We start from the raw sequence: 57,463 nt of genomic DNA on the forward strand, positions 1-57,463 counted from the left end.
GTTCAGGCGACGCCGAGGCGATGAACGGCGCGTGCGCCGCGGCCGCGACGTGCGACATCTGTTCGATGAAGTACATGTCTTCCGGTTGCCGCGTCACTTCGAAGTCACCGATCAACGCACCGAAGGGCGCGCCGCCGAAGGTGCCGAATTCTTCTTCGTAGACCTTCTTGAAGAGTGCGCTCTGATCGAACTCGATGGCCGTCTTGAAGTCGCGCACGATGTCGCGCTTGGGCGCATGCAACGCCTTGATCTTGACCGTCGTGCCGGTGTTGCTTTCCTTGCACAGGTAGTCGAGACCGCGCCATGTGCTCTCCAGGCGCTGGAATTCCGGCGCATGCATCACGGCGCTCAGTTGCGCGGAAATCAACTGGTCGAGTTCGGCGACACGCGCGTCGATAGTGGCCGACAAGTTGTTCGATACGATCACCGTGCCGTCGAGCACCTGATTCACGAGTTCGCCGATCAGGTCCTTGGCGCGCGCGTGTTCGGAGTGAGACTTCGCGACCTTGCTTTTCTCGACGATCTCGTCGAGCAGCGACGGAGCCGCATCGGATTGTTGCGTGCCGACCTGTGCCGCAGCCGTTTGCTGATTCATTTCACACCCCGCTGGTTAGTCGCGCTGCTGGTCGTCGTGCGGCCGGTTGTGCTCCGGCGTGGTTGCTCCGCCCGCGTCATGCGCGAGCGATTGCAGTTGCTGCGTGTTGTGCAGCACTTCGCTCAGCAGGTCTTCGAGCTTGTCGTTGCCGGCGAGCTTGTTGCGCAGATCGGCAAGCTTGGACCGCGCTTCAAGCAAGCGTCGAAGCGGCTCCACCTGCTGCACGATCGCGTCAGGATCGAAGTCCGCAATCGAATTGAAGCGCAGGTCGACGCCGAACTTGCCGCCCGCTTCGCTCAAGCGGTTCTCCACCTGGAACGCGGCACGCGGCTCGATTCCCTTCATCACGTCGTCGAAGTTGTCGCGATCGATGTTGACGAATTTCCTGTCGCGCAACCTGGGCTGTTCGACTTCCGACTGCCCCGCGAGGTCGCCCATCACGCCGACCACGAAAGGAAGTTCCTTGATTTCGATTGCGTCGCCGCGCTCGACCTCGTAGGTCAACTGGACACGCGGCGGTCGAATCTTTTGCAAGCGCTTCTGGATACTTTCTTTCTTGGCCATGGCTGGTCTCCGTGGTTCCGGCGTGAACGGGTATTCGATCTGCTTATGTGCTCAATATGGGCTCAACGCAGCGCGCTGAACGGATCGGACGCTCCGCCGCCCTTGGCTGCTTTCTGCGGAGCCGGGGCCGCTGTCGGAGCCGGCGCTGCAGACGCAGGTGCTGCGTCAGGTTTGGCATCCGTGTCCGCCTTGGCATCCGTCGCGGCGCCAGCCGTTACAGGTTTCTTGTGCACAACGACTCGCCGCTTCTTCACAACCGGCTTCTGGGCCTGCTGCTCGGGCGGGAACAAAGCGTCTTCGCCCAGCGTGTCGCGCAATTGTTTCGCGAGCGCCTGGGCATCGGATTTCGCGTCGCCGGCCAGCGCCGAATCCTGGCGCAATTCACCGAGCGATTGCGTGGCAATTCGCAAGCCGCTTACTGCTAGAACGCTTTTAGCCTGGCGATCCGTTTGATCGCGCTGCAATGCTTCCTGCGCGGCCACGATTGCCTGGCCGTAATGTTGTTGCGTAAATTGAATTTGCGCGATTCGCGACCACGGTTCTTCGCGCGTCGGATCCGATTTTGCAAGATCCTGATAAAGCCCGATTGCCTTGTCTTGATCGCCCGCTTTCGAGACGGCGTCGGCATCTGCCAACTGCTTGTTAAATACATCAGGGGTCGGCGGGACATTAGCCTGTTGAGTTGCACAACCGGCCATGATGGTGCATGCCACCACTACCCCACTGATTTTTGTAAACAGCCGCTCTGTCATCATTTCTTCACTAAGGCTAATTTTTTTAATCATGAGCAAAATCGAATTTTGCCAGGCTCGGAGTGCGCAGGTATAGTACAGGCCAAATTTTGTTAATTCAATCGCTACGTAAAGTACTCAAATTTTTATAGGCCTGCCCTAGTAACTCGGTAACACACTCTATGTTTTACGGCAAACATCTGATGATTCGGAATTTTTTTCCGGATTACACGAAATAACAGGTTCGGAACACGCCGGAGACGGGCCGGAAAGACCGATATTCGAAACAAAACGTGCTTATAAAACAAACGGTTGAGCGAAGACAAGACAGCTTCGTGAAATATCGTCCTTTGCTTGTCATAATCGGGGAGCCCAAGCGTGGTGCGCGAAAGGCAAAGCATGAATACGAGATATCTTGGGTGCAGCGCTATATTCGTCGTCACCCTGCTGATGGGGGGATGCGCCGCAGGGGTTTCGGTGCTCGGCGCCGCTGCCAGCGCGGGTTTGCAGGCGGTTGGCATTGGTAAGCCCGATATTCCGGACGCCCAGAAACCGCCGCGCGAAGTGCCCTTGACCCTTTATGCAGCGCCGAATCTGAATGCCGCCATGGATAAACGGCCGCTCGCGCTGGTAGTCCGGCTCTATACATTGAAAGACGCGACCTCTTTCCAGCAAGCTCCCTTTGACACATTCACGGACCCTGGTCGCGAGAAAGCGACTTTAGGCGAAGATTTGATCCGCGTGCGAGAAGTGACGCTGATCCCGGGACAGCGTTATACAGTAAAGGAAAAGGTCACGCGTGAAGCGGGCGCTCTTGGAATCGTCGCTTTATTCCGCGATCCGGCGCAACAGCGTTGGAAGTTCGCATTCGACCCTGCCCGGTCGGAGAAATCCGGCATAATGATCGGCCTGCATAATTGCGCGATGACCGTGACCGGCGGAACCGTGATACCCGCAGACCAGGGATTACCGGCGCAGCAACTGAATCTGCTGTCATCGGTGAGCTGCGGCTAGGCCCTGCTTTAATCATGAGTGTGGAAAGAATATTATCGAGCCGGCCATGTGTAGCGCCAGCGCGAACAATTCGAAGTGGATGTCCCCGGCAAAACCTCCGTGAGCGGTTTCGAAGAGAGGTTCAATGAGCGATTGCTTTTAAGACCCGAGCGAAAGCGGGTGTGCAGAGCGTGATTTTTCGTAATGCGCAATCGCTGCAGCGACACCTATACAGGTTGAATATGAGTTATTCCGCCAAAGTGCTGTGGGGAGAAGGCCTCTTTTTGCGGCCGCAGCATTTCCAGCGACAAGACGCTTATCACGAGGCGCGTCTGTTCGAGTCCGTCCGAGCCCTCCAGCCTTATAACTGGGGCGTGCGTTCGGTCCGTTTCGACCGCGACGCGCTCGCGAGCAATGTGCTGCGCCTGAGTGACCTGTCGCTGGTTTTTCCCGACGGCGAACTGTATTCCGCGCCGCAAGCCAACGACTTGCCGGCGGCAATCGCGCTCGAGACCCTGCCTGACGGCGTCAACGAGTTCACGTTCTATCTTGCCATGCATCCGCTGCGCGAAGCAGGGGCGAACTACGTACAGGATCCTGCCGCCGGTTTTGTCTCGCGCTATGTCAGCGAGCAGGCGCCCGTCGGCGATCACTTCACCGACGCCGCGCAGGCCGACATCACCTTCCTCAAGGCAAGCGTCAAGCTGGTGGCGAACAGCGAGCCGCGCGATCAGTACATGTCCGTGCCGCTCGTGCGGATCCGGCGCACGGCGACTTCAGGCTTCGAGATCGACGAATCGTTCGTGCCGCCGAGCCTCGCTATCGAAGCGTCGCCGCTGCTGCATCAGCGCCTGCGCCAACTCATCGAGGCGTTGCAGGCGAAGGTCAGTGCGCTCTACGGTTTTCATCGCGAGCCGACGAAGAACATCATCGAGTTCCGTTCCGGCGATGTCGCTTCGTTCTGGCTGCTGCATACGGCAAGCGCCGCCTTCGCCGCGCTTACGCATCTTTACCAGCATCCGGCATTGCATCCCGAGCGCCTGTTCCAGGAGTTGTTGCGGCTCGCGGGTCAGTTGATGACGTTCTCGAAGGGTTACGCCCTCGCGGACCTGCCGGTCTATCGCCATGATGATCCCGGTCCTGCCTTCGACCAGCTCGACGGCATCTTGCGTGACCTGCTCGATACCGTGATCTCCACGCGCTACTTCGCAATCGCGCTGGACGAGGTGCGTCCGTCGTTCCATCTCGGGCGCATCGACTCCGGCAAGATCGACGACAAGACCACCTTCTTCCTCTCGGTCACGGGCAGCATGCCGACGGTGGAGCTTGTCGAAGCCGTGCCTGCGCGCTTCAAGGTCGGGGCGCCCGAAGACGTCGACAAGCTGGTGCTCTCGGCCATGCCCGGCGTGCGGCTCACGTATACGCCCCAGGTGCCTCCGGCCATTCCCGTGCGGCCTGGCGCCTGCTACTTCGCCCTTGAAACGCGTGGCGCCCTGTATGACCGCATGCTGCAGGCGCAATCGGCCATGATCTACGCCCCGTCCGGTATCGACGACCTCAAACTCGACTTGATCGCGGTGACTTCATGAGCTACGCACCCTCTCTTTTCGGCGATGCCCCGCCCCAGCAAAGCAATCGGAACACCGGCCCTGCTACTGCGTCGACGTATCAGATTCGTTCGCTGCTCGATCTGCTTTACGACGGTTTTTTCATGCTGTTCCTGCTCAAGAACGGTCGCGAGCCAGGCGATGCCGCGAGCTTTCTTGCGCGCATCCAGGAGTTCCTGGGCGACTTCGACCGCGGCGCGAAAAAGCTGAATGTATCGGCCGACGACATGTTCGCCGCCAAGTTCGCGTTTTGTGCGGCAGTCGACGAGTCCGTGCTCGCATCGGGTTTCAAGATTCGTGCGGAGTGGGAACGCAAGCCGCTGCAACTGACGTTGTTCGGCGAGCAACTGGCAGGCGAGAAGTTCTTTCAGCATCTCGAAGAAGCGCGTGCGCAAGGCGCATCACGTCTGCAGTCGCTGGAGGTGTTCCATATGTGCCTGCTCCTCGGCTTCCAGGGCAAGTACATGATGGAGGGACCGGAAAGGCTTGCGTATCTGACCGCCCGGGTCGGCGACGAGATCGCGCAAATGAAGGGCAAACGCGCGCCGTTCGCGCCGCACTGGCCGCTTCCGGACCAGATCGCGCACCGCTTGAAAAGCGAAGTGCCGTTGTGGGTGATTGCGTCGGTGTTTGCCTTGATCGGCGTGCTCGCGTTTGTCGGATTGAACTCGTATCTGAAGGACTCGACGCTGAAGGCCGTTGCGCCCTATTCCGAGATCGTGAAGGTGGGGCCGAAGTCGGCGAATCTGACGATCTCGTTGCCTTAGCCGGGTGTTGTTGATTGGGTGAATTTTAGTGTCGAACCGCGTAAGCGCAGCGCGATAAGCGACCCGCCAAACGACACAGGAGAACGTCCATGAGTTTTGCATCGAACGGAAGCGGCCTGCCGAACGGTGGCTCGTTGAGCGATATCGGCTCGCTTGCCGGTGTCGCGAGCCAGGTTGCGGGGTTGAGCGGGATGCCTGGCGCGGGCGTGGTGGGCGGAGCCGTCCGTGCGGTGCAACTGGCCCAGACAGGCGCTTCGCTGCTCGGGAAAACGCCCGCCTCCATTGCGGACGCGATCAACAGCGCGTCGGGCGCGCAGCCCAAACTCACGCAGGACAACCGCTTCGTTACCATGACGTCCCCGTTGGGACCGGACGTGCTGCTCGTCAACGCTTTGGTCGTCGACGAATACGTGAGCCGGCTGCCGGAGATTCATCTCGATCTGCTGTCTCATCGAAACAATATCGACATAGACAAGATCGTTGGGCAACCGGTTTCGATCACGCTCGATCCGCAAGCCGCCAACACCGTGCTGAGCGGGATCGTTGCGGCCTCGGATGCCGACCGGCGCCATTTTCACGGCTACGCCGTGTCGTTCGGCAGAGTGGGCAATTCCGGAACGGTGACGCGCTATGAAATGACCGTCGTACCGTGGTTCTGGTTTCTGATCCGCTCGACCGATTGCCGTATTTTCCAGAACAAGACCGCACGGGATATTCTCACCGAGATCTTTACCGAACACGGTTTCAAGGACTACGAATTCAATCTCTCCGGGCAGCGCGCGCCGCTCGAGTATGTGGTGATGTACGGTGAATCGTATTTCAACTTCTGCACCCGGCTGATGGAGCAGGAAGGCATGTTCTGGACGTTCCGGTATGACAAGGACAAGCACGTCCTCGTTATCGGCGACAGCAACGACGCGTTCGCGCCAATCGCCAACCTCGACACCGTTCCGTATTTTGCGGATAGCACCGCGAGCGAGCACAACGGCATCGACCGCTGGGACGAAACGTTCAATTTCCGCGTGGGGAAGATCACCTTTCGCGACTTCAACTACAACACCCCTTCCACGCCGCTGATGCAGGTCGAAGTACCGACCATGCTGAAGACGCCGAATATCGGCAAGACCGAGCGTTACGAGTATCGCTCTCTCTACGATCATAGCGACGACGGTAATCGCTATGCGAGTTATGCGATGCAAGCCGAGGAAGCGCAGGCGCGCAGGTTCGATGGCAGTGGTTTTGCGTGGCGCATGACCACCGCCGGCCGTTTCAAGCTGACTAACCATAGCGTGTCGGCGTACAACAACAAGGAGTTCGCGATCCTGCACGTGCGTCACCACGCCGTGAACGATTATTCACGCGATGAAGCGAAGCTGCCGTATCGCAATTCGTTCACCTGCCTGCCGATCGACGTTCCGTTCCGGCCCGAGCGCCGCACGCCCAAACCGTTCATGCATGGCACGCAGGCCGCGGTCGTGGTCGGTCCCAAGGGCGAGGAAATTTATACGGACGGCAGCCGCGTGAAGGTCCATTTCTATTGGGACCGTCGTGGAAAATTGGATGGATCGGACACCATCTGGGTACGGGTATCGCAGCCTTGGGCAGGCGCTGGATGGGGAGGCAGCGCCATTCCACGCATCGGCCAGGAAGTGATTGTCGCGTTCAACGAGGGCGACCCTGACAACCCCGTCATTGTCGGCCGGGTGTTCAACGGAGAGGCGGCGAATCCCTACCACGGCAGCACCGGCCAGACGATGGGCATTCGCAGTCAGACGCACAAGGGGCAAGGCTCCAATGAATTGCGCTTCTCGGACGTGAACGGTGCGCAGGAATTCTTCATGCATGCGCAGAAGGACATGAATACCGTTGTTGAAAACGCGCAGACGACGCAGGTGCTCAAGGGCGACCGGAGTATTACCGTCGCCAAGGGGAACCACGAGACGACCGTGTCGATCGGAAACCTGGACGATACGGTGAGCGAGGGCAATGCGACTCATAAGACGCCAGTAGGAATCCATACTATCGAGACGAAGGAGTTGTGGATCAAGGTGGGCGGCGAAGGCGGCACGAAGATTCATATGACTGCGGACGCGATCGATTTATACAAAGGCGCATCCGTGATCCATCTCGATGGCTCGGAGATCACGATCAAGGCGACTACCGTCAATATCAACCCCGACTAAAGTCGACCTGCCCAGCTACCGGACAGCAACTCCATGACCGTTGACACCCGCACGCCTTCAGGGCGCATCCATTTTCACGAAGGCAGCATCGTTCTGCCGGCGAGCTTCGAGGACCGCACCACGAACATCTTCGTGCCGGCCGACATAACGAGCAATCCCAATCTGAGCATTGCACGCGACTGGCTGGTAGAGGGCGAGTCCCTGTCTACCTATATCGACCGGCAGCTTGCACAACTGAAGGGACGCATGCCGGGGCACAAGCTGCTGTCGCGGCAAACTGAGCAACTTGGGCAAGGCGACGTGCTCGTAGGCGAACGCATTGACGCGTCCTACAAGAACAACGGCCGTCATGTGCACCAGCGGCAAGCGGCTTTTCTCATTGCACCGCTACGTGCGCTGATCCTGACCGCTGCCAGCCCGAAGTCTTTCGACGATGCATTTCACGCGCTGTGGCGTGAGTGGCTGGATGGCTACAGACCAGCTAAAGCCGATGACCTCCCCCAACCCGCGGCTGACTGACGGCTAGATCCCATGTACGAAGCAGCACGGCTCACCGATCCTATCGCCCACACCAGCGCGCTGACTGGATTCCTGATCGGCGCGGTTATCGGCGTCGCTCTTATTGCTGCAGTAGCGTTTGCCACCTTCACCTGCGGCTTTGGTGTCGCCCTGTTGGCGGGTCTTGCTGCCGGAGTAGGCGCCAGCGGAATCCTGGCGTTAGGTGAGGCCATAGGCAAGATGTGCTCCTCACCGTCCGGTGCCATAGCCTCGGGATCGTCCAACGTTTTCATCAACAGCCGGGCCGCCGCTTTCGCGACGGCAAGCACAGTCGAGTGCAGCAAGCACAACCCCACGCCGCTCGTTGCCGAGGGGTCCTCCAGCGTCTTTATCAACGGCAAGCCTGCCTCTCGCAAGAAGGACGCGATCACGTGCGGCGCGAAGATTGACGACGGCTCGTCCAATACCTTCATCGGTGGCGGGACGGTGCGCTATTTGCCGGTGGACGATGAAGTGCCCCCGTGGCTGCGCACCACCGTGGACTGGGCGTTTGCGCTTGCGGGCCTCGTCGGCGGACTCGCAGGCATGATCAGGGAAGCCGGTGGCCTCTCGGCAGCTCTACTGCCCTGCGCCGCCAAATTCATCGGCGGCTTCATGATCGGTGAGGCGGTGGGACGCTATGTAGCAGCGCCCGTGGTCAGTCGCGTGATGGGCGGTCTGTTCGGTCATCCGGTGGACGTGACCACCGGTCGCAAGGTACTGCTTCCTCAAAACGAAACCGATTTCGTGATGCCGAGCCCGCTGCCCGTCGTCTGCGAGCGCTTCTACGCAAGCAATCTGACTGACGAAGGAACGCTTGGCCGAGGCTGGGTGCTGCCCTGGGAAATTCGGCTGCAGGCGCGCGACGGCCACCTCTGGTACACCGACGCGCAAGGCCGCGAAAGCGGTTTCCCGTTGCTTGCGCCGGGCCGAACGGCATTTAGTGAAACCGAGCAGCGTTATCTGGCATGTATGCCGGACGGCCGATATATCGTCTACGACCTGAGCGAGACCTACTACGACTTCGGCGTCGTGGATACCACGACTGAACGTATCGCATGGCTGCGGCGTATCGAGGATCAGGCCGGTCAGTGGCAATGCTTTGAAAGGGACAGCCAGGGCCGTGTGCGCGAGATCATCACGAGCGGGGACCTGCAGTTGCAACTCGACTACGAGCCGATCCACGGGCAGCTCGCTACAATCTCGACCGTCGCGACTGTAGCGAACGTGCGCAAGGACGTGCCCAGCACGCTCGTTGCTTACGACTACGACGAGCTCGGTCAGCTTGTATCCGTCACCGATGCCAACGGCGCCGTGGTGCGTCGATTCAGCTATGGCGACGGCCTGATGACGAGCCATGCCAACGCGCTCGGTTTCACCTGCAGCTATCAGTGGGCCGAGATCGCGGGTCAACCCAGAGTTGTCGCAACCGCTTCCAGCGACGGCGAGCATTGGACCTTCGGTTATGACCTGGAGCAGTGCGAAAGCTGGATCCACGGCACGAACGGCTGCACGGCACGGTGGCGCTATGACAACCGCTTTCAGATCGTCGAATGCACGGACCTCGACGGCGGCCACTACTTAATTGAAAACAACGCGGCCGGCATGCCAACCGCGGTGCATTTGCCGGGCGATCGCCAGATTGCTTTCGTTTATGACGAAGCCGGACGCATCATTGCGGAGACTGATCCGCTCCAGCGCACGACCACGATCCGGTACCACGGCAACAGCCTGCGCACGAGCGAACTCGTACTGCCCGACGGCGGGGTCTGGCAGGCCGAATACGACTTGCAGGGCCGGCTGCTAAGGACCCGCGATCCGCTTGGACGCATCGAGCGCTACGTCTATCCAGAGGGTTTGACCGCGTTGCCCGCGACGCACGTCGACGCGCGCGGCGGAAGCAAGACCCTGGAATGGAACCGGCTTGGGCAGTTGCACGCCTACACAGACTGCTCAGACAAAACCACGCGCTATGAATACAACGACGACGGGCAACTCGTCGCGGTGATAAATGCACTTGGAGAGCGCGTACGCTACACGCGACGGCCCACCGGCGAGCCGCTGCTCGTCGAACTGCCGGACGGTAGCCGTGAGGCATTTGAGTACGACGCGGCGGGACTCCTGCTGCGGCATGCCGGTCTTGGTGGACTCACCCGTCGCTGGGAGCGCAATGCACGCGGACAGGCTGTCGAAACCATCGACCCGGCCGAACGCCGGCTGCGTTACCGCTACGACGTAGAAGGTCGATTGCAGGAACTAACCAGTGACAATGGCGCGCGCTATGCGTTCGGATACGACGCCGGTGGACGCTTATTGCACGAAACACGGCCGGACGGCATCGTGCGCTGTTTCGAGTATGGTGCGGCCGGCGAATTGCTGACGATCGAGACCGTAGGCACGTCCGATATGTCGCCATCCGGTAAGACGGCGAACGGCGCGGCTCAAGCGCCTGAGGCGCCCAGACGGAGCACCCGTTTCGAGCGCGACAAGATGGGCAATTTACTCGCGCAGAGCACGCTGACCGAGGTCACACACTACGAGCGGGATAAGGGCGACCGCCTGCTAAAGGTCGAGCGAATTCCAACGGATCTCGGCGTTGCGCTGGGTGTCGAAGCGGACACGGTGCGTTTCGAGTACGACAAGGCCGGTCGTCTCGTGACCGAGCATGGCGTCAATGGCAGCGTTGGTTATACGCTCGATGAACTCGACAATATAGCAACTCTTGCCCTGCCCCACGGCCAGCCGATCGAGATGCTGCGCTACGGCTCGGGCCATGTGCACCAGATCAGCAGCGGCACGCAGCTCGTGAGCGACTTCGAACGCGATGATCTGCATCGCGAAGTAATGCACACGCAGGGACGACTCACCCATCGCACCGGTTACGACGCGCTCGGCCGCAAGCTATGGGAATCAGCTGGAATGGCGAACGAGGCAAGCGGTCCGGTGCGCGGGCGGCTATGGCGCAGCTATCGTTACCACCCGGGCGGAGAGCTCGCCGAACAGAATGACAGCTTGCGTGGCAGCACGCAGTATCGGTACGACCCGGCGGGACAACTGCTGCTGCAGACGCGGCTGTCGGACAACAGTCAGGAACAGTTTGCCTGGGATGCGGCAGGCAATCTGCTTGACGAGATTCAGCGCAAGAGCCGTGGCAGCGTTGAAGGCAACCGGCTACGCATGTGGCAGGACCTGCGGTTTGAATACGACACGTGGGGCAATCTCATCACCAAACGCAAGGGCGCAAATCAGGTCCAGCGTTTTACCTACGATGCTCAGGATCGGCTGCTCGCGGTCAGGACCGAGAATGCGCGGGGTGTGGTCGACGCGCGCTTTCAGTACGATCCGCTCGGACGGCGTACCGCGAAGATCGACACCCATAGTGAGGCGATAGGTTCAAGGCGGCATGTGGAGCGCAAGCGTTTCGTCTGGCAGGGTCTGCGGATGGTGCAGGAGTTGCGCGAAACCGGTGTCAGCAGCTATGTGTATAGCCCGGAGGCCGCTTATACGCCGCTTGCGCGGCTCGATACGGTGATCGGTGAGGCGTTGGCAGTGGCGACCATCGAGACAGCGCGGCGTGGCGCACGGGTTTACCACTTTCATACCGATCTGGTCGGCGCGCCGCTTGAAGTGACCGATGACGCTGGTGAACTGGCGTGGGCGGGTCGTTATAAGGCTTGGGGGAAGGTCGAGCATGGTGAGGATCAGGTTGCCATCGCTCGGATTGAACAGCCGCTGCGCTATGCCGGACAATATGCCGATGATAGCACCGGGCTTCACTACAATACTTTTCGGTACTACGATCCGGATGTCGGGCGGTTTGTTAACCAGGATCCGATCGGGCTTGCGGGTGGGGTGAATCTTTATGCTTATGCGCCGAATCCGACTACGTGGGTTGATCCGTTGGGATGGGCGTATCAGGGCGTGGATTTCACCGGCAGCCCCGATCTGTTCCCTGTTACCGAGGGTCAAGCGAACATCGTACAGATCACAATGCAGGGATCTCGATCCAGAGACTTTGTCCAGGCATTCAAAGAAGCAAATATTTCAAAGGCGGACGCATCAGGATATACATGGCACCATCTGGATGATTTCAATCCCGAGACGGGGCAGACCACAATGCAGCTTGTCAAGACTCAAGCACATATTGACTCGTTCCCTCATGCTGGATCTGCAGATCAATTTGCGAAGCACTTTGGTGTGAACTACGACTCCCAAGAGGCGGTCCAGGCCGCCCAGAAACAGGGGTGGCTGAAAGGGCGCACCCCCAAGGCCGGATGTTAAAGGAGCTGAGATGAAACAGAATGAATTTTCGAAGTGCGGGCACGCCTTAAGTGCAAGCGACATTTCAGCTTTCGAGGGCAGTGTCGCGGTACAACTGCCCGATGCATTCAAGGCGCATTACCTGAAGTTCAATGGCGGCATGCCGACGCTCGACTGGTTTCCGATGAAAGATGACTGGGAGCCGATATGGATCCACGAATTTCTTCCCATTGCCCCAAGGGACCGTGTTCCCAATAGTGCATCGGGCAGCACCATTCAAAGTGTGTACGCAAGCAGTGCTGGTAAGAGTGGATTTTCTAAGTCGTCTGTCCCCTTTGCGATCGATCCAGGAGGCAACCTTCTCTGCCTAAGTTTAGCTGATGGTTCGGTGCATTACTGGTTGCATGATGTCTTTGATGAAACCCTAACAGAAGCAGAGAACCGTCGAAAGGCAACTCGCCAGCTAACCGATTCGTTCGAACAGTTTATGGATTTGCTTGTCACGGAAGATGATGCCTTTAGTTAGGTAAACTCCAGGTGGTTCGTCGCAATACTTGGCTTGTCGGCATGCCGCTTGAGGTGACCGATGACGCTAGACGGAGGGCCGGTACTCGGCGTGTGGCAAGGTTGCGCACGGCGAGGACCAGTTGTTTATACCACGAACCGAACAGCCGCTACGCTATGCTGGGCAATACGCCGACCATGACGCGGGGCTTCATACAATATCTTCCGGTACTACGATCCGGATGTCGGGCGGCTTGTTAACCAGGATCCGATCGGGCTTGCGGTTGGCGTGAATCTTTATGCTTGTGCGCCTAAGCGGACTGTGCGGTCAGATCCCCTCGGCTGGATGCCGCGGGCCTGGAATCCGCGCGGCATGAGCCACCACTTGGTCCCAAGGGAAAAAACGAACAGCATTGGCTTGGATGAACTCCAAACACTAACCTCCTCCCACCACTCAAGCGCTATCCCTATCAATAATCGTAAAGCCCGTATCCAGACGCACCGGATAATCCTTCGCCCTATCGCCACTAGCGAACCGCTCCAGCAACGCCTGAGCCGTACGCGCACCAATGGCGGCACCATCGACACGCACAGTCGACAACGCTGGATAAACATGTGCCGCCATACTCAAGTCGCCAAACCCCATCACGGCCAGATCCTGAGGCACCTTCAATCCACGGCTTGCGGCTTCCGCGAGCACTCCTTGCGCGAGCGTATCCGAGCTGCAAACAATAATCTCCGGCGTACCTCCCTCCAACACCGCCGACGCTCCTTCGCGCCCCACTTGCACCGTCGCTGGAGCCTGACGTATTTCAAAAGGAACGTTGTCAATATCGTGGCGCTGCAGTTCGTAAATAAAGCTGTTGGCACGGCGAAGCGCACGAGGATCGTCGACCGTCAAAACGCCAAACCGTCGATAGCCCTTTTTAACCAGATGCCGTGCAAGCTCCTCCCCAAGCTTCTCGTGTGAGAAACCAATCACCATATCGATCGGGGTATCGGTCAGATCCCATATCTCGACGACAGGAATCTTCGCCCGGGTCAGCCGTTCGACAGTGACATCCGTGTGATCGGTACCCGCAAGGACGACCCCATCCGGCCGGCGCCCCAGAATGGCCTCGACGAGCTCTTCCTCGCGCTGCGCCGAATAGCCCGTCAGTCCGAGCAAGGTTTGATATCGCGCGGCCGTCAATCCGTCCATCAACGCCTGGACGGTATCTGCGAAGACGGAACTGGCAATGGTAGGCAACAGAACAGCGACCAGATTGCTCTTACTGCTCGCGAGCCCCCCAGCCAGCATGTTCGGCACGTAGCCGGTGGTACGAACTGCATCGAGCACCTTCTTCTGCGTCGCGCTGCGGACAAGTTCGGGCCGATGCAAGGCGCGGGACACCGTCATCGGCGCGACGCCGGCAACGCGGGCAACGTCGATCAGGGTCACACTCTCAGCAGGACCATCAACTACATCGCCCTGCTTGCGTTCGTCAGTTTCTTCCATCGCGACCTCTTCGATAACGCCGGCGAGTTTAACGTCCGCCGTCGCTACCCCAGCGATTCCCGGACACAACCATCAGCCGACACCATCAGGTCACCGGCGCCGGATTGAACAGAACAAGCGCGTTATGCAGCTTCAGTTTTTCGGCGCAAGTTTGTTTGCGGCCACTCGCCACTTCAAGCATCAGCCGGAATAATTCCCAACCGACATCGTCGATAGTCGCATCCCCGGTCGCGATGGTGCCAGCATTGACGTCCATCAAATCATGCCAGCGGCGCGCCAGGTCCGAGCGCGTCGCGACCTTGATGACCGGCACCTCGGCCAGACTGTATGGCGTGCCGCGTCCGGTCGTGAAGACATGCATATTGATACCCGCTGCGAGCTGCAGCGTGCCGCAGATGAAATCGCTTGCGGGCGTCGCCGCATAGATCAAGCCCTTCTGCTTCACTTTTTCGCCCGGCGACAGCACCCCCGAAATAGCGGCGTTACCCGATTTGATAATCGAGCCCATTGCCTTTTCGACGATGTTCGACAAGCCGCCCTTTTTATTACCCGGCGTCGTATTCGCGCTGCGATCGGCGCTGCCACGCTGCAGGTAGTCGTCGTACCAGCGCATCTCGCGGATGATCGCCTCCGCCACTTCCGGCGTCGCCGCGCGACTGGTCAACTGGTCGACGCCGTCACGGACCTCGGTGACCTCGGAGAACATGACGGTAGCGCCTGCGCGAACCAGCAGGTCCGTGGCAAATCCGACCGCCGGGTTGGCCGTGAGTCCCGAAAATGCATCGCTGCCGCCGCACTGCACGCCGACCACGAGATCGGATGCCGGGCAGGTTTCGCGGCGCCGGTTATTGAGCCTTTGAAGATGACCGTCAGCCATCCTCATGATCGAGCCGATCATCGACTGGAAGCCAACGTGAGCGTCGTCCTGCAGGACCACGACATCGCCGTTCAAATCCTGCGCGACGTCGCCGATGTGGGCCACGTCATCCACGTTGTCAACGGTTGCGATCGGAATGGTCCCCGGCGGCATCAGCCGCTCCGGCTGCAGCTTTTCGCAACCGAGGCTCACCATCATCACTTCTCCGCCGAAGTTCGGATTCAGGCTGATATTGCGAACCGTGCGGATAGGCACCATTGCATCGGGCGCATCGATAGCAACACCGCAGCCATAGGTGTGCCCGAGACCAACAACGTCGTCGACATTTGGGTAACGCGGCAGCAGTTCGGCCTTGATCCGCACGACCGCGTGCTCGACTACATCGGCCACGCATTGAACGGTCGTCGTAATCGCAAGGATGTTGCGTGACCCGACCGAACCGTCCGCATTTCGATACCCCTCGAAGGTGAAACCCTCGAGCGGCGGCATCGCCGGTGCTTTAACCGTCGCGATGGGCAAGCCTTCAAGCCCGGGCGGACTTGGCATACGAATCACGTGCTCGTTGATCCAGCTGCCCCTGGGCAGCGCCTTGAGCGCATACCCGATCACAACGTTATAGCGGATGACTTCGGCGCCTTCGGCGAGATCCTCGAGCGCGACCTTGTGACCCTGCGGCACGCGCTCGCGCAACACGAGACCGTCTGGAAAGACCGCTCCCCCCGGGAGACCGCCGTCATTGACAACAATGGCGACGTTGTCTTGCGGGTGAACGCGGATGTAGAGAGGGGGCTGCTCCATTTGACTCATCCTTTTCCGGATTGACTACATATCGCAAAATTAACATCTGTCATCATACAACGATTGCGCAATCATTTTGCCACGCAGATCGATAACAATGCAGTAGTATCAGTACCTACAGCGTTTTTATTGAAAGCATGTCGATCATGTTGTACGATGACTAACAATTAAGACTATTCGGATGTTTTACTCATGACCACACCGCAAGAACTCAAGCAAATCGTATCGGATGGCTTGCTGTCCTTCCCTGTCACCGACTTTGACGAGCAAGGCGATTTTCGCGCCGACACCTACGCTGAACGCCTCGAATGGCTTGCGCCTTATGGCGCGACCGCCCTCTTCGCCGCCGGTGGAACGGGGGAATTCTTCTCGCTGACCAAAAGCGATTATTCGAACGTGATCCGCACCGCCGCCGAAACCTGCAGGGGCAAAGTACCCATTCTCGCCGGTGCCGGTGGCCCCACGCGTGTGGCAATAGAGTACGCGCAGGAAGCGGAGCGGTTGGGTGCAAACGGTGTTTTGTTGATGCCGCATTACCTGACGGAAGCCTGTCCGGAAGGCATCGCCGCGCACGTTGAACAGGTGTGCAAGGCGGTGAAAAACATCGGCGTGATTGTCTACAACCGCGCCAATTCAAAGCTTAACGCCGACGTGCTGGAACGTCTGGCCGACCGTTGCCCCAACCTGATCGGCTTCAAGGACGGCGTAGGCGAGATCGAGAACATGGTGACAATCCGCCGCCGCCTGGGCGACCGCTTCTCGTACCTCGGCGGCCTGCCAACCGCTGAAGTCTACGCAGCCGCATACAAAGCGCTCGGCGTGCCCGTATATTCGTCGGCAGTGTTCAATTTCATTCCGAAGACCGCAATGGACTTCTATCGCGCTGTCTCAGCGGACGATCACGCAACGGTCGGCAAGCTGATCGATGAGTTCTTCCTGCCGTATCTCGCCATTCGCAACCGTCGTGCCGGTTATGCGGTAAGCATCGTCAAGGCGGGCGCCAAGCTTGTCGGCCACAGTGCAGGCCCGGTGCGCGCTCCCCTCACCGATCTCGACGAAGACGAAATGGCCCGGCTCGACGTGCTCATCAAGAAACTGGGCGCGCAATAGGCGCAATAGCACGATAAGCAAATCGCTCAAGAGCAGTGCAACTGCTTATAGAAAATGCGATCCAGCTAGAACGATTGGAGACACACCATGCAATCAAGCCGCACCGCCAGCATTGCCGGCATCGCCAAACGCACGAACGTCCGGTACCTGATTTTGTTGATGATCTTCATCATCACCACACTCAACTACGCCGACCGCGCCACCCTGTCGATCACCGGCTCCGCAATGCGCAGCGAATTCGGCTTCGACGCGATTCGCATGGGTTACATCTTCTCCGCCTTCAGTTGGGCTTATGTGTTGTCGCAGTTGCCGGCCGGCTGGCTGCTCGACCGTTTCGGCGCTCGCCGCATGTATGGCGCGAGCATTTTCCTGTGGTCGCTGTTCACCTTGCTGCAAAGTTCGATCGGTCTCGCGGGCAGCGCAGGCGCTGCCGTCATTGCATTGTTCGTGTTGCGCTTTGCGATGGGCATGGCCGAAGCACCTGCCTTTCCTGCAAACGCAAAAGTGGTGGCAAGCTGGTTTCCGACCGCTGAGCGCGGCACCGCCTCTGCCATCTTCAACTCGGCCCAGTATTTCGCCGCGGTCATCTTCACGCCGCTCATGGCCTGGATCACCCACTCATTCGGATGGCAAAACGTTTATCTGGTAATGGGTGCCGCAGGGATAGTGCTTGCCCTGGCATGGCTCAAAGTCATGAAGAACCCGAGCGATCATCCTCGCGTCAACAAGGCCGAACTTGAGCACATCGAGAACGGCGGTGGCCTGATTCATCCGCAAAGAAAGACTGCCTATGCCGATGCGGCCAGCCCGGGAACCTGGTTTTACGTACGCCAGCTGATGTCGAACCGGATGCTCCTTGGCGTGTACCTGGCTCAGTATTGCATCAACGTCCTGACCTATTTCTTCCTGACGTGGTTTCCGATCTACCTCGTCCAGGCACGTGGCATGACCATTCTGCAAGCCGGACTCATTGCTTCATTGCCCGCGATCTGCGGCTTTACGGGAGGCGTGCTCGGTGGGGTCTTTTCGGACGCGCTGATCCGGCGCGGTCATTCCCTGACGATTGCGCGAAAGATCCCGATCGTTGGCGGCATGCTTTTATCCACATGCATCATTGGATGCAACTACGTCACGGCAGACTGGCTGGTTGTCGCGCTCATGTCGCTGGCTTTCTTTGGGAAAGGTATTGGCGCGCTCGGTTGGGCGGTGGTCGCGGACACCTCACCCAAGGAAGCAATTGGCCTGTCCGGCTCGATCTTCAACATGTTCGGCAATGTCGCGGGCATCGTGACGCCGATTGTGATCGGTTATCTCGTGGCCAAGACCGGATCCTTCAACAACGCACTGGTGTTCGTCGGTATAAACGCGCTTCTCACCGTGTTCAGCTATCTGGTCATCGTCAGGAAGATCGAGCGTGTCGAGCTTCGCGCTCCGTTAGCCGCCGGAACCAACGTCTGACTCAATGCTATCTATCCGGCAAGCCGGTTTTGACTGCCTTAAATAGCCCGTAAGACTTTTTACCAAAGGCTAAATGACTGCGCATAGGTCAAGTTCAACCGCGGCGCGCCGTTAACTCAGGCACGGTCGACCATCCAAACTAAAAATATGCGAAACGTGACAATCCGCTCCAACCTCCTAGTGGTGCTTTTCGTATTCGCCTCAATGATCGTTGTGGGCGCGATCGTGGGAGTGCTTATGCTCGGCCGCGCGAACGACAACGCCCGGCGCTTGCATCAAATCGCCGAGCAAGAAATCCTGGTCAACGACGGCTATAAGGACACGACACGCACGCGCGCGGCGCTCACGCGAGCTTATTCCGCCCTCAAGGAGCGCAATGACACCGCCACGCGCGATTCAGCCTTGAAAAGCGCGCAGGTCACTTTCGACCGGGCCGCCGCTGAAACGAGCGCATTTCGCGACGCGCCTGGTTTCGCCGGGCGGGATGAGGCGCTACAGCGATCGATTGTCGAGTCATCGAATGCTCTTGCGGTCCTGCTGACGAAAGCGAAGGAGGCCCTGCGCACCGGCGACACAACTGCCTATGCCGCGATCAACGACAAGGAAATCACGGGCGCAGGAGCCAAGTATTCATCGAACGTCGAGGCCTTTCAGAATCTCTCGAACTCCTTGATGAAAGACACTCTGGCGCAGGGTGACCGTGAACATGGATGGGTGATTACCCTAGTGTTCATTGGCGTGATCGGAGCGCTTTGCCTGATCGCGGTCACTCATCTTGCGCTTCGACGCATCGTGATCGATCCGCTGAAACGGGCCATTGTTTCGCTCGATCAGATTGCCGCGAACGACCTCACGATCGCAATTCCGCAAAACGGCCGAAACGAAATCGGGCAACTGTTCGATGCAATGCGCCGAATGCAGCACGGTTTGTCGGACACAGTAATGAACGTGCGCTCGAGTTGCGACGCGATCAATACCGGCGCGCGCGAGATCGCCGCAGGCAATATCGATTTATCGAGCCGGACGGAAGAGCAATCGGCGTCGCTCGAAGAAACGGCGGCGAGCATGGAAGAACTGACCTCGACGGTCAAACAGAACGCTGACAACGCTCAACAGGCTAGCAAGCTGGCGGCCACGGCCGCGGACGTGGCGCAACGTGGGGGCGAAGTGGTCGGGCGCGCAGTGGCCACGATGAATGCAATCAGCACGAACTCCAACAGGATCGCCGAGATTACCGGCATGATCGATGGCATCGCGTTTCAAACCAACATCCTGGCACTTAACGCTGCGGTGGAATCGGCGCGGGCGGGAGAGCACGGACGCGGTTTCGCCGTGGTGGCGACGGAAGTCCGCACCCTCGCGCAACGCAGCGCGAATGCGGCTAAAGAGATCAAGACGTTAATCGGGACATCGGTGCATGACGTTCAGCTCGGTAATGGCCTGGTCGCGCAAGCGGGCGACACCATGACCGAGATTGTCGACGCGGTTCAAAAGGTCGCAAGTCTTATGAACGAGATTACAGCGGCGAGCATTGAGCAGAGCGCGGGCATCGCTCAAGTGGGGAAAGCCGTCAGCCAGATGGATCAGGTCACCCAGCAGAACGCAGCGTTGGTAGAACAAGCCGCTGCGGCTGCCAGTTCGCTCGAACAGCAGGCGAAGCAAATGGCCGACGCGGTAGCGGCCTTTCAATTGAGCGAGTAAGCGGCTTAAGAATCAGCTTGCTATCAAGCATGTTTACGAAAGTGCGGCCCGTTCTTTGACGTATCCGCTTAGGCAAACCAATTCACCCAATTTAATCCGTCCATGAAAATAAAAACGACCTGGCGCATCATTGCTGGCGCACTCACGTTCGGCATCCTTATGAGCGCGGCGCAAGCAGCAACCTACGTCTATATTTCGAATGCCGACAGCGAAGATATTTCAGTGCTCCGGCTCGATCAATCGAGTGGCGCGCTTTCGAAGGTCGAGACGCTTCCGGTTGGCGGAACCGTGATGCCGCTGGCGCTTTCCCCCGACCACCATCATCTCTATGCCGGGCTGCGTTCCAAGCCGTATCGCGTGTTGAGTTTTGCGATCAACCCGTTGGACGGCCACTTGATCCTGCTCAAGACCTCGCCGTTGGCCAATAGCATGGCCTACCTCTCCACCGACGCTACGGGTCGCTATTTGTTCTCCGCATCGTATGGCGGTAATCTGCTTTCCGTGAATCCCATTGACACGAATGGTTTAGCGGGCGACCCGCAGCAATCCGTTCCAACCGGGCCGATGGCCCATTCAATCAGCAACGCCCCCGATAACCGCTATGTATTCGCTTCTGTCCTCGGCTCCGATGCGTGGTTGCGGCTGAAATTCGATGCGGTGACCGGCCAACTCACGCCGGATGCGGCGCCCGCCTATGCATTACCGCCGAAATCGGGACCGCGGCACTTCGTCTTCTCGCCGGATCATCGGTTCACCTATCTGATCGATGAACTCGACGGCAAGCTACATGTTCTTGCCTTCGACGCCGCGAATGACACAGCCAAGCCTGTGCAAACCGTCTCGATCCTCCCCCCGGATTTTTCCGGCGATAAGCCCTGGGGCGCAGACGTTCATGTGACGCCGGACGGCCGTTTCCTGTTTGCCTCTGAACGGACCTCGAGCACGCTTGCCTCGTATAGCGTCGACCGGAAATCGGGCAAGCTCACGCGAATTGGCACATGGTCGACCGAGAAGCAGCCGCGAGGATTCAATATTGATCCGTCAGGAAACTATCTGCTGGCAGCCGGGCAGTTGTCGACGCAGTTGAGCGTATATCGCATCAACAAGCAGACCGGCGCGCTCACGGCGATCGGACAGTATCCGGCGGGCAAAAACCCGAACTGGATTGAATTCGTGCAATTTGAAGGGACTCTGTAGTCTGCCTTTCGAGCGCGGCAAGCAGCGCTTGCCGCGAGTCAAACCGTCAAGACACGAGCCACGATCCGCGCAAGCCGCTTCACATGACGGGGTGCGGGAAGAATATCCGCACCTGAAAATAGAATCGGCACGCCCTCCTCGCTGGTGAGCGCGCGGCCTCCGCATTCATACGCCACGATCACGCGTTCGCCCACTGGCGTATTGAACAACTCGTGCCATGAGAAGGTGACCGCGTAGCCATCCTGCGCGACCGCAATGAACACCGTGCGCTTGAACTCGCCCTTCGGCTCAGGCCGCAGACCCGCTTTCAAGATCAGGTCTTTCAGCAACACCCCGCGATAGGTGTCGACACTGCGAATGAACCGGTTCGTCGTATAACAACGCAGATCGAATGGATCAGCGACAACGGCGGGTTGCTCCCTGAATTGCCCGAGATCGACGGACAACGGCCGCAGGAAATCCCCCTCAAGCGATATGACGGCTTGCGCAGTGGTTTCAACCGCGACTGCATGGGCGTTGGCATCACTCATTTCTCGTCCTCCAAAGGCCGGTTTCAGGCGGCTTGTCCGGCATTATATCCACCCGGATATTACGCTGCTGCCACGGCCGGCAACTCGGTGCGCAAGCAATACGCACCATACAAATTCGCGCATATGCCCGCCCAAAGGGTACTAAGCGCTATATTGGTGGCCTTCGACCAGCGCGTGAGGAAGGGAAACACGATGGTTTTTTCGCACTTCTCCAAGCGTCTTGCCCGCTACGCGCTGACAATCGCAAGCGCTTTGACGGCCGCGGCGGTCGTCACGTTATCCGCTTGCGGATCGGCGCAAGTCGCTAGCGCGCCGCAGCGCGTCTCCCTGAATGCCCGGGCGAATGGCATCGCTTTCCGTCCGGCTGACCGCAGGATTTTCATTACGGACGACAAAACCAACAGTGTGCTTTCATCGGTCGATGGCAGCATGTTCACACCGCTCGCCGCGATCCCGGTAGTAGCGGGACAAGCGAATGCGCTAAGTCAGGTGACTATCGCGGATACCGGTTCATTGCTAGCGGGGCGATTCGGATTTGGCACGGCCGGCGCCGTGTTCGACATCGGCGCAGACAAATCCGTCTCCACCCTGTCAGGCCTCGATCCAACGCGACGCAGGCTTGGCCTGAGCGCCATCGGTGCTGGAAAACTACTCTCGACCTGGTTCGTCAAGAACGGCAATGCCCCGGCAACGGGCGGCTTAAGCCTGATCACTTACGATGAATCAGCCCACGCCACATCCGAGCACAATTTGCTGACCGGTTTGGCTAAGCCCGTTGGCATCGCGGTACAAGGCGACGCCGTTTTCATTTCTGATCAGGCTGACAACATGATCCTTAAGACCAGCCTCTCAGGCTTGATCAATCACGCCCAGGCCGGCGGCTTGAACACAACGGTCATCAAGATCAATGGGCCGGACCTGCTGACCATCGATTCAAACGGTACGCTCTACACAAAATGCAATTCGACGGCGGTATGCCGGATCAACCCGGACAACTCGGTCACCGTTATCGCAAACGATTTCGAGGATGCCCGCGGGGCGGCTATCGATCCGGGGCACCACTTGCTGTACGTGATAGACCGCCAGAAATCCGCTAGCGGTACCAGCACCCTGCGATCTATTCCACTGAACTAATGCAGTGCGCTCTTAGAACCGGCTAGTCGTCCACGCCGATGATCACGCTCGACGCCTTGAAGATAGCCGTTGCCGCTTTCCCGCTAGCGAGTCCCAGCCGTTGCGCGCTTTCATTCGTGACAATAGCGGCAACCTGCGCGCCGCCCGCGACGGTAATAATGACTTCGCTGTTAACCGCACCCGGTGTCACCGCCGATACCGTTCCGGCCAGGCAATTCCTCGCCGAGACCTGGCTGCTCGCCACGTCGACCATCACGATCACAGACGACGCCTTGACCAGCGCGAATGCGGCCTTGCCGGCGGCCAGACCAAGCGATGCGGCGCTGCCATGCGTAATCACCGCGACAATCTCAAGGCCGTCATTGGCACGCAGCAAGATCTCGTCGTTGACTGCGCCGTGCTTGACGTCCACCACTTCGCCGACAAACTGATTTCGGGCGCTTGTTCGCATTATTTCTCTCCGGTTGCGGCGTCCTTCGAAGGCGTGAATCGCCGGGACGTGAGGACGCACGTTTTGCTGTGATTGCCGCTTGGTGCCGCTTAACAGGCATGCCGTAAGTTTAACGGCACTACAGCCCTCAAGCGAGGCAAAACCTGATGCCGGGGTTAACGGAAGTACTAAGTCTCAGCGTAATATAGCGGCCTTTATTGCGCCTTTAATCAACGTGGAGAATCAGATGATCCGTAAGGTGATGGTGTCGGTTGCGGTCCTGGCTAGCGGGCTGCTAAGCCATGCTGCCGCGGCGGATGAAAACGCCGTAAACGTGCTGTATGCCGGCTCGCTCGTCAATTTGATGGAGCGTAGCGTCGGCCCCGCTTTCGAAAAAGAAACCGGCTTGCATTTCCAGGGTTATGCGGCGGGATCGAACAAGATCGCCAACGAGATCAAAGGGAAGTTGCGGCGCGGCGATGTGTTCATCAGCGCGAGCCCGAAAGTCAATACGGGCTTGATGGGCGCGGCCAACGGCGACCATGTCACGTGGTATGTCACCTTCGCCGAATCTCCGCTGATGATCGGCTATAACCCGCGCAGCAAATTTGCCGCTGACTTCAAGACGAAGCGCTGGGATAAGGTCTTGCAGGAGCCGGGTATTCGCATCGGCCGGACCGATCCCAAGCTGGACCCGAAAGGCGCGTTCACAGTCGAGATGGTGACCAAGGCGGCCGACCTTTATCACCAGCCGGATCTGGTTGAAAAGACCTTGGGCGCTGCCGAAAATCCGGATCAGGTCTTGCCTGAAGAAACCCTGGTAGGACGTTTGCAATCCGGGCAACTCGACGCTGGCTTTTTCTATTCGACAGAGACCTCCGACCTGAAGATTCCATCGATTCGCCCCGCGCCAGAATTGCAAGCCAAGGCAAGCTACACGCTCACCATTCTTGGCGATGCAGCGAACTCGCCGGGTGCAACACGCTTCGTCGACTTCCTGCTTAGCGCAAAGGGTCGCGAACTGCTCAAGGAACATGGTGTCGATGTAATCAAACCCGCGATCACCGGTAACGCCCAGGCGGTGCCGCCGTCCCTCCAGGCTGTGATCGACGCTACTCGATGAAACGGACCGCTGCGCGACCGTTGCTGTGGCTCGCAGCGTTGCTCGCAATCTACTTGTGCGCCCCGTTCGTCGCGAGCATTCCGCAAGTGGGCGCGGCGGACTGGCACGGGGTCGACTGGACTACAACGCTGTCGGCGGTGGCCGTGTCGGCGGGCAGCGCAAGTGTCGCGTCGCTCGTCATTTTGTTGGGCGGCGTGCCGCTGGGTTATCTGCTCGCCCGGTCGAATTCGCGCAAGGCGGCGTTGCTCGGCTTTGTCGTGCAATTGCCGCTCGCCTTGCCGCCGCTGACGAGCGGCGTATTGCTGCTGTTTCTTCTTGGTCCCTATAGCTGGGTCGGACAACTGACCGGCGGCGCGCTGACCGACTCGTTCGCCGGCATCGTGCTGGCTGAAACGTTCGTCGCGGCGCCGTTCCTGATCATCGCTGCGCGCTCCGCATTCGCTGCCGTCGATCCGATGTTCGAAGACGTGGCCGCTACGCTGGGCCACCATGCCGGCAGCCGGTTCTTTTGCGTCAGCCTGCCCGTTGCATGGCCTGCGATCAGCGCCGGGCTGGCGCTGGCATGGCTGCGCGCATTCGGTGAATTCGGCGCCACGGTGATGGTCGCGTACCACCCCTACTCGTTGCCGGTCTATACCTACGTCGTGTTCGGCGGCCAGGGGTTGCCGGCAATGATGCCCTTGCTGCTGCCCACGCTCGCCATCGCCATAGCTTGTGCGGCGCTGTCAATTTATAGCCGCAGCGGGCGTGCTTCATCAAGCACGGAACTCGTCAATGGAGATGATACCGACGACGACATCCACGCGGCTCCGGTCCTGGAGGAGGATGACCGTCGCCTGAGCATCGCGTTGAAAAAGAACCTGGGCGGTTTCGATCTCGACATCGAATGGGCACCGCAAACACGGCGTCTTGCAATCATCGGCACGTCAGGGTCGGGCAAGTCGCTGACTTTGCGCCTGATCGCCGGGCTTGAGACAGGACAGACGGCTACCGTATTGGTTGGGGCGACCCGGCTTGACGATCTGCCTCCAGAGGACCGCAGGATCGGTTACATGCCGCAGGACTACGGTTTGTTCCCACATATGACGGTCGCCCGGCAACTGGCGTTTCCGCTGAACGCGGATGCTGCCAGCGCGCGCTTATGGGTCGATCAACTCGGCCTCTCCACGCTGCTTGGCCGCTTGCCACGGGAGCTCTCGTTCGGTCAGCGCCAGCGCGTGGCGCTCGCTCGCGCACTCACGCAGCATAGCCAGTTGCTGCTCTTCGACGAACCGTTCGCCGCACTCGACACACCGCGCCGTCGTCGTCTTCAGCAATCGCTGCGCGCGTTGCAGCGTGAGATATCGGCGGTCACGGTGATCGTCACGCATGATCCCGATGAAGCCGCGCTTCTCGCCGACGAAGTCTTGCTCATCGAGCATGGCCGTGTGCTTCAGGCGGGGCCGGTCAACGAGGTATTCGAACGCCCCGCCTCAATGCGTGTTGCGCAATTGCTTGGCTTGCACAATGTCGGGCAAGGCCGAGTAGTCGATGCAAACAGGGTCAAACTGGGCGGAGAGTTATGTTTGACGGCAGCGGGGAATGTTGAACGTTCCATAGGACAAACCGTGATGTGGCGGTTGCCGGCGCTTGCGATCACGCCATCCGATGAGGGTCTGTTCGAGGGCATGGTGGAAGGTATTGAATTGCGGCGCGGGGAGCGTTATGCGCGGCTGAAAATCCTCGGCCTAACGTTCGATATTCCCAGTGACGACCCACGTCTTAAGACTGACACGTCGCACCGGTTTTCCATCGACGCGAATAAATTAACTATCTGGACCATTTGAGGGGTCGCGACGAAAACCACCTCTCCGGGCACAAACGAAAAAGCCGTCTTGCGACAGCTTTTTCAGTCTTGAACGGTACGCATGCCACACATCATGCAGTGGCTTCTTCTTGCATATGTGCTTCAACCGCACTGTCGCCATACAAGTGCAACAGGCGATAACCGCTCTTATACACGGGTTGCAAGCGAAAGTGGTTGATCGGCTCGATGGTCAGTGCAAGCCTCAAGCGTGAGACATGGCTGTCGATGGTTCGCGTGGTCTCACGAAACTCGCGTCCCCAGACCATTGCTAAGATGTGATCGCGCGACAAGACCCGGCCAATGTTCGAGAAAAACAGGAGCGCCAGCCGGAACTGCGTGCCGCTCAGTTGCACGGGTTGGCCGCGTACCGTCACGCTCTGCTGCCGCGAATCGAAGCGATATGGACCCAGCTCAGTGATAGCGGCGGTGTTCGCCGGATAGGCGCGCCACAACAACGCGGCCACGCGTGCGCCAAACTCGCCGGAGCGCATCGACTTGAGCAGATCGAGCCCGGACAAACCGGCGGAGTGCCAGTCGAGAACCAGCATGTCGACAGTGGAACGGGACAGCGATTTCGACATCGATAAACCGTCGCTGAAGGGAATGCAGACATGGCCAAGCCGTTCGATGATTTCGCCGATGACGAAACGATGCTGGGGATCGGATTGAAGAATTGCGACGCGCATGATAACGGGACCGGTGAACCTGCAAACGGTGACTTCGGGGCGTATTGCGAGACGTCATTGAAGGCACCAAAGAAGGTCTCATGACGCTTCACGAGACCACTTGATACGCGCGAATTCTCCAGAGCGACACTCACTTGATCCATCGGAAAACTCTTAAATACGTTCTCCACACCGTCACAAATGCTTTCAATTTGTCGCGCGAAGTCACTGTGTGTGCCGACACGTGGCGGAACCGGACCATTTCAGATAGGCGTTGTAGGGCCGCTCTCCGCGGTGCATGCATATTTCACGAAGCACGGAAACGTCGAACGGTTCGTGTCGATAAGCTGGTCTTCATGAACTCGAACCTTTCCTCCTCACGCGCCGGACTGAGTACACGTCAGACGCTGATCGTCACCACGGCCAGCATGGGTTTCGTGGTCTCTCAACTCGATGTCACCATCGTCAACGTGGCGCTCGCGAGCATCGGGCGCGACCTGCACGCAAGCGTGGCCGGCCTGCAGTGGACGGTGGACGCCTACGCGCTCGCATTCGCCGCGCTGATGCTCTCGGCGGGCGTGCTCGGCGACCGCTTCGGCGCGCGGCGCTTGTTCGTTGCGGGCTTGGTTCTGTTCGCGCTCGCGTCCGCTGCTTGCGGCTTTGCAATGGATGCGACACAACTGGTCGCGGCGCGCGCATTGCAGGGCATTGGCGCCGCCGCGATGCTGCCCAACTCCCTGGTGCTGCTCAACCAGTCCTGCGGCCATGACGACGGGCTGCGGGCGCGTGCCGTGGGCTTGTGGACGGCAGCGGGCGCGGTGTCGATTGCCGCGGGGCCGATCGTCGGTGGCCTGCTGATTGCGGCGTTCGGCTGGCGCAGCATCTTCTGGGTCAACGTGCCGTTATGCGTGGCGGGCATCGTGGCAACATACTTATGGATCGTCGATAAAAAACCGGAGAAAAAAGCACGCGGTATCGACTTGCCCAGGCAGGCACTCGCGACCATTGCACTGACCGCCTTCGTGGGCGCCATGATCGAACTCCGGCCGCTGGGACTGATGCATCCACTGGTCATCGGCGGGATTGTCGCGGCGCTTCTGGCAGCATCGGGATTCGTGCTGATCGAGCGGCGCGCGTCCGCGCCCATACTTCCGCCCGCGCTGTTTCGTAATCGCACGTTCAATTCGGCTATCGTGTTCGGAATCTGCGTGAATCTTACGTACTACGGAATGGTGTTCGTGCTGAGCCTGTACTTGCAGCGCGTGCTTGGCCATACGCCGCTGGAAGCCGGACTAGCTTTCCTGCCGCTCACGGGGGGTTTCCTGTTGTCGAACCTGGCTAGCGGAGTCGTCGTTGCGCGCTTCGGCTCACGTTTGCCGATGATCGTCGGCGCATTGGTCGATGCAGCAGGTTTTGCCGCGCTGCTGTTCGTCAATGCGTCTACGCCTGTAGTCGCGTTGCTGTTGCCCTTCCTGTTGATCCCGACCGGCATGGGACTCGGCGTTCCCGCGATGACAACCGCCGTATTGGGCACCGTTGACCCTGAACGCGCAGGCACGGCGTCGGCGGTGCTGAACACCGCGCGGCAAGCGGCCGGTGCGATCGGTGTCGCTGCGTTCGGCGCGCTGGCAAGTCACGCGGCGGGTGGGGACAGCGCGCAGATCGTGACGGGCGTGAAAGCGTCGGCGGGGGTATCGGTGGCGTTGCTGTTGTTCGCAGCGGTGATGGCGCGACGGGTGGTCGAGAGCAAGCGGGCAAAGGGAGATAACGCGCGTAAGCCGGTTTCAGTTGAGTGCAGCAAGGGGACACAGCACTGAGATCATGGAGCGTGTCAGGAACGCTCGTTGCATGACTATTGATAGTCGCGTCTTTGAATCTGACGTTGCCTGAAATTGCCTGAGGCTGAGGCTGTTAACCACTAGAAACCCACTAGAAATCACTAGAAAAAATGCCCGCCTGCTTTAACCCGGGCGGGCATTTTTTCTGAGAGGGTGCGGTACGAAATCAGAGCGCCGCAATCAGCACTTCGCCCGTTGCAAGCGCGCGTTCGATCAGCCCTTCCTGTTGCGCCTTGCGCACTGCATTGGCGACAAAAGTTTCCGGTGCTTCGATCTCAGCCTTGATCGCGCCGATAATCCCCGACGCCTCGACAATCACAAGCGACTTCGCCGAATCTGCGCGGCTGATGATGACACGTTGCGGACTGCCGCCGTCTGCGATGCTTGCGCAGAACTGCACCGGCTTGCCGTCGATGGTTTGCTCGAAAGTTTGAATCATCGCCAAGGTTCGCCTGTAGTAGATGAAAGGGAGCTATGGTGCGCATAAAACATCGCCCACCATGTTCCCTATTGAGCATCAAGCGCGCCAGAGGTTCAAATTTTGTAGGCCCGGACGAACTCGCAACCGTCCTTAGAAACGATACGTTACGCCTAACTGAACTACCGGATACCAGCGATACCGATCTACTTGATTGGCGATGTTTTGCTCCTCCTGGTCAATATTCGCCTGCGTCGTGAGCTGGCTGTAGATGGCCGGCACGGAATAGGAAACGCGGGGACGGCCATAAGCCACGCCAAGGTCGAACATGAAACCAAAACCCTTCGACAGCGGTTTGTGACCATAACCCACGCCAAGGTACGGCATCACGCTCGGCAAGCGCACTGTTGCCGACGGCGCAGGGCCAACGGCCGGCACGTAGTCATCGCCGATCTTGTAGTTGCCGTCCGCGTTGGGAACTGCATGCGCGGTCAGTTTGTCGCCGTTGATCAACGCGCCGCCCGTGACACGAAAACCGCTCGTGGAAAACGGAAACAGGTCAAGGTAGAGACCGCCTTGCCTCAGGTTCACATGGCCGTCGTATTTGTTGCCGCTGGCCGTGAACGAATGCGACAAGCCGAAGCCCTCCACTTCCGCATGGGCGCCCACCCATGAGTTGAAGGAATATGCCGCGCCTATGCCCGCGCCCAGCGTCCCGCCCTGCACGTAAACCTCCTGTGCGTGGGCTACATCCGTTGCCAGCAACGCGATCATTGCGGCCGTTGCCGCGCTCAAGACAGTGTTCACTGCACCCCTCTCCGTCATGTCCCGGATCCTTTCCCGTGGCGAGACTTTACGGTTTCGATAAACGATTCAATAAAGCGAACAGTGACCGTTTTCGAGCCCAATTCGACGAGCCATAAAAATCGCCGGACCAGTGTACGGACGGGCGTCAGGGCATTCTTCCGTTAGCTCAAATCGTCTGAAGAGGCGAGGATCGCATCATCGAACTTAATGATCGGATGAATCGATCAACCAATGCGGTGAGCACCATTGAAGGCATCGCCCCCGATTGGAAAGTAATTTTTGCCGTGCTATGTAAACCGATCAAGAAAAGATACCTCCGCTCCACCCTAAATCTGCGGGTTCGCTTGCCGTTAAGCTCTAAGACAGCTTCATTCAAAGGAAGCACCAAAAATCAGGCGGAGAGCGCATGTTTGTCGTTATTGGCTGGGTCGTGGTCATCGGGTCGGTGATCGGAAGCTTCATGGGCGTAGGCGGCCATCTGAAGGCGCTGTTCCAGCCCTTCGAACTGCTGTGTATCTTCGGCGGGGCGGTCGGCGCGTTCGTCGTTTCGAATCCACTCGCTACGCTCAAGAAGACAGTCAAGGTCATGCCGAACGCTTTCAAGACGGGCGGTTATTCGAAGGACAAGTACGTGCAGCTCATCGCGCTGCTATACGAGCTGCTTCAGAAGGCGCGCAAGGAAGGCATGATGGCGCTGGAAGTGGATGTTGAAGCGCCGGAGAACAGCCCGACATTCAAGAAGTACGAACACGTGCTGAACGACCACCATCTGCTGGAATTTATTGTCGACTATCTGCGCATGATGTCGAGCGGCAACATCAACGCGCTCGAGTTGCAGGACCTGATGGACGAAGAGCTTGAGACGCATCATGCCGAAACGTCATTGGCGGCCGGCGCAATCCAGAAGATGGCCGACGGCCTGCCCGCATTCGGTATTGTCGCGGCCGTGATGGGCGTCGTGCACACCATGGGCTCGGTCGGCGCCGCGCCCGCCGTACTCGGCGAAATGATCGCGGGCGCGCTGGTCGGCACGTTTCTCGGCATCCTGCTCGCGTATGGTTTCTTCGGGCCGCTAGCCGATCTGCTGACCGCAAAAGGCCAGGCGGAAGCCAAGCCGTTCCAGTGCGTGAAGTCCGTACTGCTTGCATCGATGAACGGTTATGCACCGGCCATCGCCGTCGAGTTCGGGCGCAAGGTGCTGTTCACCGCCGATCGTCCGACCTTCAAGGAACTCGACGACGCCGTCCGCGCCACCAAGCAGCCGAAGTCGGCGTGACGAGCCCCAACCACCCGGCGCACATCACGCCGCTTAGTACGAGGTTCGCTCATGGCTGACACCCCGAATCGCGACCCCATGCAGTCGATCCTGTCGCCAACCGTTGTAGTACGTCGCAAGAAGAAATCCGGCCACGGCGGCGGCCATCATGGCGGTGCATGGAAGATCGCCTACGCCGACTTCGTCACGGCCATGATGGCGTTCTTCCTGCTCATGTGGCTGCTCGGCTCGACCTCGAAGTACGACAAGCAGGGCATTGAAGACTACTTCAACACCCCCCTCTCGACGATCTTCGGCGGCAAGGACGGCAGCGGCGCTGCACGCACGAGCGTGATCAATGGCGGCGGCCGCGATCTCTCCAGTTCCCGTCCCGGCGAAGCGACCAAGAGCCAGGCTCAGCCGCTGCCGAAGACTCCTGTACGGGCCGCCGCCACCGCGGCAACCGAAGACGATGCGCAGCGCCTGCAGCAACTCAAGCAAAAGCTCAGCGCGTTGATCGAACACACGCCGGCGCTGCGCGCTTACAAGGATCAGATTCGAATCGACATTACGAGCGAAGGCTTGCGTATCGAGATCGTGGATTCGCTCAAGCGCCCCATGTTCGCCTCGGGCAGCGCGAAGCTCGAAGCTTATGTGGTGACCATCCTTTCGCAGATCGGTGCATCGCTGAACGACGTGGACAACCGCGTGTCCATCGCGGGGCATACGGACGCCGTGCCCTACTCCGGCGGTGAAGCAGGTTATTCGAACTGGGAGTTGTCGAGCGAACGCGCCAACGCTGCACGCCGCGCGTTGATTGCGGGCGGCATGAGCGAAGGTAAGATCTTGCAAGTACGTGGACTGGCCGATGTATTGCCTCTGAACAAAGCAGTCGCCGACGAACCGACCAACCGGCGCATCAGCATTCTCGTATTGAACAAGGCCGCCGAACAGGCGTTCTTCACAGACGGCGGCCGTACCGCTGTGGACGAATCACAGCCGGCAAGCAGCGTGATTCCGGCCGTTATCGAAGAACAAATAGCCAAGCCGCATGGTGCAACGCCCTCAAAAGGCTAACACGCTGCAGTGGGCGGCCACGATCCGCCAGCCGCTTTCCGTCTCGACCCACATGCGCGTGTAGCGAAGGTTGCCTGAGAGCGGTACACCACCGAATTGGCCGCTCAGCGCCGCATGCGTGAGCGTCACTGCGCTCTTCTCATACACACGTACCGTCTGTTCCTTGATCTCCAGCCGCTCGATTCGCTGCACCCCGTAGCGATGCGCGTTCAAGTCGTCGGCCTTGCTCCACACCTTGCCTGTCGCATCGACGAACGTGAGGTCGTCGGCGAGCAGTGCGTCGAGCACACCCACGTCCGATGCCAGCATGGCCTTCTGCAACCGCCCTTCCAGTTCCGCAATCACGCTCTCGCTCATCGCATCGTCCTTAGCTAGAAGATGAAGAGTCGCCAGCATAGCGCAGCGGCTCTGCGTGACCCGGTCGACGGGCATTTTTCATCGGCTGGTCCATTCGCTGGCAACGCTAGCCACACGCGCCGGAAGAAATATCTTGTAGCCGTCGCTTAAAAACAACTGTCATCTACCTTACACACGTGTTCGCTAAAGTCCGCCCGTCTCGAGTTATGAACCGTAAGAGTTCAACGCCGTGCATCACTTAATCACACCCACGCTTAGGGAGAACGTTTTGAACCGTAAAACACTGCTCGCCACTTCCGCAATGGCGGCATTCGCCGCATCGGCTACTTCTGCTCAAGCTCAAAGCAGCGTCACGCTCTACGGCCTTATCGATGCAGGTATCAGCTATGTGAACCACAGCGCCGTCGGCACGACCGGCAGCTCGAAGAATTTCAAGTATGACGACGGCGTGGCACAAGGCAGCCGTTGGGGCCTGCGCGGCGCGGAAGACCTGGGCGGCGGACTGAAGGCGATCTTCACATTGGAGAACGGCTTCAACAGCGGCAACGGCACGCTCGGCCAGGGCGGCGCGGAATTCGGCCGGCAAGCGTACGTGGGGATTTCGAAGACGGACATTGGCTCGGTCACCCTCGGCCGGCAATACTCGTTCTCGACCGACTACCTCGGCGCTTCGTATTCGATCGGCGGCCAGACGGTTGCAGGCAACTACGCATACCACATCAACGACGTCGACCAGCTTACGTCTAGCCGTATCAACAACTCGGTCAAGTTCAGCAGCGCGAACTTCAGCGGCGTGACGTTCGGCGGTATGTACGGCTTCTCGAACGCGGCTGGCGCGTTCGCCGGCGCGCCGACCACGAGCGCCTCGAGTTCGTCGCGCGCTTACAGCTTCGGCGTGAACTACGCGACAGGCCCGTTCGGTATCGGCGCGGCTTATACAGACATCCACTTCCCGGGTTCCGCTACGCCGGCATTCAGCACGAGCATCGCGAACGTGTCGACGGGCGGCTCGAAGGATCTGCGCACGTTCGGCGTTGGCGCAAACTACAAGTTCGCCGCTGCTACGGTGTTCGCTCTCTGGACCAATACGCGCTTTGAAGCGATCTCGGGCGCGACGTCGAAGTTCAACACGTATGAAATCGGCGGCAAGTATGCGTTCACGCCGGCTATTACCGGCGGCCTCGGCTACACGTACATGAAGCTGACCGATTCGGCCCAAGGCAAGTGGCAACAGGTCGACGCAAGCGCGGACTACGCGCTGAGCAAGCGTACCGATGTCTACGTGCTGGGTATCTATCAACACGCGTCGGGTAAGAATGGAACCACTCCTGTGCAGGCGCAGATCGGTTCGAGCACGAGCTACTTCGGCACGTCGGGCAACGGTACGAGCAATCAGATCGCTGCACGCGTGGGTATTCGTCACAAGTTCTAAAGCAGGCGTTTGATGATAGAACGGGCCGCTGGAAGCAGCGGCCCGTTTTTCGTTTGATGCTCGTTCAGACGCTTCTTTCGAAGCGTTGTTACTGTCTCAGAGCACCTTGTTTATATCGAGCGACTTGCCCGTGGCTGCGTTGTAGCGCTCGACGTACTCCACCATCAGCTTGCGCATCGCGCGGCCGATCGCCTTGTAGTCGCTCTCGTTTAGATTGGCGAGTGACACACGGCCAGACGGGTGTTGCGTGCCGAAGCCGCGTCCCGGCAAGAGCACGACACGCGCTTCCTTCGCGAGCCGGAACAGCAGCTCGGACGGCTCGGTGTTCTCGAAGAGCCACGCGACGAACTCCGGCCCATACGCACGATTGCCGAGGAATTCGAGGTCGATGATGGTGTAGTAGTCGACCTGGTTCACGTCGCTGTCGTCGAACGTAATCCCTATCTCCCGATACAACGCGTCCTTGCGGCCGCGAATCAGGCGCTTGAGCGCGTTCTTGTAGGCCTCTGGGGTGTCCATCAGCGAGAAGAGCGAGAACAGCACCATCTGCACCTGCTGCGGCGTGGAGAGGCCTGCAGTGTGATTCAACGCGACGGTGCGGCTGTCGGCCACCAGGCGGTCGATGAACTTGAGGTTCTCCGGCTCCGTGGTAATGGATTCATAACGCTCGTGCAGTTCATGGCGTTGTTCCTTCGGCAGCTTGCGGATCAGCTCGTCGATCACATTCTCACGGTGCATCGCGATCGTGCCGAGCCGCCAGCCGGTCGCGCCGAAGTACTTCGAATACGAGTACACGAGGATAGTGTTCTTCGGGCACAGCGCGAACAGCGAGACGAAGTCGTCGGCGAAGGTGCCGTACACGTCATCGGTGAGCAGGATCAGGTCCGGCCGCTCTTTCACGATCTGCGCGATGTACTCCAGGCTCTCGGTATCGATCTTGACCGAAGGCGGATTGCTCGGGTTCACGAGGAAAAACGCCTTCACTTTCGGATCGCGCAACTTGTCCAGTTCCTGCTTCGAATATTGCCAGCCCCGTTCCACGTCGGCGTCGAGATTGACCACGTTCAACTGGTAGTCGTTAAGCGTCGGGATTTCTATATACGGCGTGAAAATAGGCGAGCCCAGCGCGATGGTGTCACCCGGTTTGATCAGGTGATTCTCACGCATCGTGTTGAAGATGTAGGTCATCGCGGCCGTGCCGCCTTCGGTCGCGAAGACATCGAAGTCGCCGATGAACGGGCGCTTGCCAATCATCTCCTTCCTCAGATACTGCGCGACGATCACTTCCGACAACTTCAGCATCCGGTCCGGCACTGGATAGTTCGAGGCGAGAATACCCTCGCACATTTCATACAGGAATTCGCCGCCGTTAAGGCCAAGCTGATCGCGGACATACGACAACGCACCGCGCAGGAAGTCGATGCCGGGAACGCCCTTGTTGTCGCGCGCGAATATTTCAAAGCGCTCTTCTAGCCCCTCGTGCTTCGGAAAGCCACCCAGCCCTTCGGGCATGTGGGCAAACGAGCGCTCCGACTCGCGCATGGCGAAGAGGCCGAGTTGCCAGAAGCCATGGCGCGGAACAGTTGCGAGGAAGTTGGGGTTGCCCCGGCCGGCATTCAGCATTGCCGCGTTTGCGGGCCGTTCGACCGCTCCGCCGCCGGCGGCCTTGATCAACTCGTCCTTGAGTTCGAACGGGCTGAGCGCCGCAATCTTGGATTGCTCCTGCGAGCCCGCCTTTGTAGATTTTGCCATCCAACACCTCCAGAAATGATCGACTGCTTGCAAGAGCGACGTTGTCGGGAAAAACGTCAGTCCCTTTGGGAAAAAGCGGCAATGAATTTTCGGGTTATGCGTCTTCGGTTGCGACCTGTTATCAATGAATCAGGCTGCTTCATTTCAATTGGATTTCGCAACAATGCGGAAAATACATGATCGGCTTCTTTATAAATTATGAGCATGTTTATTTTAGGCATCGAAATAATCCAGACACTACTCACGAGATCGCGAGTTATTAGTCTAGGGGAGAAAACTTCAAATGCAATCGCTTTATGTTTCCCCCGGGGCTTGCGCTAGCAGGCGTTTGCTGGCAACGGCGACGGCGAATGTAATAAAACGGACTTTAAGCGACTGAATGTAGCAGTCATATTAATAATCGCAACAACATGAAGAGCTGCATGCGAAGTGCGATTACATCCTGGAAAGCTATACGTCAAAGTATTTGAAGGCCCGCTGTCCCGATGCTTATGTCAGGCGCTAAAAACAAAACAGCCGGTGACTCCATATAGAGCCACCGGCTGCCAAAGCAAAAACCCTGATGCTTAGTCCATCGTCTCGAGCGTCGGGTAGTCGGTATACCCTTCCGCGCCGCGAGCGTAGAACGTCTCGCTAATCGGCGCATTCAAGGCAGCATCGCTCTCGAAGCGTTTCACGAGATCCGGGTTAGCGATAAACAACTGCCCCCACGCGACGGCGTCTGCGTCACCGCGGTCCAGCGCTGCCTGAGCACTTTCCTTGGTGAACCTTTCGTTCGCGATATAAACCCCGCCAAAGACCTTCTTCAACTGCGGTCCGATCGAATCTTCGCCAACGCGCTCACGTGCAGCGATGAAAGCGATCTTGCGCTTGCCCAACTCACGTGCGACATAACCAAACGTTGCTGCGCGATCGCTATCGCCCATTGTGTGCGAATCGGCACGCGGTGCGAGGTGCATGCCCACACGATCAGCGCCCCATACTTCAATACACGTATCGACGACTTCAAGCATCAGGCGCGCGCGGTTTTCGATCGGGCCGCCATAGATGTCCGTGCGCTTGTTCGTGCTGTCCTGCAGGAACTGGTCGAGCAGATAGCCGTTTGCGCCATGCACTTCAACGCCGTCGAAACCAGCGCGCTTCGCGTTCTCGGCACCCTTGCGGAATGCTGCAATCACGCCCGCGATTTCGTCGAGCTCGAGTGCCCGCGGCGTTACGTATTCGCGCTGCGGGCGCACCAGGCTCACGTACCCTTGTGCCGCGATCGCGCTCGGTGCAACCGGCAGGTCGCCATTGAGGAAGATTGGATCCGAGATACGCCCGACGTGCCACAGTTGCAGCAGGATGGTGCCGCCCGCGTCATGGACCGCCTTCGTCACAAGCTTCCAGCCTTCGACCTGCTCGTCCGACCAGATTCCCGGCGTTTCGGCGTAACCCACGCCTTGCGGGATCACGGAGGTTGCTTCGCTCAGGATCATGCCGGCTGCTGCGCGGTCGGCGTAATACTGTGCCATCAATGCGTTCGGCACACGTTCAACACCTGCGCGCTGACGCGTCAGCGGCGCCATGATGATGCGGTTGCGAAGATTAAAAGCACCTGCTTTGAGCGGGTCGAAAAGATTGGGCATTTGAAAGCATTCCTAAATAGGTTGAAAGGAAATCCAGCAACCAAAACACAATGGAAACAGGCTGAACGCGTCAGAGACCGTTACGAAGCTGATCGAGAAACTCCTTGATGACTGCTTCGTCACGCTTGAAAAATATCCACTGCCCGACCCGTTTCGACGTCACCAGACCCGCTTTGTGAAGTGTGGCCAAGTGAGCCGAGACCGTGGATTGGGACATGCCGCAACGCGCGTCGATCTGACCCGCGCACACGCCACTCGCCAGCGGAAACTCCTGCTCGCTGAAGTAGGCTTCCGGCTCCTTGAGCCACACGAGAATCTCGCGTCGAACCGGGTTGGCCAGGGCCTTGTGAATGGCGTCGATATCCATGAAAAACGGCTGTAGAAAATAGGCAGAATCGCGATGTAGCGAAGTATATTTCGCAAAAGTCCGATATACAAGCATTCCACTAGCGCCGATAGGGGTAATCCCTTGCATTCTCCCGTCAGGTTGTGGCGCAGTTGTCGGTGATCCGTTCAACCGACGTGAGGATCAGTGCGGATCAGATACGCAGGGCGTTTCCACGCGTCCATCGTGACCTCGAACACGCTGGCATCGGGCGAGTGGTTGTGGTCTCATTCCCCCTTTGGATCAGGCCGGCCGTTCATGGATTTGAAGCAGATTCACTATTTCATCGCGCTGTTCGAAGACGGCTCGGTCACGCGTGCGGCGAAGCGGCTCAACATCGTGCAGCCTGCGCTCAGCATGCAGATATCGAAGCTCGAAGCCGAGCTTCATCAGCCGCTGTTCGAACGCGGACCGCACGGCATGACGCCGACCGACGCCGCGCGCCTGATGTACCGGCTCTACGTGCCGATCATTCGCGACATCGAGCACGCGCGCAAGCAACTGAGCCGCAGCGACGTAATCGTCACCGGGCGCGTGACGCTCGGCATGGTGTCGTCGGAAGCGGAGAGCGTGTTGCCCGAGTCGCTTGCCGCCTTCAACGCAATGTTTCCGCAAGTGGAAGTGTCAGTGGCCGACGGCTTCAGCGCACAACTGATCGATGCGGTCGAGGCCGGCCGCCTGGATGCCGCTATCATCAACAAGCCGCGCGGACGGCTTTCGCTGGATACGCGCTCCTTGCTCGACGAAGAGATGGTGCTGGTCACGAGCGTTGTCCACGGACGGCCGATGCCGGAGACCATCGACCTGGCTGAACTCGGCGATCTGGAGCTTGTGCTGCCCACGCGCCGCAATGGTCTGCGCGGCGCGCTGGACGCCGCGCTTCTCAACGCGGACATCGTGATCAAGCCGAAGTTTGAAATCGACCTGCTGAACACGATCGTGCAGTTCGTCGAACAGAGCAACGTGGCTACGATCCTGCCGCGTGTCGTCGTCCAGCGGAAAGTGGACGACGGCACATTGCGCGCGTACCGCATCGTGTCTCCGGGGATCGTGCGGCATATCGTGTGCGTAAGTCATCCGAAGCGGCCGATCGGCGCCGCGACGAATGCGCTCATTGAAATTATCACCGACAACATCCGTCGCGTGACCACGACAGCCACTCCCTCGTAACACCTGACGTTCAACCTGCGCGCGCCGAACGATTTTCAAGCCTGCCCAACGTCTCTGGGACGATGAGCGCCCCCGCGAGAAAGATCACGCTGATCACGCCAACGAAGATGGCAAGCGTCATCGGCAACTCGCTCGCGTCCTTCGCCACCAGCGAGACGGCAGTGGGCATCATGCCGCCGATCGCAAAGCCAATATTCCATGAAAGCCCCGTCCCCGTTGCGCGGATCGCGGTCGGAAAACGTTCGTTCAGGAAGATCAGGAGAGGCGCATAACCCGCACTGCCCAGCGCGCTCAACACGACCGCGTAGACGCCGATCATCGTGATACTTTGCGCCGTGGGCAACAGCAGGAACAGCGCCGGCAGCGCGATCAGGCGCACCAGCCCGATCCAGATAAACGCGCTCTTGCGCCCAATGAACGTGCTCAGATGCCCCGCTGCAACCGACGCAAGCAGCACCCCCACGCTTGCCATCATCAGGATGGCCGCAGCCGCGCCGTTGGGCGCGTGGCTGACCACTTTGAGGAAAGTCGGCAGATAACCCGAGGTCAGGTAATAACCGCTGCCACCGCCAATGGTGAGCAGCAGGTTGACTAACAGGATGCCGCGATAGTCCCGCGAAAACAGCGTCTTGATTGGCGAGCGGATCACTTCAACCGGCACGGACGGATCGCGGTTCGCCGCCTTCGCGGCCTTCTCCGCCGCGAGCTTTTTCCACAGCGGTGACTCTTCGAGGCTATTGAACACAAACAGCCCGAGCACCGAACTGATGATTCCAGTGAAGAACATGCAACGCCAGCCCCAGACGTCGAAGAGCTCGCCCGGGAAGATTGATGACATCGTCAGGAATACGATGGAAGCCAGCAGTGCGCCGAGGCCTGCACCGCCACCGCCGATCAAACCTGAAACCGCGCCGCGATATTTCGGCGCAACCGATTCCGTCCCGATGGTATGCGTCGACGCAACCACGCCGCCCACGAACACGCCCTGCACCAGCCGCAGTATGAGGAACAGGATTGGTGCAACGAGGCCGACCTGCGCAACCGTAGGCAAGACACCAAAGAGCGCCGTCGATATCCCCACGCCGACCACCGCAAGGATCATTGCGCCCTTGCGTCCGTGACGGTCCGCGTAGGAACCGAACCACGCGGAGCCGAGCGGACGCATCAGCAAGGTCACCGCGAACGATGCGTATACCGCCGCCAGCGAAAGCATGGCGTGCTGGGACGGGAAGAACAGCCGGCCAACCACGGGCGCAACATACAACAGCACAAACAGATCGAATAGATCGAGTGCCCAACCCAGGCATGAGGCCACCACAGCACCCATAACCTGTCGCGTGTTTACTTCGGGCGCGGCGGCGCTTTCCTGAGCTGTTACGGACATTTATATCTCCTTGAAAGTCGCGGCGCTGTCTGTCGATCAGCCCCGTGTTTATAGCCACGTTTAAGTTTCGTGCTCTTGTATTGTCTGGTGCGACGTTCAGCTGCCGCGAAACACTGGCTTGCGTTTGCCGTGAAACGCTTCCACGCCTTCGCGGAAATCGTCCGATGTGCGCAGCCGGCTATAACAATGCCCTTCGAGTTCTATAGCGATCGAGAGCGGCGCGTCTTCCGTGTCGTTGAGCAGCTTCTTTGCGGTGCGTTGCGCGAGAGGCGAGAACGCGCGCAGTTCATCGACGAGTGCATCGGTCGTGGCTTCGAGCTGCGCGTCGGCGACGCACTCCACCGCGATGCCCCATTCGTACGCCTGCTTGCCGGGGATCCGGCGCGAACGCATCACAATGTCCTTGGTCCTGCCGATCCCCACCATCTTCTGCAAGCGCGCCGATCCGCCTGAGCCCGGAATCTGGCCGAGCTTTTGTTCCGGCAGCGCGTAGAAAGTGGTATCGGTCGCGATGCGGAAATCGCACGCCAGCGACAACTCGAATCCCACGCCGAAACAGAAGCCGCGATTCGCGGCGATCACCGGCTTCGAGCAGCGCGCGGGCGCTGCGATATTCCACGCAAGCTTCGACACATGCTCCGGCGATGCTTCAAGGAAACCCTTGATGTCACCGCCGCTGGAAAAATGCTCGCCGTTGGCGCGGACCACGATCACGCGCACGCGATCGTCCTCGTCGAGCGCTTCGAATGCCGCGCGCAACTGGTCGCGTGCGTGCATCGAAATGACGTTGAGCGGCGGGCGATGCAAAACGATGTCGGCGCGTTCGCGTTTTTCATCGACTTCAATCGAGAAGCCGTCCAGTTCCTGCAACAGCGTCTGGCCGCGATGGGTCAAATCAGTCATCGGTTACTCCTTCGTTGTTTCGGTATGGTTGTTCGTGGTGTCGATGTCGTATTCACCGGCAGATAATTTGCGTCGCAGGATTTTTCCGACTGGCGACTTCGGAATGTCCCCGACAAAAACGTAGTCGCGCGGCCGTTTGAAATTCACAAGGTCCGACTCGCGGCACCAGTCGTCGAGTGCGCTGGCATCGACGTATTCGCGGCGCTTGATGAACGCGACCACGCGCTGGCCCCAGCGTTCGTCTTTCACGCCCGCCACGGCCACTTCGTCCACGGCCGGATGCAGCGAGAGCACCGATTCAATGTCGACCGGTGAGATGTTTTCGCCGCCGCTGATGATCATGTCGTCCACGCGGCCGCTCACGAAGAGGTCACCGTCTTGGTCGAAGAAACCGGTGTCGCCGGTGAGGTACCAGCCGTCACGCAATGATTTTGCATTTGCATCGGGACGATTCCAGTAGCCTTCGAATGCTTCGTCGCCCAGCAGGTCCGCAATGATCTGGCCTTCCTCGTGCACGGCCGCGAGATCGGCCGGCGAGGTTGCATCCAGCCTCACCACGCGCAGCCGTGTGTTGATACCCGCGCGTCCCGCGCTGCCGGGTTTGCGTGTAGCGTCCTGGTCGATGCTGCACGTGTACACCTCAGACGATCCATAGTGATTCACGAACAGTTCAGGCTTGAACGCGGCCGACAGGCGCTTCAGCAAACCGTCGCTCATTGGCGCGCCTGCGAAGCCGAGCTTCGTGACCGAGGCTATCTTTGCGTCAGCGAAGCCGGGCGCGGCCAGCAGGTCGTGATAGAGCGTGGGCACAAGATAGAGGCACGTGAGTTCGAATGACGTGATCGATTCGAGCGCCTGAGCCGCGTTCCAGCGTCGCACGCACACGAACAAGCCGTCGACCAGTGCCATGGCGAGCAGCGAGCGCACGCCCATGGTGTGATAGAGCGGCATCACACCCAGCGTGCGTTCGCCGTGGCGGTACAGGTTCTGCGCAACATGCGCGAGCGCAGCAGCGCGTTCATGCCGATGCCTGCGCGGCACACCCTTCGCTTTGCCCGTTGTGCCGGAGGTATAGAGGATCAGCGAGACATCGTCGGCGGTGGCTTCCGTTGTGCCGCTTGCCGCATGCACACTCAATAGCGCGTTGAATGAAGTCGTGCCGCGTGCATCGTCCAGTGCGATACGCGGCAGCTTCTGCGCCGCTGCGCTTGCGTACACGGCGTCTGCGGAAACTGGTTCGAACACGACCGCCTTCGCGCCGGCATCGGTCACGCAATAATCGAGTTCCTCTGGCTTCGCGCGCCAGTTCAACGGCGTCATGACGATGCCCGCGAACTGGCAGGCCCAATGCAACGTTGCCATTTCCCAGCGGTTTTGCAATACCACGAGCAAGCGGTCGCCGCGCTCGAGACCCAGCTCTCGCAAGCCAACGGTTACGTTCAGGATGGTTCTGTGCCATTGCGCATAAGTCAGCCGCACGTCGCCATCGACGAGAGCGAGCGTGTTGGGGCTTCGTTCAACGCTTTGCAAAAAGGTGCGGCCGAGATCAAGCATGTTCGGGCTCCTTCTTGCTGCTCTCGTTACGCTGAGCAGCTACGTCCAGCACTGCCGCGACGATCGACGTATAGCCAGTACATCGACACAGATGGCCCGACAGCATCTCGCGTACTTGTGTTTCCGTCGGATCAGGCACCCGTTTAAGGTAGTCCGCGCACGACATCAGGATGCCCGCCGTACAGAAGCCGCACTGCAATGCATGATGTCGTTGGAATGCCCACTGCAGATCGCCCAGCGTCTGGTCCGGCGCGAGTCCTTCGACCGTCTCCACATGGCGTCCTTCCACCTGCACGGCCAGCATCAGGCACGACCGTGCTGCCACGCCGTCCACGTGCACCGTGCACGCGCCGCATACGCCATGCTCGCAACCCACGTGCGTTCCGGTCGCGCCCAGTTCGTGGCGCACGAAGTCGGACAGCAGGTCACGCGACTCGCAGTAACCCGTGCGCTCCCGTCCATTGAGCGTCAAGGCAATGCGCCGGCGCTCGCCCCGGTCCAGCGTGGTGGATGATGTCTTGCTCACTTCGCCTCCTCTATTACGCACCATCCGAGTTGCCGCACCAGATGGCGTCTATACGTTGCGCTGACATGCGAGTCGTCCTGCGCGTTCAGCTTCCAGCTCAAATCATTCAGTGCGCCGCGCAAGTCCTCGCCGTGCAGTCTTGGCCATTGCTCGACCACTGGCCGGTCCGCCACGCCGCCGACCGCCATCCTGATCGATGTATCGGTGACCACGGTGGCGCACGCGACCATGGCGAAGTCGCCGTGGCGTGCTGAAAATTCAGTAAAGCCGTATCGCTCGCCGGCCCGTTTCAACGGAAACCGCACGCCTTCGACCAGTTCGTCGGGCTCGCGCGCGGTCATCAACATGCCCTGGAAAAAGTCCTCGGCCTTAAGCACGCGCTTGCGTTTCTTCGAGCGCAACATCACGTCGCCGCCCAGCACCGAAAGCACCAGCGGCAACTCCGCGCTCGGATCGGCATGCGCGATCGAACCGCAGATCGTGCCGCGATTGCGGATCTGAAAGTGCGAGATATGCGGGAACGCGAGCGCGAGCAACGGCACTTCGTTTTGCAGCGACGCACGCCACTCCACGCCGCCTTGCGTGGCAGCCGCACTCACCACGAGATGATCTCGGTCAACACTCACGCGATCGAGGTCCTCGGTTCGCGAGATATCGATCAGCAGCCGCGGCTGCGCAAGCCGCATGTTGAGCACGGCCATCAGCGACTGGCCGCCCGCGAGGACCCGTGCGTCTTCGCCAGCGTGCGCCAGGGCATCGAGCGCGTCTTGCGTGGAGGCGGCGCGCAGATAATCGAATGGCGCCGGTTTCATGACTTCCTCCTGAAGCGAGCAACGAGTCGACCGAGCCACGAACCACCCGTTTTCACGGGCTTACCCGCAGCCTGCCGTCCCAATGATTCAAACAATTGCCGCAGCACGACCTTGGCCGCGCCCTCGAGCATCCGTCCGCCCACGGCTGCGACCTTGCCCGAGACCTGTGCCTCGTAGTCGTAGGTGAGGCGCGTGCCGGTATCGATACGCATCAGTTCCACGAGGCCATTGCCACGCGCGCTGCCAAGCGACGACATGCCCGCGCCGGCCAGACGCAGCCGATGCGGCGGATCGAGATCGGACAGCGTGATCTCCGCTTCGAAACGCGCCTTGATCATGCCGACGCCCACGGTCACATCCGCGCGATACGCGTTCTCGCCCCTCGCCTCAAGCGCGTGACAGCCGGGAATCACCTTGGCGAGTGCGTTCGGATCGAGCAGCACCGCGAATATCGCTTCCGGCGATGCAGCGAGACCCACGCTGCCTTGCGCGGTCAGCGCCTTGGCGCCGGGCAGCACCGGCTTCTTCTGTTGTGTCTCGCGGAACTCGGGCCGCGAAGGCTCCGGATCGTCGATACCGATCAGCCCCATCACCTTTGAAGGCGTCAGCGGCAAACGAATGTCGTCGACACCAAGCGCATCGGCCACTGCGTTCGCCACGCATGGCGGCGTGCTCATGTTGTTGCCCTCGCCCAAACCCTTGGCGCCGAGCGGGGTAAACGGCGATGGCGTCTCCAGATGAACGATCACCGGATCGGGCACTTCGCACGTGGTCGGCATCAGGTAATCGGCGAGCGTCCCGGACTGGAAACTGCCGTCGGCACCATAACGAAACTCCTCCATCAGCGCCGCGCCGAGCCCCTGCGCAAACGCACCGCGAATCTGGCCGTCGGCGAGTGCGGGGTTCAGCAGCGTGCCGGCATCGTGCGCAGTCACATAACGGTCGATGCGCACGCGCCCCGTTGCGCGGTCCACTTCCACGCCGCACATGTCGAATGCAAAACCATAAGCCGCCGATGTATTGATGCGGTCCTGCTCATCAGGCGCATCCATGTTTTCCGGCGTCCAGAACACGGTCTCGCGCAACCCCGGTTCTTCGCCTTCAGGCAGCAATGCAGGCGCCCAATGCGGAGCATTACTTGCGACGCGGCCGAAGGGCATGGCGCTGGTTTCGTCGCCTGCTTTGTAGATGCGGCCGCCTTCAAAACGGATATCGTCCGGTTTGCACGCCAGCTGCGATGAAACAATGCGCGCGAGCTTGTCCCGCACCCGCATGGCCGCAAGATGCACGGTGCCCGCGACCGCGCCGGCAAAGCGGCTCGAATAATTGCCTGCCGCCACCGACCACGCGTCCTTGTGCGTATCGAACTCCACGTTCACCACGATCTCGTGCGGCTCGATCCCGAGCACATCCGCCACCACTTGCGCGCACACGGTCATGTGCCCCTGCCCCGCCGGTGTCGACGCGACCGTCACGACCACGCCGCCGAGCAGATCGACGCTGACTGTCGCGCTCGCTATCGCGCCGCTCTTCGGGCCGGCTTTCTTGCGTGCTTCGGCGGGCATCACGGTCGTGATGTATCCCATGTTCGATACCGACGGCTCCACAATCGCCGCGAAGCCGATGCCATACAAACGGCCTTCCTTGCGTGCAGCGTCGCGGCGCGCTTTCAGTTCGTCGTAACCGCCCTCGGCGAGCGAACGTTTCAACGCTTCCTGATAGTTACCCGAGTCCAGCAACGCGCCCGCCGCCGCGCGATACGGGAAGGCATTGGCGGGAACGAAGTTGCGTCTATAAACATCCAGCACATCCAGGTTCAACTCGATCGCAATGCGTTGCATCAGGCGTTCGAGCGCGAAGTAAACCTGCGGCCCGCCAAAACCGCGCACGAGGCCCGTGGGCGTCTTGTTGGTCAGGACAACCCTGTTCCGCACCAGAAGTCCGGGAATCGCATACGCGCCCGTTAAACACCCGTGCATGCGATAAAACGTGGCCGGCTCCGGCGCGCGCAGATAACCGCCGCAATCCTCGATCTGGTCGTAGTTGAGTGCGGTGATCCGGCCGTCGTTGTCCACCGCCGCTTCGAGCGTGGTCAGCCGCGCCGTGGCGGAGGTCGCCGCGCTCAGATGTTCGAGCCGGTCTTCCACGTATTTGACCGGCGCGTTCGCCTTGCGTGAGGCCAGGCACATCAGCACGACGTACGGGAACACAGCCTGCTTCACGCCGAAGCTCCCGCCGGAATCGCGCGGTGCTTTATGACGAAGACGGTTGGCCGGCACGTTCAGCGCGAGGGCCATCACCGCGTGCAGCGAGAACGGCCCCATGAAATTGGACGTCACGTCGTAACCTTCGTCGCCGGAAAGATACTCGGCCACGACCACGCCGCATTCGATCGGCGCACACGTATTGCGCGGATAATGCGCCTCGATCTTCACCCTATGAGGTGCGTTTTCGAACGCCGCTTCGGGCTCGCCATAGCGGAAACTGCGGTCGCTGATCACGTTGCTCTGAACGTTCGGATGCAGGATGGGCCCATCGTCCTTGAGAGCGCCTTGTATGGACGTAACCGGGTCGAGTGTCCTGTATTCCACCTTGATCAGGTCGAGCGCGTCTTCGGCGAGCGCGCGCGACTCGGCCATCACCACCGCGACCGGTTCGCCAACGTAGCGCACGCGATCGGTCGCGAGCGCCCACTGCTCCATCTTCGATTTCACACCGACCACGAACGGCCGCGACCACGCAGCAAGGTCGTCACGCGTCAACACCGCACGCACGCCTTCATACGCGAGCGCGGCGGTTGTATCGATGGAGACCAGTTCGGCATGGGCGTGAGGCGAGCGCAGGACGGCTGCTTGCAGCGTGCCCGGCTTCACGCCGATGTCGTCGCCGTAGCGGCCGCGTCCAGTCAGAATGGCCGGATCTTCGAGGCGTTCCAGCGACTGGCCGACATAGCGCTTCTGCGACACCTCGCGTGCCGGTTCGACCGCTTCAGACGCGCGCGCGTCGATACCGGCAAGACCGGCCTGTTCGCGCTGATTCATTCGTCGGCTCCTTCGTTGCGCCGTGTGCCGAATTCGTCGGCAAGACCGCTCCAGCGCCGGGCTATTTCGCGGTGCTCGATGCTGAACAAATCGAGAATCCGGCCAACGGTATGGTCTACGACGTCTTCAATCGTCTTCGGATGCGCATAGAACGCCGGGACCGGCGGCATCACGATCGCGCCCATCTCGGTCGCGAGCGTCATGTTGCGCAAGTGCGCGAGATTGAGCGGCGTTTCGCGCGCCACCAGCACCAGCCGGCGACGCTCTTTCAGCATCACGTCGGCGGCGCGCGTGAGCAGGTTGTCGGCGAAACCGTTCGCTACCGCAGCCAGCGTTTTCATGGAGCAGGGAGCAATGACCATGCCGCTCGTGACGAACGAACCGCTGGCAATCGATGCGCCGACGTCGCGTACGTTGTGCACGACATCGGCGAGCGTTTCGAGATCGGTTCGCGTGATCCCAAGCTCCTGCGCCGCCGTCACCGCACCCGACGCCGACACGATCAAATGCGTCTCGTGCGTACCGATACGGCGCAGCGCAGCAAGCAGCCGCACGCCGATGACAGCGCCGCTCGCACCTGAAATGCCGACGACCAGACGCGGCTTTGTATCGGCGCTCATTACTGGTCGCTCAGGTACGTGTCGAAGGCCGCGTTGTCGGCGGCGACAAGCATGTCGAGGTCGACTGCGTCGTAGCCCGGAATTCGCACGCGGGTAAACACATGCCCCGAATAGACCACCGGCCGCGTGGCATCGAGGCCCATCTTCGTGCTGATGCCCTGCAGATGCGTCGGTTCATCGTCAGGATGACCAACCGTTGTCGACGGGTCCAGCGGCGAACCCTGCGCGCCTTCTATCAGCACGAGATCGCGGTCGGCCTGGAAACGCGTCGCGATCGCCCATTCGATTTCCGCGGGATCATGGATGTCCACGTCGGTGTCCACCACCACGACCTGCTTGATGTCGTAATGCGCACCGAACGCGCACAGGATCACGTTCTTCGCCTCGCCCTCGCGCTTCTTCGCGAACTGCACCCACAAGTGATAACGGCACACGCCGCCCACCGAAAGATGCACGTCGGTCACGCCTGGATGACTGCGCTGAAGATGCGATAAAAGCGTCGCCTCGCGCGGAATCGCACCGAGCAGCAAGTGCTCCATTTCGGCCGGCACGATGGTGTGATAAATCGGGTTCTTCCGGTGCGTGACAGCAGTCACCTCGATCACTTCTCGCGCTTCCTGCGCGCTGTAGTACTTCGGGAATTCACCGAACGGACCTTCCGCTTCGCGCACGTCCGGCAGGATGCGGCCCTCGATCACGATCTCCGCAAACGCCGGCACGCGAACCTCGCTGGTCACGCATTTGACGACCGGCAATGGCGCGCCATGCAGTGCGCCGGCAATTTCCAGTTCGTCGAAATCGATCGGGGAGATGGCTTGGGACGCGAGCATGGTCAGCGGATCGACGCCAATCGCCACTGCGATATCGAGTGCATCGCCCGCCGCTTCAGCCATCTTCTGGAAGGCGTAGAGATGGCGCGGCAGCAGCAGGATCGCCATGCGATCACGGGCGTGAACCTGGATGCGATTGATCGAAACATTCTGCACGCCCGTACGCGGATTGCGCGCGATCACGAGACCCGCGGTGATGTACGGGCCGTTGTCGTGTTCGCTATGCGTGGGGATCGGCAGCAACGCGTGAAGGTCGATGCCCGTGGTATGCAAGACTTGCTGGCAGGCCGCTTCCCCTGCGGAAACTTCCTTCCACGGCAGTGGATGATCCGCTGCGTCGCGGAAACGTTTCAGCAGGTCTTTCTCGGCCACGCCCATTGCTTCCGCGATCCAGGCGCGCTTCGACATGAAACCGCTGACCACCGGCATGTCGTGACCGCCGGGTGCAAGGAACACCGCTGCCAGCTTGCCGTCGAGCCGCTTCGCCACGGCCGCGAGTTCGTGTTTCAGCGCGACTGGCTTTGCGATAGTCGCGAGGCGTCCCGTTGCCGACAGGTGCGCGAGCCAGCCACGCAGCGACAACGCGTCGAAAGACTGCCTGGCGGGTAAAGTTGGCGCGGTTGGTGCGGCGGATACGGTGCCGTTCGCCGCGGCGTCACGTTGGTTCATCTGCGTCTCCATCATTTGTGAAATGAAGCGTAGCGACAACGCGATATAACCTCTAATAGTGTTTTTTGATGTTTTCGATCAGTGCGCGTGATATCCGTATTTGCCCCGATGTAAGCATTCCGTTAGTGGGATTTCACTGCCATGGGGACTGGATGTCCGACACGCGAGTCCGGCATCTGATAAATAATTGCTCCTTCATTAGACTTATTGATGGCCTGCCGACATGGACCTGAAGCAGATTCAGTATTTCATCGCGCTGTTCGAGGACGGCTCCGTCACGCGGGCGGCGAAGCGGCTGAACATCGTGCAGCCGGCGCTGAGCATGCAGATCGCCAAGCTCGAGGACGAACTGCATCAGCAGCTATTCGAGCGCGGGGCGCATGGCATGGCGCCGACCGCGGCCGGACGCCTGATGTACCGTCTGTTCCTGCCGATCATGCGCGACCTCGCGCACGCGCGCCAGCAACTGGTCCAGCGTGATGAAGTGGTCACCGGGCATGTGTCGATAGGGTTGATTGCGTCTGTGACAGAGAGCGTGCTGGCGGACTCACTGTCGCGTTTTCACGCCCGCTATCCGCATGTGGAAGTGACCGTGTCCGACGGTTACAGCGCGACCTTTATCGACTGGGTATCGGGCGGGCAGCTCGACGCCGCGCTGATCAACAAACCGCGCGCGCGTCTGTCGCTCGACTCGCAGCCCTTGCTCGATGAAGAGATGGTGCTGGTCACCAGCGCCGTGCATGGTCCCGACTTGCCGCACGCCATCGAGCTTGCGCAGCTTCCTGAGCTCGAACTGGTGTTGCCGACCAAACGCCATGGTTTGCGCGGTGTACTCGATACCGCCGCCCAGCATGAAGACGTATTGCTCGCGCCTCGCTTCGAGATCGACGTGCTGAGCACGATCGTCAAGCTGGTGGAAAGCACGCGCTTTGCGACGATCCTTCCGCGCATCGTGGTCGAGCGCGCGGTGCGGCTCGGCACGCTGCGCGCCTATCCCATTCTTGCGCCGCGGATTGTGCGCCATATTGTTCGGATCAGCCATCCGCGACGTCCGTTGAGTGCGGCGGCGGAAGCGCTGATAGCAATCATTGCCGACGAATTGCGACTGGTGTCCAGCGAGTCGACGCTGGATGCGTGAACTTAGCTAGTGCTCTTATCGATCTTCGAGAACGGAGAAAATATTGCCCGCCGGGTCTTTGAACCAGGCGATCACCGGGCCGCGTGGATCGCGGCAAATCCCTTTTTCGTCTGTCTTCGGAAGCGGTGCGTCGTAGTGTTCAAAACGCACGCCGCGTGCGCTCAGTGCGTCGACTGTCTGGTCCACGCTGTGGACCAGGAAGTTCAGCACCGTGAATGTCGCGGGCACATGATCGGCCTTCGGATAGACCAGCACGTTGTTGCCGCCCGCCAGATGCAGCTTGAGAATTCCCATGGGCTCGCTCGTCACTTCAAGGCCGAGGGCCTCGGTGTAAAACGCCTTCGCTTCGACGAGATCCTTCACCGCAAAACCGCTGAACGCGGGACTGTCTTTCAATAGCGTTTGCATCGTTTGCTCCTTTCGGGTTGTGCAACTCATGCGTCCGACCATGACGCCCGCAACTCCTTGACCGGACGCACTTCCACGCCGCCCAGACGCGCGCCGGGAAATCCGGACGCCACGCGCATGGCTTCGTTCAGGTCGCGTGCCTCGATCAGGATGAAACCGCCCACCTGCTCCTTGGTCTCGGCGAACGGGCCGTCCGTGATCGAGACATCCTCGCCGCGAACCCGTAGCGTGACCGCCTCCTTTGCGGACTGCAGCGCCTGGGAGGTGATGAAATGACGGCTCTCGCGCAAGCGCTCGTCGTACGCCAGGGATTCGTCGACCAGTGCGCCGTACTGTCGTTTCGACAGATCGTCGAGCACGCGCTCGTCAAAGAAAATGAGGCACAAGAATTTCATCGATGTCTCCGGTTGGGGTGGCTTCAGCAGGTAGACGCTTGAGGCAGGTGCAAATCGACAGCGAACGCACACAAAAAAGTATCGAAATGTAACGGGTCGCTTCGGGTTGTCCGCCCGGGCTCGGGTCCGGTGCGACGATCTGCGGATGCGGCGGGCCGTGCGTGTCTGTTAATCTGCGCCTTTCTTTCCGCCGACAAGACTTCGAACCATGCAACAGGATCTTCCTTTTAACGAACGAGGTATTACGTTTGCCCGCGCCGGTTTGAGTGCGTCGGGGCAGTTGTTTCCGTTGCGCGATCTGCGCGGCGCGACGGTGGTGATGGTGCCGAAGCAGAAGCCCTTGCCTGTTGCGCTGGGGGTGATCGGCCTGATCGTGGCGGTAACGGGTGGAATTCTCAGTTCTGGGCCGGCGTTGCTACTTGGCGTGATGATTGCCGTGGTGGGATATTTGTCCTGGATTACGCAGGACGTGATCTACAGAATGTACGTGACGACGCCGGAGGGTGAGCGTGAGGTGTTCACGACGAAGGACGAGGAGTTTGCGCAGCGTGTTGCGAAACTGGTGCGGGAGGCCATTCCGGCTGCGCCGACGCCTGTTTAACGCTTTCTTTACGGGGACGGCAAAGATCCATGCCCGTTGTTAATACGGTGCTCGCTAAAGTGGTGTTGTTCCCACCACCGCCCGTCGCGAGACGGTGCACTATCCGATGCTTCAGGCAAGCGTTGCTTCCCCGGTCCGATCCTCTTCTCTTTCAGTGGCCAAGCCGTTCGTGCGGGCCACACGAAAACTTCACACGGTAGTTGCGTTCGATCTCATCCTGCCGGGGCTTGACTCCAGCGGGCCGCGCCGCGTTTTGCAGAAGGCGCTGGGCGACGAAGCGCGCATGCAGGTGGTGGCGACGGATCGCCGGCATGAAAGCGTCACGTTGCACGTTGAGGTGCCGTCGCGGTCGTTGAGCGATGTGATTGGGGTGGTGACTTCGCGGTTTGAACAGGCGACTTTGGGGCACGCAACCACGTTTACACTGCGGCGCTAGTTGGTTTCGTTCGCACTCGGGGTTCTGGTTGGGGGGGCCGGTGGTTAGGGGGGGCCGGGTTGGTGCTGCTTAGGCCTGCGGTCCTTATATGTTGGATGTTCTCTTTATCACTATTAGCCACTGTGCGTGGCGGCACTTCATTTCTTTGCGACAAAACGAAGCAAAGAAAGCGCTTTCCAACCACGGGCGAGTTAGCCCAACTTTCGCTATTCGCACGTCGAAGCGGCGATTTTTCACGGTTTTCTAATATGGCTGCCGCCGTAACTCCTTGATTTAACGCGAGAGTGTTCGCGGGGGATTGCCAGAATCGCTTGTAGTGAAGACTTTGGTCCTTGGCAGTGGCGCATCTCGTTCCTACACTGGGCGAATGTTCCTCAAGCGCACACAGCGAATCAAGGACGGCAAGGCGCACCACTACTGGAGCGTGGTGGCGAATCGGCGTGTGTTGAATGGCAAGGTCGTGCAGCGCCAGGTGCTGTATTTGGGCGAGATCAACGACAGTCAGCAACTCGCCTGGCGCAAGACGATCGAGGTGTTTGACGAAGGCGCTAAACGTCAGGTCGCGCTGTTTCCGGAAGGCGCGCAGCCGGCAGGTGACGCCAAGGCAGTGGGCGTGCGCTTGAGCGAGTTGCAATTGAAGCGCCCGCGGTAGTGGGGAGCGTGCTGGCTGTCTTGCGTGCTATGGCAGCAGTTAGGCCTGGACGCATTTTGGTCGGCGCGCCTGCCAGCTTCACGCAAGGGAACGCGCTGGCTGCAGGTGTTGCAAACCCTGGTGGCGTATCGGCTGATCGATCCGGGCTCGGAATGGCGCCTGCACCGGCACTGGTTCACGTCAAGCGCGATGGCCGATCTGTTGGAAGCCGACTTTGGGCTGGCCGAGAAAGATACGCTGTATCGCTGCCTGGACAAGCTGCTGCCGCACAAGGACGCCTTGATGCTGTTTCTCAAGCAGCGTTGGGGCGAACTGTTCGGTGCCTCGTTCGACGTGCTGCTGTACGATCTGAGCAGCACTTACTTCGAGGCCGACACGCCGCGGGAAGCACCGGACAAGCGTCAATACGGCTACAGCCGCGACAAGCGCGGCGACTGTCGGCAGGTCGTGATCGGCCTGATCGTCACTCCGGAAGGCTTTCCCTTGAGTTACGAAGTGCTGGCCGGCAACACGGCGGACTGCACCACGCTGTCCGATCTGCTCAAGCGCATCGAGACCCGATACGGCAAAGCCAATCGAATCTGGGTCATGGACCGCGGCATTCCAACGGAAGAGACGCTGGCGCAAATGCGCGAGATGGGTGCCTCTTACCTGGTGGGCACGCCCAAGGGGCGATTGAGCAAACTGGAGCAGTCCTTCCTCTCAGCTTCGTGGGAGCGTGTGCGCGACGGGGTGCAAGTCAAGCGCCTGCCTCACGAGAGCGAAACCTATGTGCTTGCCGTGAGCGAGCAGCGCATCGGCAAAGAACGTGGCATGCGCCAGCGCCGACTCAAGCGCTATGTGGAAAGGCTCAAGCAGTGCCGCGCACAAAGCCTCACACGCGACCAGCTACTGATGAAAGTGGGGGCGGCCAAACAAGACGCCGGGCGAGCCGCGAGCCTGATCCGACTGGCACTGCCACAAAGCCATGAGGCGGTGACGCCAGATACCTTCCGCTTTGAACTTGACCGCAATAAATTGCGTCAGGTGCGCCGCCGCGAAGGCCGTTATCTGTTGCGCACTAACCTCTCGAGTCACGACCCGGCACAGCTTTGGAGCTTCTATATACAGCTTACGGAAGTCGAGCAAGCGTTTAAGGAACTCAAGCATGACTTAGCAATTCGACCGATCTATCACTACAAAGAAGAACGCATCGAAGCACACATCTTCGTGGCCTTCCTGGCGTATTGCCTGCAGGTCACGCTCAAGTACCAGCTCAAGCGTGCGGCTCCCGGCTTGACACCTCGTGCGGCGCTGGAGAAATTTAAGACCATGCAGATGGTGGATGTTCATCTGCCCACCACTGACGGGCGTCATCTGATCCTGTCGCGCTACACGCAGCCAGAACCCGAACAGCGTCTCCTGCTCGACCAATTAGGTCTCAAGCCGCCTGCGCAGCCACCGCCGAAAATCACGGCCCGACCATCGCCAATCGCCCCTACGCAAACCTACGCCCTGTAGTGAAGACCTTTGAGGTCAAAATCTTTAAAAATCAATGAAGTAGCCCGCTCCGGCACTGCGAATAGCGAAAGTTGGGTTAGTGCCCCTAGCGTGCAGGCCCGGCGCTTTTGGCACCTGATAGCACGGTGCCCGCCAGACTGAAGGATGTTTGAACCCCGACCTCTCCGAACACCGATACCCGCACCCTTCGCCACCAGTGACTGAACCTTCCCAAGGGGCACCCCGCGCTATCCGCGTACACACCAACCCAGCCTTGACCCCGACTGCTACGCCCGAAAACTCCGTGCAACCCGGCCCCCCCGACCGCCAACCCCAAAACCGCCCAAACCCGTCCACCGGCGCGAGCGAAAAAAAACTCGCCGGCCGCTTTCCAGCGGAGGACGAGTTTTTCATTTGGCGCGTTATCTCGGACAATCAAGTCCCACGCCGGACCCGGTCAAGCCAGGTCCATTTCAGCGCTGCTTATTGACCGAAGAACACTGAGCCAGGGGCATTTTTCGCCGGTGCAGCCGAGCTACGAACGCCTGTTGCCGAGGTGCCGCTGGTCGAAGGACCATACGACGTCGCTGCCTGGCCGTTTTGTGCATCCACACGCGCTTGTGCAGCTTGGATGTTGGCCGGGTAGTCGATCTGGTCGCCATTCGGGTTGTAACCAGCCTTTTCCAATTGAACCAGTTGCGCCTTCACTTCAGCACGCGTCACCGGACCGTTGTTGTCGGTGCTTTGAGCAAACGCGAACGTCGGAGCTGCAAGTGCCGACACGATAACAACTGCGGGAATAAGTGACTTGAACATGGTGATACCTCCAGTATTTTGTTTGTCGTCTCGAAACAATCTCAGAGGGATATAAGCGCTTTCTGAATCTGTTTCGGATGTAAGAAGTCTATGCTTCGAAACCTTGAGGGAAAACCCTTATTTACGCGAAACATCATTGTTAGATTAGCAATAATCGCGTGGAAATGGCCAATCGGGGGAATTTTGAAGGGGAATTTCGGAATTTATTACCGAATAAAGCGCGTGAGCCACTTCTAAATTCGCGGAGAACCCACGGTGCGATGAGCAGTAGTGCTGTTTTCCGCAAGAATCCCGCCGGACCCAAGGCTAGGTCCAACGGTGGCGCCGGGCCTAGAAATGACCCGTGAATTGATATCGATCGCCGGGATGCCAGAGGTTCGCCACCGACGCCACCGCGTCCCGCGACCAGGTCCGCCGATGCAACATGAGGCACGGCTCACCGGCTTTCATCGACAGCGCGAGGCCCGTGCTCTCATCGGGAAGCGCCGCTTCAATCCGATATTCAACGCGCTGCAAAGGCGCGGCGACCATCAGGTATTGATTCGGCGTAATCCGCGTGAAGTCCTGGCGCGCGTACTCCGGCGCGAGCGCGGGATTGACCCAGCGCTCTTCCAGCTGGATCGGCAGATCGTTTTCGAAATGCAGCACACGCGAATGAAACACCGGGCTACCCTCGGTGAGCTGCATTTCGAGCGCGAGACGTTCGTCGAGTACGGACGCGCCCAAATGCATCACCTCCGCCCGATGCGAATGCCCGCGCCCGATGATTTCGTCGGAGATACTGCGGATTTCGACGAGCGTCGACGCGTATTTCGGCTGCGCCACGAACGTGCCGGCGCCTTGCACGCGTGTCAGGATCTGTTCGGCAGTCAGTTCGCGCAACGCACGATTGACCGTCATGCGCGCGACTTTGAACTCGCGTGCGAGCTCGTTTTCGGAAGGCACCTGGTCGCCTTCCTTCCACTCTCCCGCGTGAATGCGCGTGAGAATGTGATCCTTGATTTCCTGATACGCGGGCGTACTCATGCTGGGCGTGTGGCGTCCAGTTAAACGTGCAATTGAGCTGCCGAAACGTCGGACACAAACGAAAGCGGGCAATGTTTTGCGATCTCGCCGCTTTGCACCTGCTTCGCAATGGCCGCGATATCCGGTGCAAAGTAGTGATCCAGATCGTAGTGAGCGACTTCCGAGCGCAACGTCTTCATCACTTCGGCCAGGCGCGAGCTGGTTTGATGCGGCGCGCGCAAGTCCACGCCTTGAGCGGCAGCGAGCAATTCGATAGCGAGAATGTTCGCCACGTTCTCCGCGATATACCCCAGCTTGCGAGCCGCGAACGTTGCCATCGAAACGTGATCTTCCTGATTCGCCGACGTAGGCAACGAATCGACGGACGCCGGATGCGCGTAGGTCTTGTTCTCTGATGCAAGCGCCGCAGCCGTCACGTGAGCAATCATGAAGCCCGAGTTCACGCCGCCATCGCGGACGAGAAACGGCGGCAAACCGGAGAGTGTTGCGTCGATCAGCAACGCGATCCGGCGCTCCGCCAGCGCACCAATTTCCGCGGCGGCAAGGGCGAGGTTATCGGCGGCGAACGCAACGGGTTCCGCGTGGAAATTACCGCCCGAAAGCACTTCGCCAGTGTCCGGGAAGATCAGCGGGTTATCCGATACCGCGTTCGCTTCGATCAGCAAGACGTCGGCTGCATGACGCATCTGATCGAGGCACGCGCCCATCACTTGCGGCTGGCATCGCAGGCTGTACGGGTCTTGCACCTTGTCGCAATCCTGATGCGAGAGATTGATGCCCGAGCCCTCCAGCAAGGTGCGATAGGCAGCGGCCGCATCGATCTGTCCGGCGTGGCCGCGCAACGCATGGATGCGGGCGTCGAAGGGAACGACGGAACCCATCGCGGCATCGACTGAGAGCGCGCCCGATACCAGCGCCGTGCGGTACAGGTCTTCAATAGCGAACA

Annotated in this window: 49 protein-coding genes and 2 pseudogenes (2 of these 51 only partly in view); 24 read left to right on the forward strand and 27 right to left on the reverse strand. The window is 59.7% G+C overall.

Annotated elements, in window-relative coordinates; translation table 11 throughout:
* From tssC to M0D69_RS15120, 3 genes are all read right to left on the reverse strand, one after another.
* Nucleotides 1-595 carry the beginning of a type VI secretion system contractile sheath large subunit gene (tssC, locus tag M0D69_RS15110; protein WP_301782771.1) on the reverse strand. 896 nt of this gene lie to the left of the window's left edge, so only the first 595 of its 1,491 coding nucleotides appear in the window; the start codon lies at nt 593-595; its stop codon lies beyond the left edge, outside the window.
* A 15-nt stretch (nt 596-610) separates the two neighbouring features.
* Nucleotides 611-1,159 carry a type VI secretion system contractile sheath small subunit gene (tssB, locus tag M0D69_RS15115; RefSeq protein WP_047846926.1) on the reverse strand — a complete coding sequence of 183 codons (549 nt, stop codon included), beginning with the start codon at nt 1,157-1,159 and terminating at the stop codon, nt 611-613.
* A 62-nt stretch (nt 1,160-1,221) separates the two neighbouring features.
* Entirely contained in the window at nt 1,222-1,911 is a 690-nt protein-coding gene (locus tag M0D69_RS15120; protein WP_301782827.1) for a M48 family metallopeptidase, read from the reverse strand.
* 378 nt (nt 1,912-2,289) lie between these two features.
* Between M0D69_RS15120 and tssJ the strand changes: the two genes are divergently transcribed.
* The 8 genes and pseudogenes from tssJ to M0D69_RS15160 form a co-directional block, all read left to right on the forward strand.
* Nucleotides 2,290-2,904, forward strand: coding sequence for a type VI secretion system lipoprotein TssJ (gene tssJ, locus M0D69_RS15125; protein ID WP_301782772.1), 615 nt, complete (start codon nt 2,290-2,292; stop codon nt 2,902-2,904).
* A 221-nt stretch (nt 2,905-3,125) separates the two neighbouring features.
* Complete coding sequence (gene tssK, locus M0D69_RS15130) at nt 3,126-4,472, forward strand: type VI secretion system baseplate subunit TssK (protein WP_301782773.1); 1,347 nt, start codon at nt 3,126-3,128, stop codon at nt 4,470-4,472.
* Nucleotides 4,469-5,257 carry a type IVB secretion system protein IcmH/DotU gene (gene icmH, locus M0D69_RS15135; RefSeq protein ID WP_301782774.1) on the forward strand — a complete coding sequence of 263 codons (789 nt, stop codon included), beginning with the start codon at nt 4,469-4,471 and terminating at the stop codon, nt 5,255-5,257. The genes tssK and icmH overlap by 4 nt, the downstream gene beginning before the upstream one ends.
* A gap of 89 nt (nt 5,258-5,346) precedes the next feature.
* Nucleotides 5,347-7,440, forward strand: a complete 2,094-nt coding sequence (locus M0D69_RS15140) for a type VI secretion system Vgr family protein (protein ID WP_301782775.1) — start codon at nt 5,347-5,349, stop codon at nt 7,438-7,440.
* 33 nt (nt 7,441-7,473) lie between these two features.
* Nucleotides 7,474-7,959 (forward strand): DUF1795 domain-containing protein, encoded by a 486-nt coding sequence (locus M0D69_RS15145; RefSeq protein ID WP_301782776.1) that lies wholly within the window; start codon nt 7,474-7,476, stop codon nt 7,957-7,959.
* 12 nt (nt 7,960-7,971) lie between these two features.
* Nucleotides 7,972-12,258, forward strand: a complete 4,287-nt coding sequence (locus M0D69_RS15150) for an RHS repeat-associated core domain-containing protein (protein WP_301782777.1) — start codon at nt 7,972-7,974, stop codon at nt 12,256-12,258.
* A 10-nt stretch (nt 12,259-12,268) separates the two neighbouring features.
* Nucleotides 12,269-12,763 carry an SMI1/KNR4 family protein gene (locus M0D69_RS15155; RefSeq protein WP_301782778.1) on the forward strand — a complete coding sequence of 165 codons (495 nt, stop codon included), beginning with the start codon at nt 12,269-12,271 and terminating at the stop codon, nt 12,761-12,763.
* A 198-nt stretch (nt 12,764-12,961) separates the two neighbouring features.
* A pseudogene (locus M0D69_RS15160) lies at nt 12,962-13,024 on the forward strand (hypothetical protein); the annotation flags it as partial.
* Nucleotides 13,025-13,195: 171 nt separating this feature from the next.
* On the opposite strand, the gene M0D69_RS15165 reads toward M0D69_RS15160, so the two are convergent.
* Together M0D69_RS15165 and garD are read right to left on the reverse strand one after the other, a co-directional pair.
* Nucleotides 13,196-14,239: a LacI family DNA-binding transcriptional regulator gene (locus M0D69_RS15165; RefSeq protein WP_301782779.1), complete on the reverse strand. Its 1,044-nt coding sequence runs from the start codon at nt 14,237-14,239 to the stop codon at nt 13,196-13,198.
* Nucleotides 14,240-14,324: 85 nt separating this feature from the next.
* Entirely contained in the window at nt 14,325-15,914 is a 1,590-nt protein-coding gene (gene garD, locus M0D69_RS15170) for a galactarate dehydratase (protein ID WP_301782780.1), read from the reverse strand.
* Nucleotides 15,915-16,106: 192 nt separating this feature from the next.
* Here garD and kdgD point away from each other — a divergent pair, with 192 nt between their 5' ends.
* The 4 genes from kdgD to M0D69_RS15190 all read left to right on the forward strand — a co-directional run bounded on the left by kdgD (nt 16,107) and on the right by M0D69_RS15190 (nt 21,380).
* A complete protein-coding gene (gene kdgD / locus M0D69_RS15175) occupies nt 16,107-17,024 on the forward strand; it encodes a 5-dehydro-4-deoxyglucarate dehydratase (protein WP_301782781.1) in 918 nt (305 codons plus the stop codon).
* Between the two features lie 87 nt (nt 17,025-17,111).
* On the forward strand, nt 17,112-18,482 hold the full coding sequence (locus M0D69_RS15180) for an MFS transporter (protein ID WP_301782782.1): 1,371 nt from the start codon (nt 17,112-17,114) through the stop codon (nt 18,480-18,482).
* Nucleotides 18,483-18,629: 147 nt separating this feature from the next.
* Nucleotides 18,630-20,183: a methyl-accepting chemotaxis protein gene (locus M0D69_RS15185; RefSeq protein ID WP_301782783.1), complete on the forward strand. Its 1,554-nt coding sequence runs from the start codon at nt 18,630-18,632 to the stop codon at nt 20,181-20,183.
* Nucleotides 20,184-20,285: 102 nt separating this feature from the next.
* Nucleotides 20,286-21,380 carry a lactonase family protein gene (locus M0D69_RS15190; protein ID WP_301782784.1) on the forward strand — a complete coding sequence of 365 codons (1,095 nt, stop codon included), beginning with the start codon at nt 20,286-20,288 and terminating at the stop codon, nt 21,378-21,380.
* Nucleotides 21,381-21,418: 38 nt separating this feature from the next.
* Here M0D69_RS15190 and M0D69_RS15195 read toward each other — a convergent pair whose 3' ends face one another.
* Nucleotides 21,419-21,910: a molybdopterin-dependent oxidoreductase gene (locus M0D69_RS15195; RefSeq protein ID WP_301782785.1), complete on the reverse strand. Its 492-nt coding sequence runs from the start codon at nt 21,908-21,910 to the stop codon at nt 21,419-21,421.
* Nucleotides 21,911-22,102: 192 nt separating this feature from the next.
* Here M0D69_RS15195 and M0D69_RS15200 point away from each other — a divergent pair, with 192 nt between their 5' ends.
* Nucleotides 22,103-23,044, forward strand: coding sequence for a hypothetical protein (locus tag M0D69_RS15200; protein ID WP_301782786.1), 942 nt, complete (start codon nt 22,103-22,105; stop codon nt 23,042-23,044).
* 22 nt (nt 23,045-23,066) lie between these two features.
* Here the strand turns inward: M0D69_RS15200 and M0D69_RS15205 are convergent, their stop codons facing one another.
* Nucleotides 23,067-23,495: a molybdopterin-binding protein gene (locus M0D69_RS15205; protein ID WP_301782787.1), complete on the reverse strand. Its 429-nt coding sequence runs from the start codon at nt 23,493-23,495 to the stop codon at nt 23,067-23,069.
* Nucleotides 23,496-23,721: 226 nt separating this feature from the next.
* On the opposite strand from M0D69_RS15205, the gene M0D69_RS15210 reads away from it, so the two are divergent.
* Nucleotides 23,722-24,597 carry an extracellular solute-binding protein gene (locus tag M0D69_RS15210; RefSeq protein WP_301782788.1) on the forward strand — a complete coding sequence of 292 codons (876 nt, stop codon included), beginning with the start codon at nt 23,722-23,724 and terminating at the stop codon, nt 24,595-24,597.
* Nucleotides 24,594-26,423 carry an ATP-binding cassette domain-containing protein gene (locus M0D69_RS15215; protein ID WP_301782789.1) on the forward strand — a complete coding sequence of 610 codons (1,830 nt, stop codon included), beginning with the start codon at nt 24,594-24,596 and terminating at the stop codon, nt 26,421-26,423. Before M0D69_RS15210 ends, M0D69_RS15215 begins: the two co-directional genes overlap by 4 nt.
* Before the next feature lie 91 nt (nt 26,424-26,514).
* Here M0D69_RS15215 and M0D69_RS15220 read toward each other — a convergent pair whose 3' ends face one another.
* The gene (locus M0D69_RS15220) at nt 26,515-27,129 is read right to left on the reverse strand and encodes a response regulator transcription factor (RefSeq protein ID WP_301782790.1); all 615 of its coding nucleotides are present in this window, start codon (nt 27,127-27,129) and stop codon (nt 26,515-26,517) included.
* A gap of 335 nt (nt 27,130-27,464) precedes the next feature.
* Here M0D69_RS15220 and M0D69_RS15225 point away from each other — a divergent pair, with 335 nt between their 5' ends.
* The gene (locus tag M0D69_RS15225) at nt 27,465-28,925 is read left to right on the forward strand and encodes an MFS transporter (protein WP_301782791.1); all 1,461 of its coding nucleotides are present in this window, start codon (nt 27,465-27,467) and stop codon (nt 28,923-28,925) included.
* A 187-nt stretch (nt 28,926-29,112) separates the two neighbouring features.
* Here the strand turns inward: M0D69_RS15225 and M0D69_RS15230 are convergent, their stop codons facing one another.
* Together M0D69_RS15230 and M0D69_RS15235 are read right to left on the reverse strand one after the other, a co-directional pair.
* Nucleotides 29,113-29,385 carry a hypothetical protein gene (locus M0D69_RS15230; protein ID WP_301782792.1) on the reverse strand — a complete coding sequence of 91 codons (273 nt, stop codon included), beginning with the start codon at nt 29,383-29,385 and terminating at the stop codon, nt 29,113-29,115.
* Nucleotides 29,386-29,517: 132 nt separating this feature from the next.
* Nucleotides 29,518-30,189, reverse strand: a complete 672-nt coding sequence (locus tag M0D69_RS15235; protein WP_301782793.1) for a hypothetical protein — start codon at nt 30,187-30,189, stop codon at nt 29,518-29,520.
* A gap of 388 nt (nt 30,190-30,577) precedes the next feature.
* Between M0D69_RS15235 and motA the strand changes: the two genes are divergently transcribed.
* Entirely contained in the window at nt 30,578-31,447 is an 870-nt protein-coding gene (motA, locus tag M0D69_RS15240) for a flagellar motor stator protein MotA (RefSeq protein ID WP_301782794.1), read from the forward strand.
* Between the two features lie 51 nt (nt 31,448-31,498).
* Nucleotides 31,499-32,503 (forward strand): flagellar motor protein MotB, encoded by a 1,005-nt coding sequence (motB, locus tag M0D69_RS15245; protein ID WP_301782795.1) that lies wholly within the window; start codon nt 31,499-31,501, stop codon nt 32,501-32,503.
* Here the strand turns inward: motB and M0D69_RS15250 are convergent.
* Complete coding sequence (locus M0D69_RS15250; protein WP_301782796.1) at nt 32,492-32,860, reverse strand: nuclear transport factor 2 family protein; 369 nt, start codon at nt 32,858-32,860, stop codon at nt 32,492-32,494. The two genes, motB and M0D69_RS15250, sit on opposite strands and share 12 nt — an antisense overlap.
* 301 nt (nt 32,861-33,161) lie before the next feature.
* On the opposite strand from M0D69_RS15250, the gene M0D69_RS15255 reads away from it, so the two are divergent.
* Nucleotides 33,162-34,292, forward strand: coding sequence for a porin (locus M0D69_RS15255; protein WP_301782828.1), 1,131 nt, complete (start codon nt 33,162-33,164; stop codon nt 34,290-34,292).
* A gap of 96 nt (nt 34,293-34,388) precedes the next feature.
* On the opposite strand, the gene M0D69_RS15260 is transcribed toward M0D69_RS15255, so the two are convergent.
* The 3 genes from M0D69_RS15260 to M0D69_RS15270 all read right to left on the reverse strand — a co-directional run bounded on the left by M0D69_RS15260 (nt 34,389) and on the right by M0D69_RS15270 (nt 38,039).
* Nucleotides 34,389-36,044, reverse strand: a complete 1,656-nt coding sequence (locus M0D69_RS15260; RefSeq protein ID WP_301782797.1) for a bifunctional aspartate transaminase/aspartate 4-decarboxylase — start codon at nt 36,042-36,044, stop codon at nt 34,389-34,391.
* A 566-nt stretch (nt 36,045-36,610) separates the two neighbouring features.
* Nucleotides 36,611-37,672 carry an alkene reductase gene (locus tag M0D69_RS15265; protein WP_301782798.1) on the reverse strand — a complete coding sequence of 354 codons (1,062 nt, stop codon included), beginning with the start codon at nt 37,670-37,672 and terminating at the stop codon, nt 36,611-36,613.
* Between the two features lie 70 nt (nt 37,673-37,742).
* The gene (locus M0D69_RS15270; RefSeq protein WP_122180354.1) at nt 37,743-38,039 is read right to left on the reverse strand and encodes a helix-turn-helix transcriptional regulator; all 297 of its coding nucleotides are present in this window, start codon (nt 38,037-38,039) and stop codon (nt 37,743-37,745) included.
* 276 nt (nt 38,040-38,315) lie between these two features.
* On the opposite strand from M0D69_RS15270, the gene M0D69_RS15275 reads away from it, so the two are divergent.
* Nucleotides 38,316-39,227, forward strand: coding sequence for a LysR family transcriptional regulator (locus tag M0D69_RS15275; protein WP_301782829.1), 912 nt, complete (start codon nt 38,316-38,318; stop codon nt 39,225-39,227).
* 10 nt (nt 39,228-39,237) lie between these two features.
* Here the strand turns inward: M0D69_RS15275 and M0D69_RS15280 are convergent, their stop codons facing one another.
* The 8 genes from M0D69_RS15280 to M0D69_RS15315 all read right to left on the reverse strand — a co-directional run bounded on the left by M0D69_RS15280 (nt 39,238) and on the right by M0D69_RS15315 (nt 49,578).
* Complete coding sequence (locus M0D69_RS15280; protein ID WP_301782799.1) at nt 39,238-40,611, reverse strand: MFS transporter; 1,374 nt, start codon at nt 40,609-40,611, stop codon at nt 39,238-39,240.
* Between the two features lie 96 nt (nt 40,612-40,707).
* Entirely contained in the window at nt 40,708-41,514 is an 807-nt protein-coding gene (locus tag M0D69_RS15285; protein WP_301782800.1) for an enoyl-CoA hydratase/isomerase family protein, read from the reverse strand.
* 3 nt (nt 41,515-41,517) lie between these two features.
* Entirely contained in the window at nt 41,518-43,068 is a 1,551-nt protein-coding gene (locus M0D69_RS15290; protein ID WP_301782801.1) for an AMP-binding protein, read from the reverse strand.
* Nucleotides 43,061-43,594: a (2Fe-2S)-binding protein gene (locus tag M0D69_RS15295; RefSeq protein ID WP_301782802.1), complete on the reverse strand. Its 534-nt coding sequence runs from the start codon at nt 43,592-43,594 to the stop codon at nt 43,061-43,063. Before M0D69_RS15295 ends, M0D69_RS15290 begins: the two co-directional genes overlap by 8 nt.
* Nucleotides 43,591-44,406: a xanthine dehydrogenase family protein subunit M gene (locus tag M0D69_RS15300; protein ID WP_301782803.1), complete on the reverse strand. Its 816-nt coding sequence runs from the start codon at nt 44,404-44,406 to the stop codon at nt 43,591-43,593. Before M0D69_RS15300 ends, M0D69_RS15295 begins: the two co-directional genes overlap by 4 nt.
* Nucleotides 44,403-47,447 (reverse strand): molybdopterin cofactor-binding domain-containing protein, encoded by a 3,045-nt coding sequence (locus M0D69_RS15305; protein ID WP_301782804.1) that lies wholly within the window; start codon nt 47,445-47,447, stop codon nt 44,403-44,405. Before M0D69_RS15305 ends, M0D69_RS15300 begins: the two co-directional genes overlap by 4 nt.
* Entirely contained in the window at nt 47,444-48,067 is a 624-nt protein-coding gene (locus M0D69_RS15310) for a UbiX family flavin prenyltransferase (RefSeq protein ID WP_301782805.1), read from the reverse strand. Before M0D69_RS15310 ends, M0D69_RS15305 begins: the two co-directional genes overlap by 4 nt.
* Nucleotides 48,067-49,578 carry a UbiD family decarboxylase gene (locus M0D69_RS15315; protein ID WP_301782830.1) on the reverse strand — a complete coding sequence of 504 codons (1,512 nt, stop codon included), beginning with the start codon at nt 49,576-49,578 and terminating at the stop codon, nt 48,067-48,069. Before M0D69_RS15315 ends, M0D69_RS15310 begins: the two co-directional genes overlap by 1 nt.
* Before the next feature lie 211 nt (nt 49,579-49,789).
* Between M0D69_RS15315 and M0D69_RS15320 the strand changes: the two genes are divergently transcribed.
* Entirely contained in the window at nt 49,790-50,704 is a 915-nt protein-coding gene (locus M0D69_RS15320) for a LysR family transcriptional regulator (protein ID WP_301782806.1), read from the forward strand.
* A gap of 15 nt (nt 50,705-50,719) precedes the next feature.
* On the opposite strand, the gene M0D69_RS15325 is transcribed toward M0D69_RS15320, so the two are convergent.
* On the reverse strand, nt 50,720-51,112 hold the full coding sequence (locus tag M0D69_RS15325; RefSeq protein ID WP_301782807.1) for a VOC family protein: 393 nt from the start codon (nt 51,110-51,112) through the stop codon (nt 50,720-50,722).
* Nucleotides 51,113-51,138: 26 nt separating this feature from the next.
* Entirely contained in the window at nt 51,139-51,507 is a 369-nt protein-coding gene (locus M0D69_RS15330; RefSeq protein ID WP_301782808.1) for a YciI family protein, read from the reverse strand.
* A gap of 208 nt (nt 51,508-51,715) precedes the next feature.
* On the opposite strand from M0D69_RS15330, the gene M0D69_RS15335 reads away from it, so the two are divergent.
* The 3 genes and pseudogenes from M0D69_RS15335 to M0D69_RS15345 all read left to right on the forward strand — a co-directional run bounded on the left by M0D69_RS15335 (nt 51,716) and on the right by M0D69_RS15345 (nt 54,696).
* Nucleotides 51,716-52,108: a DUF6232 family protein gene (locus tag M0D69_RS15335; protein WP_301782809.1), complete on the forward strand. Its 393-nt coding sequence runs from the start codon at nt 51,716-51,718 to the stop codon at nt 52,106-52,108.
* A 106-nt stretch (nt 52,109-52,214) separates the two neighbouring features.
* The gene (locus M0D69_RS15340; protein ID WP_301782810.1) at nt 52,215-52,544 is read left to right on the forward strand and encodes a hypothetical protein; all 330 of its coding nucleotides are present in this window, start codon (nt 52,215-52,217) and stop codon (nt 52,542-52,544) included.
* 367 nt (nt 52,545-52,911) lie between these two features.
* Nucleotides 52,912-54,696 (forward strand): annotated as a pseudogene (locus tag M0D69_RS15345) (IS1634 family transposase).
* 462 nt (nt 54,697-55,158) lie between these two features.
* On the opposite strand, the gene M0D69_RS15350 reads toward M0D69_RS15345, so the two are convergent.
* The 3 genes from M0D69_RS15350 to hutH form a co-directional block, all read right to left on the reverse strand.
* Nucleotides 55,159-55,491 carry a DUF4148 domain-containing protein gene (locus M0D69_RS15350; protein ID WP_301782811.1) on the reverse strand — a complete coding sequence of 111 codons (333 nt, stop codon included), beginning with the start codon at nt 55,489-55,491 and terminating at the stop codon, nt 55,159-55,161.
* A 330-nt stretch (nt 55,492-55,821) separates the two neighbouring features.
* Entirely contained in the window at nt 55,822-56,517 is a 696-nt protein-coding gene (gene hutC / locus M0D69_RS15355) for a histidine utilization repressor (protein ID WP_047845903.1), read from the reverse strand.
* A gap of 20 nt (nt 56,518-56,537) precedes the next feature.
* On the reverse strand, nt 56,538-57,463 hold the 3' portion of the coding sequence (gene hutH / locus M0D69_RS15360; protein ID WP_301782812.1) for a histidine ammonia-lyase. The gene runs 619 nt beyond the window's last position; only the last 926 of its 1,545 coding nucleotides appear in the window; its start codon lies beyond the right edge, outside the window; the stop codon is at nt 56,538-56,540.

This window comes from Caballeronia sp. SEWSISQ10-4 2 (assembly GCF_030464885.1).
Lineage (GTDB): Bacteria > Pseudomonadota > Gammaproteobacteria > Burkholderiales > Burkholderiaceae > Caballeronia.

Bases quoted from the DNA above. Each gene is read 5' to 3' on its own strand.
- tssB (WP_047846926.1), bottom strand. From the start codon at position 1,159: ATGGCCAAGAAAGAAAGTATCCAGAAGCGCTTGCAAAAGATTCGACCG.
- M0D69_RS15120 (WP_301782827.1), bottom strand. From the start codon at position 1,911: ATGACAGAGCGGCTGTTTACAAAAATCAGTGGGGTAGTGGTGGCATGC.
- tssJ (WP_301782772.1), top strand. From the start codon at position 2,290: ATGAATACGAGATATCTTGGGTGCAGCGCTATATTCGTCGTCACCCTG.
- tssK (WP_301782773.1), top strand. From the start codon at position 3,126: ATGAGTTATTCCGCCAAAGTGCTGTGGGGAGAAGGCCTCTTTTTGCGG.
- icmH (WP_301782774.1), top strand. From the start codon at position 4,469: ATGAGCTACGCACCCTCTCTTTTCGGCGATGCCCCGCCCCAGCAAAGC.
- M0D69_RS15140 (WP_301782775.1), top strand. From the start codon at position 5,347: ATGAGTTTTGCATCGAACGGAAGCGGCCTGCCGAACGGTGGCTCGTTG.
- M0D69_RS15145 (WP_301782776.1), top strand. From the start codon at position 7,474: ATGACCGTTGACACCCGCACGCCTTCAGGGCGCATCCATTTTCACGAA.
- M0D69_RS15150 (WP_301782777.1), top strand. From the start codon at position 7,972: ATGTACGAAGCAGCACGGCTCACCGATCCTATCGCCCACACCAGCGCG.
- M0D69_RS15155 (WP_301782778.1), top strand. From the start codon at position 12,269: ATGAAACAGAATGAATTTTCGAAGTGCGGGCACGCCTTAAGTGCAAGC.
- M0D69_RS15165 (WP_301782779.1), bottom strand. From the start codon at position 14,239: ATGGAAGAAACTGACGAACGCAAGCAGGGCGATGTAGTTGATGGTCCT.
- garD (WP_301782780.1), bottom strand. From the start codon at position 15,914: ATGGAGCAGCCCCCTCTCTACATCCGCGTTCACCCGCAAGACAACGTC.
- kdgD (WP_301782781.1), top strand. From the start codon at position 16,107: ATGACCACACCGCAAGAACTCAAGCAAATCGTATCGGATGGCTTGCTG.
- M0D69_RS15180 (WP_301782782.1), top strand. From the start codon at position 17,112: ATGCAATCAAGCCGCACCGCCAGCATTGCCGGCATCGCCAAACGCACG.
- M0D69_RS15185 (WP_301782783.1), top strand. From the start codon at position 18,630: ATGCGAAACGTGACAATCCGCTCCAACCTCCTAGTGGTGCTTTTCGTA.
- M0D69_RS15190 (WP_301782784.1), top strand. From the start codon at position 20,286: ATGAAAATAAAAACGACCTGGCGCATCATTGCTGGCGCACTCACGTTC.
- M0D69_RS15195 (WP_301782785.1), bottom strand. From the start codon at position 21,910: ATGAGTGATGCCAACGCCCATGCAGTCGCGGTTGAAACCACTGCGCAA.
- M0D69_RS15200 (WP_301782786.1), top strand. From the start codon at position 22,103: ATGGTTTTTTCGCACTTCTCCAAGCGTCTTGCCCGCTACGCGCTGACA.
- M0D69_RS15205 (WP_301782787.1), bottom strand. From the start codon at position 23,495: ATGCGAACAAGCGCCCGAAATCAGTTTGTCGGCGAAGTGGTGGACGTC.
- M0D69_RS15210 (WP_301782788.1), top strand. From the start codon at position 23,722: ATGATCCGTAAGGTGATGGTGTCGGTTGCGGTCCTGGCTAGCGGGCTG.
- M0D69_RS15215 (WP_301782789.1), top strand. From the start codon at position 24,594: ATGAAACGGACCGCTGCGCGACCGTTGCTGTGGCTCGCAGCGTTGCTC.
- M0D69_RS15220 (WP_301782790.1), bottom strand. From the start codon at position 27,129: ATGCGCGTCGCAATTCTTCAATCCGATCCCCAGCATCGTTTCGTCATC.
- M0D69_RS15225 (WP_301782791.1), top strand. From the start codon at position 27,465: ATGAACTCGAACCTTTCCTCCTCACGCGCCGGACTGAGTACACGTCAG.
- M0D69_RS15230 (WP_301782792.1), bottom strand. From the start codon at position 29,385: ATGATTCAAACTTTCGAGCAAACCATCGACGGCAAGCCGGTGCAGTTC.
- M0D69_RS15235 (WP_301782793.1), bottom strand. From the start codon at position 30,189: ATGACGGAGAGGGGTGCAGTGAACACTGTCTTGAGCGCGGCAACGGCC.
- motA (WP_301782794.1), top strand. From the start codon at position 30,578: ATGTTTGTCGTTATTGGCTGGGTCGTGGTCATCGGGTCGGTGATCGGA.
- motB (WP_301782795.1), top strand. From the start codon at position 31,499: ATGGCTGACACCCCGAATCGCGACCCCATGCAGTCGATCCTGTCGCCA.
- M0D69_RS15250 (WP_301782796.1), bottom strand. From the start codon at position 32,860: ATGAGCGAGAGCGTGATTGCGGAACTGGAAGGGCGGTTGCAGAAGGCC.
- M0D69_RS15255 (WP_301782828.1), top strand. From the start codon at position 33,162: ATGGCGGCATTCGCCGCATCGGCTACTTCTGCTCAAGCTCAAAGCAGC.
- M0D69_RS15260 (WP_301782797.1), bottom strand. From the start codon at position 36,044: ATGGCAAAATCTACAAAGGCGGGCTCGCAGGAGCAATCCAAGATTGCG.
- M0D69_RS15265 (WP_301782798.1), bottom strand. From the start codon at position 37,672: ATGCCCAATCTTTTCGACCCGCTCAAAGCAGGTGCTTTTAATCTTCGC.
- M0D69_RS15270 (WP_122180354.1), bottom strand. From the start codon at position 38,039: ATGGATATCGACGCCATTCACAAGGCCCTGGCCAACCCGGTTCGACGC.
- M0D69_RS15275 (WP_301782829.1), top strand. From the start codon at position 38,316: ATGGATTTGAAGCAGATTCACTATTTCATCGCGCTGTTCGAAGACGGC.
- M0D69_RS15280 (WP_301782799.1), bottom strand. From the start codon at position 40,611: ATGTCCGTAACAGCTCAGGAAAGCGCCGCCGCGCCCGAAGTAAACACG.
- M0D69_RS15285 (WP_301782800.1), bottom strand. From the start codon at position 41,514: ATGACTGATTTGACCCATCGCGGCCAGACGCTGTTGCAGGAACTGGAC.
- M0D69_RS15290 (WP_301782801.1), bottom strand. From the start codon at position 43,068: ATGCTTGATCTCGGCCGCACCTTTTTGCAAAGCGTTGAACGAAGCCCC.
- M0D69_RS15300 (WP_301782803.1), bottom strand. From the start codon at position 44,406: ATGAAACCGGCGCCATTCGATTATCTGCGCGCCGCCTCCACGCAAGAC.
- M0D69_RS15305 (WP_301782804.1), bottom strand. From the start codon at position 47,447: ATGAATCAGCGCGAACAGGCCGGTCTTGCCGGTATCGACGCGCGCGCG.
- M0D69_RS15310 (WP_301782805.1), bottom strand. From the start codon at position 48,067: ATGAGCGCCGATACAAAGCCGCGTCTGGTCGTCGGCATTTCAGGTGCG.
- M0D69_RS15315 (WP_301782830.1), bottom strand. From the start codon at position 49,578: ATGGAGACGCAGATGAACCAACGTGACGCCGCGGCGAACGGCACCGTA.
- M0D69_RS15320 (WP_301782806.1), top strand. From the start codon at position 49,790: ATGGACCTGAAGCAGATTCAGTATTTCATCGCGCTGTTCGAGGACGGC.
- M0D69_RS15325 (WP_301782807.1), bottom strand. From the start codon at position 51,112: ATGCAAACGCTATTGAAAGACAGTCCCGCGTTCAGCGGTTTTGCGGTG.
- M0D69_RS15330 (WP_301782808.1), bottom strand. From the start codon at position 51,507: ATGAAATTCTTGTGCCTCATTTTCTTTGACGAGCGCGTGCTCGACGAT.
- M0D69_RS15335 (WP_301782809.1), top strand. From the start codon at position 51,716: ATGCAACAGGATCTTCCTTTTAACGAACGAGGTATTACGTTTGCCCGC.
- M0D69_RS15340 (WP_301782810.1), top strand. From the start codon at position 52,215: ATGCTTCAGGCAAGCGTTGCTTCCCCGGTCCGATCCTCTTCTCTTTCA.
- M0D69_RS15350 (WP_301782811.1), bottom strand. From the start codon at position 55,491: ATGTTCAAGTCACTTATTCCCGCAGTTGTTATCGTGTCGGCACTTGCA.
- hutC (WP_047845903.1), bottom strand. From the start codon at position 56,517: ATGAGTACGCCCGCGTATCAGGAAATCAAGGATCACATTCTCACGCGC.